Annotated in this window: 42 protein-coding genes, 1 pseudogene and 1 riboswitch; of the genes and pseudogenes, 32 read left to right on the plus strand and 11 right to left on the minus strand. The window is 71.6% G+C overall.

Going from position 1 to position 48,725, the window contains the following annotated elements; all coding sequences use genetic code 11:
- Positions 1-216 precede the first annotated feature (216 nt).
- From FRZ03_RS22810 to FRZ03_RS22820, 3 genes are all read left to right on the plus strand, one after another.
- Positions 217-1,032, plus strand: a complete 816-nt coding sequence (locus FRZ03_RS22810) for an ATP-grasp domain-containing protein (protein ID WP_146467014.1) — start codon at positions 217-219, stop codon at positions 1,030-1,032.
- Positions 1,033-1,145: 113 nt separating this feature from the next.
- Positions 1,146-1,940, plus strand: a complete 795-nt coding sequence (locus tag FRZ03_RS22815; RefSeq protein ID WP_146467015.1) for an AfsR/SARP family transcriptional regulator — start codon at positions 1,146-1,148, stop codon at positions 1,938-1,940.
- A gap of 171 nt (positions 1,941-2,111) precedes the next feature.
- Entirely contained in the window at positions 2,112-5,129 is a 3,018-nt protein-coding gene (locus FRZ03_RS22820; protein ID WP_146467016.1) for an AfsR/SARP family transcriptional regulator, read from the plus strand.
- 182 nt (positions 5,130-5,311) lie between these two features.
- Here the strand turns inward: FRZ03_RS22820 and FRZ03_RS22825 are convergent, their stop codons facing one another.
- The 3 genes from FRZ03_RS22825 to FRZ03_RS22835 all read right to left on the minus strand — a co-directional run bounded on the left by FRZ03_RS22825 (position 5,312) and on the right by FRZ03_RS22835 (position 6,753).
- On the minus strand, positions 5,312-5,497 hold the full coding sequence (locus FRZ03_RS22825; protein WP_146467017.1) for a hypothetical protein: 186 nt from the start codon (positions 5,495-5,497) through the stop codon (positions 5,312-5,314).
- A 160-nt stretch (positions 5,498-5,657) separates the two neighbouring features.
- On the minus strand, positions 5,658-6,317 hold the full coding sequence (locus tag FRZ03_RS22830) for a class I SAM-dependent methyltransferase (protein ID WP_146467018.1): 660 nt from the start codon (positions 6,315-6,317) through the stop codon (positions 5,658-5,660).
- Between the two features lie 232 nt (positions 6,318-6,549).
- Positions 6,550-6,753: a cold-shock protein gene (locus tag FRZ03_RS22835; protein ID WP_006133199.1), complete on the minus strand. Its 204-nt coding sequence runs from the start codon at positions 6,751-6,753 to the stop codon at positions 6,550-6,552.
- Between the two features lie 286 nt (positions 6,754-7,039).
- On the opposite strand from FRZ03_RS22835, the gene FRZ03_RS22840 reads away from it, so the two are divergent.
- From FRZ03_RS22840 to FRZ03_RS22870, 6 genes are all read left to right on the plus strand, one after another.
- Positions 7,040-7,888 carry a menaquinone biosynthetic enzyme MqnA/MqnD family protein gene (locus tag FRZ03_RS22840; protein ID WP_146467019.1) on the plus strand — a complete coding sequence of 283 codons (849 nt, stop codon included), beginning with the start codon at positions 7,040-7,042 and terminating at the stop codon, positions 7,886-7,888.
- A gap of 330 nt (positions 7,889-8,218) precedes the next feature.
- The gene (locus FRZ03_RS22850) at positions 8,219-9,247 is read left to right on the plus strand and encodes a serine/threonine-protein kinase (protein ID WP_146467073.1); all 1,029 of its coding nucleotides are present in this window, start codon (positions 8,219-8,221) and stop codon (positions 9,245-9,247) included.
- Positions 9,244-9,963 carry a prepilin peptidase gene (locus FRZ03_RS22855; RefSeq protein ID WP_146467020.1) on the plus strand — a complete coding sequence of 240 codons (720 nt, stop codon included), beginning with the start codon at positions 9,244-9,246 and terminating at the stop codon, positions 9,961-9,963. The genes FRZ03_RS22850 and FRZ03_RS22855 overlap by 4 nt, the downstream gene beginning before the upstream one ends.
- A 44-nt stretch (positions 9,964-10,007) precedes the next feature.
- Complete coding sequence (gene mqnC, locus FRZ03_RS22860; RefSeq protein ID WP_146467021.1) at positions 10,008-11,207, plus strand: cyclic dehypoxanthinyl futalosine synthase; 1,200 nt, start codon at positions 10,008-10,010, stop codon at positions 11,205-11,207.
- Positions 11,208-11,214: 7 nt separating this feature from the next.
- Positions 11,215-11,820, plus strand: a complete 606-nt coding sequence (locus FRZ03_RS22865) for a hypothetical protein (protein WP_146467022.1) — start codon at positions 11,215-11,217, stop codon at positions 11,818-11,820.
- A gap of 73 nt (positions 11,821-11,893) precedes the next feature.
- Entirely contained in the window at positions 11,894-12,586 is a 693-nt protein-coding gene (locus FRZ03_RS22870; RefSeq protein WP_146467023.1) for a demethylmenaquinone methyltransferase, read from the plus strand.
- A 12-nt stretch (positions 12,587-12,598) separates the two neighbouring features.
- Here FRZ03_RS22870 and FRZ03_RS22875 read toward each other — a convergent pair whose 3' ends face one another.
- Together FRZ03_RS22875 and FRZ03_RS22880 are read right to left on the minus strand one after the other, a co-directional pair.
- Positions 12,599-12,907 carry a PASTA domain-containing protein gene (locus FRZ03_RS22875; RefSeq protein WP_146467024.1) on the minus strand — a complete coding sequence of 103 codons (309 nt, stop codon included), beginning with the start codon at positions 12,905-12,907 and terminating at the stop codon, positions 12,599-12,601.
- Positions 12,908-13,016: 109 nt separating this feature from the next.
- Positions 13,017-13,547 (minus strand): GNAT family N-acetyltransferase, encoded by a 531-nt coding sequence (locus tag FRZ03_RS22880; protein ID WP_146467025.1) that lies wholly within the window; start codon positions 13,545-13,547, stop codon positions 13,017-13,019.
- A gap of 47 nt (positions 13,548-13,594) precedes the next feature.
- Between FRZ03_RS22880 and FRZ03_RS22885 the strand changes: the two genes are divergently transcribed.
- Positions 13,595-14,929, plus strand: coding sequence for a geranylgeranyl reductase family protein (locus tag FRZ03_RS22885; protein WP_146467026.1), 1,335 nt, complete (start codon positions 13,595-13,597; stop codon positions 14,927-14,929).
- A gap of 22 nt (positions 14,930-14,951) precedes the next feature.
- Here the strand turns inward: FRZ03_RS22885 and def are convergent, their stop codons facing one another.
- Both def and FRZ03_RS22895 read right to left on the minus strand, forming a co-directional pair.
- Positions 14,952-15,575 (minus strand): peptide deformylase, encoded by a 624-nt coding sequence (gene def / locus FRZ03_RS22890; protein ID WP_146467027.1) that lies wholly within the window; start codon positions 15,573-15,575, stop codon positions 14,952-14,954.
- A 145-nt stretch (positions 15,576-15,720) separates the two neighbouring features.
- Positions 15,721-16,548 (minus strand): C40 family peptidase, encoded by an 828-nt coding sequence (locus tag FRZ03_RS22895; RefSeq protein ID WP_146467028.1) that lies wholly within the window; start codon positions 16,546-16,548, stop codon positions 15,721-15,723.
- 742 nt (positions 16,549-17,290) lie between these two features.
- On the opposite strand from FRZ03_RS22895, the gene FRZ03_RS22900 reads away from it, so the two are divergent.
- The 14 genes from FRZ03_RS22900 to nuoN are packed head-to-tail and all read left to right on the plus strand — an operon-like array spanning position 17,291 to position 33,289.
- Positions 17,291-17,650 (plus strand): NADH-quinone oxidoreductase subunit A, encoded by a 360-nt coding sequence (locus FRZ03_RS22900; RefSeq protein WP_030494815.1) that lies wholly within the window; start codon positions 17,291-17,293, stop codon positions 17,648-17,650.
- Between the two features lie 15 nt (positions 17,651-17,665).
- Positions 17,666-18,220, plus strand: a complete 555-nt coding sequence (locus FRZ03_RS22905) for a NuoB/complex I 20 kDa subunit family protein (RefSeq protein ID WP_009190037.1) — start codon at positions 17,666-17,668, stop codon at positions 18,218-18,220.
- On the plus strand, positions 18,217-18,972 hold the full coding sequence (locus FRZ03_RS22910; RefSeq protein ID WP_146467029.1) for an NADH-quinone oxidoreductase subunit C: 756 nt from the start codon (positions 18,217-18,219) through the stop codon (positions 18,970-18,972). The genes FRZ03_RS22905 and FRZ03_RS22910 overlap by 4 nt, the downstream gene beginning before the upstream one ends.
- On the plus strand, positions 18,969-20,294 hold the full coding sequence (locus tag FRZ03_RS22915) for an NADH-quinone oxidoreductase subunit D (RefSeq protein ID WP_146467030.1): 1,326 nt from the start codon (positions 18,969-18,971) through the stop codon (positions 20,292-20,294). Before FRZ03_RS22910 ends, FRZ03_RS22915 begins: the two co-directional genes overlap by 4 nt.
- Entirely contained in the window at positions 20,291-21,154 is an 864-nt protein-coding gene (gene nuoE, locus FRZ03_RS22920; protein ID WP_146467031.1) for an NADH-quinone oxidoreductase subunit NuoE, read from the plus strand. The genes FRZ03_RS22915 and nuoE overlap by 4 nt, the downstream gene beginning before the upstream one ends.
- Complete coding sequence (gene nuoF, locus FRZ03_RS22925; RefSeq protein ID WP_186785568.1) at positions 21,151-22,500, plus strand: NADH-quinone oxidoreductase subunit NuoF; 1,350 nt, start codon at positions 21,151-21,153, stop codon at positions 22,498-22,500. Before nuoE ends, nuoF begins: the two co-directional genes overlap by 4 nt.
- Complete coding sequence (locus tag FRZ03_RS22930) at positions 22,497-25,001, plus strand: NADH-quinone oxidoreductase subunit G (RefSeq protein WP_146467033.1); 2,505 nt, start codon at positions 22,497-22,499, stop codon at positions 24,999-25,001. Before nuoF ends, FRZ03_RS22930 begins: the two co-directional genes overlap by 4 nt.
- A complete protein-coding gene (gene nuoH / locus FRZ03_RS22935; protein WP_146467034.1) occupies positions 24,998-26,374 on the plus strand; it encodes an NADH-quinone oxidoreductase subunit NuoH in 1,377 nt (458 codons plus the stop codon). The genes FRZ03_RS22930 and nuoH overlap by 4 nt, the downstream gene beginning before the upstream one ends.
- Positions 26,367-26,969 carry an NADH-quinone oxidoreductase subunit NuoI gene (nuoI, locus tag FRZ03_RS22940; RefSeq protein ID WP_146467035.1) on the plus strand — a complete coding sequence of 201 codons (603 nt, stop codon included), beginning with the start codon at positions 26,367-26,369 and terminating at the stop codon, positions 26,967-26,969. Before nuoH ends, nuoI begins: the two co-directional genes overlap by 8 nt.
- Positions 26,966-27,808, plus strand: coding sequence for an NADH-quinone oxidoreductase subunit J (locus FRZ03_RS22945; protein ID WP_146467036.1), 843 nt, complete (start codon positions 26,966-26,968; stop codon positions 27,806-27,808). The genes nuoI and FRZ03_RS22945 overlap by 4 nt, the downstream gene beginning before the upstream one ends.
- Positions 27,805-28,104: an NADH-quinone oxidoreductase subunit NuoK gene (nuoK, locus tag FRZ03_RS22950; RefSeq protein WP_070025335.1), complete on the plus strand. Its 300-nt coding sequence runs from the start codon at positions 27,805-27,807 to the stop codon at positions 28,102-28,104. Before FRZ03_RS22945 ends, nuoK begins: the two co-directional genes overlap by 4 nt.
- Positions 28,105-28,119: 15 nt before the next feature.
- The gene (nuoL, locus tag FRZ03_RS22955; RefSeq protein WP_146467037.1) at positions 28,120-30,066 is read left to right on the plus strand and encodes an NADH-quinone oxidoreductase subunit L; all 1,947 of its coding nucleotides are present in this window, start codon (positions 28,120-28,122) and stop codon (positions 30,064-30,066) included.
- A 5-nt stretch (positions 30,067-30,071) separates the two neighbouring features.
- A complete protein-coding gene (locus tag FRZ03_RS22960) occupies positions 30,072-31,643 on the plus strand; it encodes an NADH-quinone oxidoreductase subunit M (protein WP_146467038.1) in 1,572 nt (523 codons plus the stop codon).
- Positions 31,640-33,289 carry an NADH-quinone oxidoreductase subunit NuoN gene (gene nuoN, locus FRZ03_RS22965; RefSeq protein WP_146467039.1) on the plus strand — a complete coding sequence of 550 codons (1,650 nt, stop codon included), beginning with the start codon at positions 31,640-31,642 and terminating at the stop codon, positions 33,287-33,289. Before FRZ03_RS22960 ends, nuoN begins: the two co-directional genes overlap by 4 nt.
- 61 nt (positions 33,290-33,350) lie before the next feature.
- Here the strand turns inward: nuoN and FRZ03_RS22970 are convergent, their stop codons facing one another.
- Positions 33,351-33,893 (minus strand): hypothetical protein, encoded by a 543-nt coding sequence (locus FRZ03_RS22970; protein WP_146467040.1) that lies wholly within the window; start codon positions 33,891-33,893, stop codon positions 33,351-33,353.
- A 205-nt stretch (positions 33,894-34,098) separates the two neighbouring features.
- Here FRZ03_RS22970 and FRZ03_RS22975 point away from each other — a divergent pair, with 205 nt between their 5' ends.
- The 4 genes from FRZ03_RS22975 (at position 34,099) to pntB (ending at position 40,639) form a co-directional block, all read left to right on the plus strand.
- Entirely contained in the window at positions 34,099-35,019 is a 921-nt protein-coding gene (locus tag FRZ03_RS22975; RefSeq protein WP_146467041.1) for a ketopantoate reductase family protein, read from the plus strand.
- A gap of 160 nt (positions 35,020-35,179) precedes the next feature.
- Positions 35,180-37,159 carry a DNA helicase RecQ gene (recQ, locus tag FRZ03_RS22980; protein ID WP_146467042.1) on the plus strand — a complete coding sequence of 660 codons (1,980 nt, stop codon included), beginning with the start codon at positions 35,180-35,182 and terminating at the stop codon, positions 37,157-37,159.
- A gap of 458 nt (positions 37,160-37,617) precedes the next feature.
- Positions 37,618-39,159 (plus strand): Re/Si-specific NAD(P)(+) transhydrogenase subunit alpha, encoded by a 1,542-nt coding sequence (locus FRZ03_RS22985; RefSeq protein ID WP_146467043.1) that lies wholly within the window; start codon positions 37,618-37,620, stop codon positions 39,157-39,159.
- 4 nt (positions 39,160-39,163) lie between these two features.
- Positions 39,164-40,639: a Re/Si-specific NAD(P)(+) transhydrogenase subunit beta gene (gene pntB / locus FRZ03_RS22990; RefSeq protein ID WP_146467044.1), complete on the plus strand. Its 1,476-nt coding sequence runs from the start codon at positions 39,164-39,166 to the stop codon at positions 40,637-40,639.
- 171 nt (positions 40,640-40,810) lie between these two features.
- On the opposite strand, the gene FRZ03_RS22995 is transcribed toward pntB, so the two are convergent.
- A complete protein-coding gene (locus tag FRZ03_RS22995; protein WP_146467045.1) occupies positions 40,811-41,749 on the minus strand; it encodes a M56 family metallopeptidase in 939 nt (312 codons plus the stop codon).
- 201 nt (positions 41,750-41,950) lie between these two features.
- Complete coding sequence (gene fahA / locus FRZ03_RS23000; protein ID WP_146467046.1) at positions 41,951-43,171, minus strand: fumarylacetoacetase; 1,221 nt, start codon at positions 43,169-43,171, stop codon at positions 41,951-41,953.
- Positions 43,172-43,464: 293 nt separating this feature from the next.
- On the opposite strand from fahA, the gene FRZ03_RS23005 reads away from it, so the two are divergent.
- On the plus strand, positions 43,465-44,313 hold the full coding sequence (locus tag FRZ03_RS23005) for an HAD family hydrolase (RefSeq protein ID WP_146467047.1): 849 nt from the start codon (positions 43,465-43,467) through the stop codon (positions 44,311-44,313).
- Here the strand turns inward: FRZ03_RS23005 and FRZ03_RS23010 are convergent.
- Positions 44,307-44,792 (minus strand): transglycosylase SLT domain-containing protein, encoded by a 486-nt coding sequence (locus FRZ03_RS23010; protein WP_146467048.1) that lies wholly within the window; start codon positions 44,790-44,792, stop codon positions 44,307-44,309. The two genes, FRZ03_RS23005 and FRZ03_RS23010, sit on opposite strands and share 7 nt — an antisense overlap.
- A 3-nt stretch (positions 44,793-44,795) precedes the next feature.
- Positions 44,796-45,004: riboswitch (cyclic di-AMP (ydaO/yuaA leader) on the minus strand.
- Positions 45,005-45,537: 533 nt separating this feature from the next.
- On the opposite strand from FRZ03_RS23010, the gene FRZ03_RS23015 reads away from it, so the two are divergent.
- The 3 genes and pseudogenes from FRZ03_RS23015 to FRZ03_RS40495 all read left to right on the plus strand — a co-directional run.
- Positions 45,538-46,548, plus strand: a complete 1,011-nt coding sequence (locus tag FRZ03_RS23015; protein WP_070025348.1) for a polyprenyl synthetase family protein — start codon at positions 45,538-45,540, stop codon at positions 46,546-46,548.
- Positions 46,549-46,897: 349 nt separating this feature from the next.
- Complete coding sequence (locus FRZ03_RS23020) at positions 46,898-48,109, plus strand: LolA family protein (RefSeq protein WP_146467049.1); 1,212 nt, start codon at positions 46,898-46,900, stop codon at positions 48,107-48,109.
- A gap of 261 nt (positions 48,110-48,370) precedes the next feature.
- Positions 48,371-48,725, plus strand: a pseudogene (locus FRZ03_RS40495) (tetratricopeptide repeat protein); the annotation flags it as partial.

Consider the following 48,725-nt stretch of genomic DNA (forward strand, 5'->3'; position numbering starts at 1 on the left):
CCTCACCGTCGCCCCCGCCACCTGGGCCGCCTTCCTCTCGGTTGCCCGAGTCGCGGCAAGGTGAGCGATTGGCGGGCCCGCGCGGCAGCGGACCCGGTACCGTACGGGACGTTCCGCTCGCAACCAAATGCCGGGGAACCGTCCGGGACCGGATCGGTAACGCCCGCTCGTAGCCTGCCTTTCCACCCTCGCCGACTTCGTCATCCGAGCAGAGGTATGAAAGAAGACAACGACGTCAGCCGGATCTTCCTGCTGAACCCGGATCCGCGCCTCCTGAGCGAGGCGCACCGGGCCGGCGTACAAGTGCGCTCGGCCCGGGTCGAGGCGCACGACGAGTCCGTGCTGCGGCCCCTCCTGAAGGAGGCCGCGGCGGCCGGACTGTTCGTCAACCCCGCCCGCGCCCTGCGGCTGCTGGCCGACCCCGAGGCCGTCCAGCGGCTGGTACGGGACAACCGGCTGTCGCCGGACGCCGGAGCGGTGTCCGGCGCGCCCCGGCTGACCGTGGAGACGCTCAGCGTGCACGGCATGCACCAGACCGTGGGGATCACCGCGCGCATGCCCTACGGCCTGCTCCACCCGGCCCCCCTGACGGAGGACACCGCGGCGGAGGTACGGGCCGTGGTGACCGCGCTGCTGGACCTGACCGGATACCAGTACGGTCCGGCGCACACCGGGGTCACGCTGACCCGGCAGGGGCCGGTGATCACCGGGTGCCGGGCCGGTCTCGCGGACGATCCGGTGCCCGAACTGCTCAAGGTGGCCGGGGGCTTCGACCTGGCCGCCGGAGCCGTACGGGTGCTGGCCGGAAAGCTCGTGGAGGCCGCGCGCCCGTGCCGGTTCGCCGCCGCGGCCGAACTGAGCCGGCCCTGGCGGCAGGGCGCCGGGGAGGTGGGAGTGGTTCCGGATGTGCGGGTCGTGTCGGCGTCCGGGTCCCGCGGCCCCGGGCACTTCGTGGTGCACGCGGACTCCCCGGAAGGCGCGGCACAGCGGGTGACCTCACTGAGTGCGCTGGTCGCGGGGGAGGCGAGCTGATCCGGGGGCCGGGACCGGATCGGTAACGAAACGGTAGAGGCCGGCTCCATTGTTGATACGTCGCCGGAAGAAGGACGACGACGCCAGCGACGTCAACAGGAGGCGGAGTCAGGATGCTGAAGTTCTCGATTCTCGGGGCACTGCAGGTCCGTACCGTGTCCGGCCCTGCGGAGATCTCCGGCGACCTGCAACGCACCCTCGTGCAGACGCTGTTGGTCAGCGAGGGACAGCCGGTGTCCGGTGAGGGGCTGGTCGAGGAGATGTGGGGTGAGGCCGTTCCCGACAATCAGGCCAACGCCCTCCAGGCGCATGTGAGCCGGCTGCGACGGAAGCTGAAAGCCCTGGAACCGGGGCGTCCGGTATCTCGAGTGACGATTCATCCCTCCGGATACCGGCTCACCGTGGAGGAGGGCGAACTGGACGCGGCCGAGTTCGTACGGACCGTACGCGAAGCGGAATCGTGCTCGCCGTACGACGCGGAAGGCACCGCCCGGATGCTCCGGGGAGCCCTCTCGCTGTGGCGCGGACCGGTCTTCGGAGGGTTCCCCGGAGGCACCCTCTGCCAGCTGGCCGGGGCCCGCTACGAGGAGTACCGGATGCGGGCCATGGAGCTGCGTTTCGACGCGGAACTGCGGCTCGGACGGCATGCGGCCGTCCTCGCCGAGCTGGCCGAGGCCCACGCCAACCACCCACTGCGCGAACGTTTCTGCGAGCAGTTGATGATCGCCCTGTACTGCTCGGGACGGCAGGCCGACGCCCTCGACGTGTACCGCCGGATGCGCCGCCAGCTCGACGAGGAACTCGGCATCCAGCCCTCGCCCGCCCTGCGCCGGGTGGAGAGCGCGATACTCCGTCATGATCCCGCTCTGGTCGGTGATGCGCGTTCCACCCTCCTCCAGATCGCTTGAGGTGGTTAGCCTGTTCGCCAGGACCGAGGAAGACCCCAGGTAGCCGGAAACGCCTCCTCCGTGTTGCTCGTTCGGGTACAACCTAGGGTGGACCCGAACAACTCGGGCCGGGCGGCGCGGCGGGGCGGAGGGGACGGGTTCGTGGAATCGGCGGCATCCGGTCGTCCTGTCGTGCGCTTCAACATCCTCGGCTCGCTGGAAGGCTGGTGCGGCGAGCGCCGGTTGCGGCTCGGCAGTCCGACCCAGGAACGAGTTCTGGTCACCCTGCTCCTCGAACCCGGCCGCATGGTGCCGATGACCCGGCTGGTCGCCGCGGCCTGGGACGACGAGCCACCCCAGACGGCGAGTCATCAGATCCGCAAGTGCGTCGCGGCGCTGCGCACCCGCATCCCGGACGGCGCGGCGCTGATCGTCACCGACGGGGCCGGCTACCGGGCCATGCTCGGCGAACACCAACTGGACCTGCACGAGTTCACCGAGTGGTCCAGACAGGCCCGGCAGGCGGTGGCGGCCGGGCGGCCCGAGGATGCCGTCGGGCATCTGCGGGCCTGTCTCGACCTGTGGCGCGGCCCGGTGATGGCGGGCGCGGGCGGCTCGGTGATCAGCGCGGCCTCGGCGGCGCTGGAGGAGCGCCACATGGCGGTCGCCGAGCAGTATTTCGAACTCCAGCTTGAACTGGGGCAGTCCGGCGAACTGGTCGGCCCGCTGCGCGAGCTGGTCACCGCGCACCCGCTGCGGGAGACCCTGCGCGGCCGGCTGATGCTGGCGCTGTACCGGGCCGGACGGCAGGCCGAGGCGCTGGAGGAGTTCGGCCGGGTGCGCGACCTGCTGGTGGAGGAGCTGGGCATCGACCCCGGCGCCGAACTCACCCGGCTGTACGAGGCGATCCTGCGCGACAGCCCCGAAGTGGCCCCCCGGCTGCCGCAGTCGGTGGCCGACCGGGCCGCGCTGCTGGTCCCCGCGCCGTACGCCACCCAGCCCTCCGGCACCGAGCCCGCGCCCTGCACCCTCCCCTACGACCTGCCCGACTTCACCGGCCGCGACGACGAGCTGGCCCGGCTGGTCACCGTGGGCCGCGCCCCGGCCGGGGGCGGCGCCCGGATCGTCGGCGTCGACGGCATGGGCGGCAGCGGCAAGACCGCGCTCGCCGTGCACGCCGCCCACCTGCTCGCCCCCGACTACCCCGACGGGCAGCTCTTCGTGGACCTGCGCGGCTTCAGCCCCGGCGAGAAGGCCCAGGAGCCGGGGGCCGTGCTGCTCTCCTTACTCCACACGCTGGGCATACCGGACGACCGAATACCGGACGACCTGGAGCGCCGTACCACCTTCTGGCGCACCGTCTCCGCCCAGCGCAAGCTGCTCCTGCTGCTCGACAACGCTGCCGACGCCGCCCAGGTCCGGCCCCTGCTGCCCGCCTCCGAGGACTGCCTCGCCATCCTCACCAGCCGGGTCCGCATGCTCGACCTCGACGGCTCCGAATGGCTCTCCCTCGGGCTGCTCTCCGCGGGCGACAGCACCACCCTGCTCACCCGGATGCTCGGCACCGGCCGCACCGCCGCCGAACCCCGGGCCGTGGACCAGCTCGCCCGGCTGTGCGGCGGCCTGCCGCTCGCCCTGCGCATCACCACCGCACGGCTGCGCAACCGGCCGCGCTGGACCGTGCAGTACCTGGTCGACCGGCTCGCCGACGAGACCCGGCGGCTGCGCGAACTCAGCGCGGGGGAGCGGAGCGTCGAGGCCACGCTGCGCCTGTCGTACCAGGCCATGGACGAGGACCAGCGCGGCGCGTTCCGGCTGCTCGGGCTGCACCCCGGCAGCGCCATCGACGTGCACTCCGCCGCCGCCCTGCTCGGCACCGACGGCCGCGACGCGGAGGACATCCTGGAGGGCCTGCTCGACGCCCACCTGCTGGAACAGCACGAGGCGGGCCTGTACGGCTTCCACGACCTGGTGCGCACGTACGCGCTGAGCGTGCGCGAGGTGGAGGACGACGAGGAGGCCGCCGGCGAGCGGCTGGTCTCCTACTACATCCAGGCCACCGACCGGGCCTGCGACACCCTCTTCCCCGGCCGCAGCCGCTACGGCGACGCCCCCGCCGCGGTGCCCGACCTGCCCCGGCTGGACGACGGCGAACAGGCGCTGCGCTGGTTCGACCGCGAGTACGAGGCGCTGCTCGCGGTGGTCGCCCAGGCCGGTACCCAGGGCCTGCACCGCCCGGCCGCGCTGCTCGCCCGCAACCTGCTCTTCTACCTCGACCTGCGCGGACGCTACGAGGAGTTCCGGGTGGTCGGCCGGATCGGCGTCGCCGCCTGCCGCCAGCTGGACGACCCCGCGCTGCTCGGCATCAGCCTGTGCAACCTGGCCGTCGCCCACTGGTGGCTCGGCGACTTCCAGGACGGCATCACCACCGCCCAGGAGGGCCTGGAGCTGTCCGGCGGCGCCGACCCGCGCTCCGAGGCCATGTGCCTGGACGTGCTCGGCCTGCTGCACGGCTCCCTCGGCAACTTCGAACAGGCCCGCGCCTACCTGGACCAGGGCATCGCCCTGCACCGGGAGCTGGGGCTGTCCCGGATGGAGGCGCAGGCGCTGGTCAACCTGTCCACCGTGCAGATCTGGACCGGCCACTACGCCGAGGGAGCCCGCAACGCGGCCCGCGCCACCGAGCTGAACCGGCGCCTCGGCGAGCGCAGCAACGAGATCCACTCCCTGACCTTCCTGGCCCTCGCCCACCTCGGCACCGGCGAGGACGAGCGGGCCCGCGCCTGCCTCGCCCAGGCCCTGGAGCTGTGCGACGAGTCCCGCAAGCCCGCCAACGTCGCCGTCGTCCTCGCCCACTGGGCCCGGGTCTGCCAGCGCCTCGGCGATGTCCGCTCCGCCGCCGAGCACGCCGAGCGCGCCCTGGACCTGGTCTCCGCCGAGGGCACGGCGCTGCGGCAGGCGACCGTCTCCAACGTGGTCGGGCTCGTCCATCTGCGCAGCGGCGCCCCCGAGCGGGCGATGGAGCTGCACGGCCAGGCCCACGAGCTGGCCTCCCGGCACGGGTACCGCATCGAGATCGCGCACGCCCTGCACGGGATGGCGGAGGCGGCGCAGGCGCTCGACGACGAGAAGACGGCGCAGCGCCATCACGCGCAGGCGACGGCGCTGTACGACGCGATGGGGGTCACGGAGGAGGGGCGGCGGCTGTAGGGCCGGCCCCGGGCGTTCCCGTTCCCCGGCGTTCCCCGGCGTTCCCCGGCGTTTTTGTGGTGCCGGGGACAAGGCGACGGCACCGGTGGGTGTGACCCGGCCGGTGCCGTCGGCGTGCTCGTGTGCGGTGCGTACGGGGTGTTCGACGGGTGCCGTGGGCGTCCGCTGCGGCGGACGGGCGGTCAGGAGTGGACGAGGCCCGGGCCACGGTCGTCGGCCAGGACGGAGCGGGAGTGGCTGCTGTTGCCGTGCACCAGGGCCTGGTGCAGGCCGGTGGCGGGGACGGCGGCGGCGGTACCGAGGGCGAGGATGCCCGCACCGGCGAGAGCGGCCAGAACAGTCTTCGTACGCAGAGTGATGGCACGCATGATGACCCCCAGAATGAGACGGATCGTGTTCCGGTCGCCGGGCCCTCCCCGACGCCACGACCGATGTTCGAGGCCGCCGGTCCCCAAGCCGTCCCCGCTGGGTACCGGGTGCGGGTAGGACGTCGGTACTCCTTATTGTTCTCGCAGTTCAGGGTGGGTGTCAGCCGGGTTTGACGACCCACAGGAAGGCCTGCGGGACCTGGGCGACACCCTTGCCGAGCCGCCCGTCGGGCTCGCGCACGGTCCGGGAGGCGAGCCGGAACCCGGCGTCCGCCAGCAGCCGCGCCATGTCCTCGGGGAGCCGCCGCCGGAAGTCCAGCGTGACCGCGTGGTCCCAGGGCTTCTCCAGGCGCAGGGAGTCCCGGCCGACCTGGAACGCCACCAGCAGCTGCCCGCCGGGGGCGAGGACCCGGTACAGCTCGGCGAACAGGTCCAAGAGCCGCTCGTCCGGGGTGTGGATGGAGGAGTACCAGGAGAGCGCCCCGGCGAGGGAGCCGTCGGGGAACGGGAGGTCCAGCATGGAGCCCTGCTCGAAGCGCAGGCCGGGATGGTCGCGGCGGGCCACGGCGAGCATGGACGCGGAGAGGTCGAGGCCGAAGGCGTCCAGGCCCAGGGCGGCGAGGTGCGCGGTGACCTCGCCGGGCCCGCAGCCGAGGTCGGCCACCCGGCCGCCCGGCCCCACCTCCTCGGCGAACGCGGCGAGCAGGGCCCGCTCCAGCGGCATGCCGGCGAGCGGGTCGCGGAAGTGCTCGGCGTAGTCCTCGGCGACGGTGTCGTAGAAGGTGCGGGTGTCGGTCAGGAAGTCCCGGGTTTCGGTCATGCGCATGGAAGGTAGTGGCCGGAACCGACAGCGGGGCAAACGGTTCCCCGCGCGGCGCATGATCCGCGCCACGGGTTCATGAACGAATAGCGGTGTCCGGACGGATGGAATTCGTCCGGAGTTCATCCGGAATTGGCGGCCGCCGGTGCCCGGAAAAGGCAGGAGCCCCGTCGCCGGCGAGCGGCGTGGGGCTCCTTGGGTACTGCTCTCAGGTTCTGCGATCAGGCAGTGATCAGGCGGGGGTGACGTTCTCCGCCTGCGGGCCCTTCGGGCCCTGCGTCACGTCGAAGGTCACCTGCTGGTTCTCCTCGAGGGAGCGGAAGCCGGTGGCGTTGATCGCGGAGTAGTGAACGAAGACGTCGGGGCCGCCGCCCTCCTGGGCGATGAAGCCAAAGCCCTTTTCGGCGTTGAACCACTTAACGGTTCCGGTAGCCATAAGCCCTCCTTGGGCTCAAAAGGGTTGCCCTGCTCCAGAACCTGCAAGTGCGAAACCGTGCTGCACCACTGCATACGTCTGAAAACGACGAGAGCCCGCGGTCACATGCTCCGCAGGCTCTGTACTGCAAGGGAAACCAAACTGCAACTTGCGGCGAGCCTAGCACGCGGGCAGCCGAAAGCAATAGAGGGCAAGATCACTTCACCCGGATGTTTGAACTCGGTAACCCGTTTGACGGAGGGGCCGGTCTCTGCACCGTACCAGGCGGGGTCTAGAGTCCCGCGATGTGGACAATTCTCGCACCCGGCCGCGCGTCGGCCACATCCAGTTCCTGAACTGCCTGCCCCTCTACTGGGGGCTCGCGAGAACCGGCACCCTCCTCGACTTCGAGCTGACCAAGGACACCCCGGAGAAGCTCAGCGAGCAGCTGGTGCGGGGTGATCTCGACGTCGGACCGGTGACCCTGGTCGAGTTCCTGAAGAACGCGGACGACCTGGTCGCCTTCCCGGACATCGCCGTGGGCTGCGACGGCCCGGTGATGTCCTGCGTGATCGTCTCGCAGGTCCCGCTGGACCGGCTGGACGGCGCGAAGGTGGCCCTCGGCTCGACCTCCCGCACCTCGGTCCGGCTCGCGCAGCTCCTCCTCGCCGAGCGCTACGGCGTCCAGCCCGAGTACTACACCTGCCCGCCGGACCTCGGCCTGATGATGCGGGAGGCGGACGCCGCCGTCCTCATCGGGGACGCGGCCCTGCGCGCCAACCTGCACGACGGCCCGCGCTACGGCCTCGACGTGCACGACCTGGGCGCGCTGTGGAAGGAGTGGACCGGCCTGCCGTTCGTCTTCGCGGTGTGGGCGGCCCGGCGCGACTACCTGGAGCGGGAGCCGCGCATCACCCGCCAGGTCCACCAGGCCTTCCTGGAGTCCAAGGCGCTGTCCCTGGAGGAGGTCGACAAGGTCGCCGAGCAGGCGGCCCACTGGGAGGCCTTCGACGCGGCGACCCTCGCCCGGTACTTCACCACCCTCGACTTCAGCTTCGGCGCCCCCCAGCTGGCGGCCGTCTCCGAGTTCGCCCGCCGGGTGGGCCCGACGACCGGCTTCCCCGCCGATGTGAAGGTGGATCTGCTCCGGCCGTAGTCACTACGCTGCGCATGGTGAACGGGGAGGGGGACCGCCATGCGGCCGGAGCACACGGGCGGACACGACCAGGACACGCCCGGCGAGCCGGGTGATGACGGCCCGGCGCGGGGCGATGGGCCGGATCGCTCCGGGGACGGCGGCCCGCCCGGCGGCCCCGACGCGCGCTCCGGACCGGGCGCGGCCCGCTTCGGCCCTGGTGGCCCCGTGGACCGGCCCGTCCCCGGTGGCCCGGTGGAGGGGGCCGGCGGCCCGGTCGGCCACCCCGGGTTCGGCGGCCCGTCCGCGCCCGGCGGCACGGCCGGCGGGTTCGGGGCCGGCGGGCCGGGGGTGCGGGCGCTCGCCGGGGACGAGCCGGCGGCCGTGGGGCCGTACCGGCTGATCGGGCGGCTCGGGGCCGGTGGCATGGGGCGGCTCTACCTCGGGCGCAGCGCGGGGGGCCGCACCGTCGCGGTCAAGATCGTGCATCCGCACCTCGCGCTGGACGAGGAGTTCCGGGCCCGCTTCCGGCGCGAGGTGGCGGCCGCCCGCCGGGTCGGCGGGGCCTGGACCGCGCCCGTGCTGGACGCGGACCCCGACGCCCCGGTGCCCTGGGTCGCCACCGCCTACGCGGCCGGTCCCTCCCTCGCCGCGGCCGTCACCGAGACCGGGCCGCTGCCCGAGCACACGGTACGGGCGCTGGCCGCGGGCCTCGCCGAGGCGCTGACCGCCGTCCACGCCCTGGGCCTGGTGCACCGGGACGTCAAGCCGTCCAACGTGCTGCTCACCCTGGACGGCCCCCTGCTGATCGACTTCGGCATCGCCCGCGCCACGGACGGCACCGCCTCCCTCACCGCCACCGGCGCCTCCGTCGGCTCGCCGGGCTACATGTCCCCGGAGCAGATCCTCGGCAAGACCGTCACCGGCGCGGCGGACGTCTTCTCCCTGGGCGCGGTCCTCACGTACGCCGCGACGGGGCGGTCCCCGTTCCCGGGCGACTCCTCCGCCGCGCTCCTCTACAAGGTCGTCCACGAGGCCCCCGAACTGGGCCCGCTGAGCGGGGACCTGCGGGGCCTCGGCGGCACCCCGCCCCTGGGCACCTTCCGGCTCACCGTCCACCAGGCCGCGCCCGGGCAGCCGTTGGGGAAGCTGCGCCGGACCGACACCGTCGGCGCCGTCTGCACCGACCTGCTCACCCTCGAGAAGGTCACCGCCGGCCGGCTCCTCGTCACCTCGGTGGGCGCGCAGGGCAACCACGCCGGCTGCGACCCCGCCCGCCACCGGATCGAACTGACCCCGGCCGGCGACGACCTCACCTACACCTCCGACAGCGCGGCGGACGGCCACCCGACGTCCCGTCTGTCCAAGGTCGGCGGGTGACCGGGGCCCTGGTGCTCGGCGCCCTGCTGTGGGGCGCGCTCGCGGGCGCCCTGCTGCCCCGCGCGGCACACCGTCTCGCCGTACCGGCGGGCGAACCCCGGCGCGCCCACTGCGCCGAGGGCCATCCGCTCCGGGGCTGGCTGGGCCGCACGGTCTGCCCGCGCTGCGCGTCCGCCACCGGCCCCCTCCTGCCCGCCGTCACCGCCCTGGTCTGCGCCGCCCTCGCGGCCGCGACCGGCCCCCGGCCCGAGGCGGGGGTCTGGCTGCTGCTGGCCCCGGCGGGGGTGCTGCTCGGGGTGGTCGACGTCCGGGTGCGCCGGCTGCCCGACGTGCTGACGCTGCCCCTCGCCGCCGCCGCGCTCGCCCTGCTCGGACTCGCCTCGCTCCTGCCCGGCCACCACGGCCACTGGCCCACCGCGCTCGGCGCGTCCCTCGCGCTCGCGGCCGGTTACGCCGTGCTGCACCTGGTGAACCCGGCCGGCATGGGCTTCGGGGACGTGAAGCTGGCGCTCGCGGCGGGGGCCGTCCTCGGGTGGTACGGCTGGTCCGTGGTGCTGCTCGGCACGTTCGCGGGGTTCGTGCTCGGCGCCCTGTACGGCGGTGCGCTCGTCGTCGCGCGGCGCGCCGGGCGCAAGTCGCTGGTCCCGTTCGGGCCGTTCCTGCTGGGCGGGGCGCTGGTCGGGGTGCTGATCGGCGGGTATGCGGCGCTGGCGTAGGCTGGTCCGGTCCGTCCTCGCCCCTGCAGAAAGGGAAGCCCCCGGTGACCGAGAAGGCCGACCTCCAGTCCGTCCTCGACCGTGCCGCCGCCGGTGGGCGGATCACCCCGGAAGAGGCCGTCGCGCTCTACCGCGACGCCCCCCTGCACGCGCTGGGCGCCGCCGCCGACGCCGTGCGCCGCCGCGAGTACGCCGGTGTCGAGCACATCGCGACGTACATCATCGAGCGCAACATCAACTACACGAACGTGTGTGTCACGGCGTGCAAGTTCTGTGCCTTCTACGCGGCCCCCAAGGACAAGGAGAAGGGCTGGACCCGCGACCTCGACGACATCCTGCGCCGCTGCGCGGAGACCGTCGAGCTGGGCGGCACCCAGATCATGTTCCAGGGCGGCCACCACCCGGACTACGGCGTCGAGTACTACGAGAAGCACTTCAAGGCCATCAAGGACGCCTTCCCCCAGCTGGTGATCCACTCGCTGGGCGCGTCCGAGGTCGAGCACATGGCCCGGATCAGCGGCGTGTCGGTCGAGGAGGCCATCACCCGCATCCACGAGGCCGGCCTCGACTCCTTCGCGGGCGCCGGTGCCGAGCTGCTGCCCGAGCGGCCCCGCAAGGCCATCGCCCCGCTCAAGGAGAGCGGCGAGCGCTGGCTGGAGATCATGGAGACCGCCCACAAGCTGGGCGTCGAGTCCACCTCCACCATGCTGATGGGCACCGGCGAGACCAACGCCGAGCGCATCGAGCACCTGCGGATGATCCGCGACGTCCAGGACCGCACGGGCGGCTTCCGCGCGTTCATCCCGTACACGTACCAGCCGGAGAACAACCACCTCAAGGGCCGTACCCAGGCGACGATCTTCGAGTACCTGCGGATGATCGCCATCGCCCGGCTGTTCCTCGACAACGTCCGGCACATCCAGGGCTCCTGGCTCACCACGGGCAAGGAGGTCGGCCAGCTGTCCCTGCACTACGGCGCGGACGACCTCGGCTCGATCATGCTGGAGGAGAACGTGGTGTCCTCGGCCGGCGCGAAGCACCGCTCCAACCGGCTGGAGATCATCGACCTCATCCGCAAGGCGGGCCGGGTGCCGGCGCAGCGGGCCACGACGTACGAGCACCTCGTCGTGCACGACGACCCGGCGAACGACCCGGTGGACGACCGCGTCGTCTCCCACATCTCCTCCACGGCCATCGAGGGCGGCACCGCCCACCCCGAGCTGAAGCTGCTCTCCGCCAACTGAGCCCGCCGTGCTGACGATCCACGCCGACTCCAGGGGGTCCGCGCTCGCCGTCGAGGGCGCGGTCATCGTGGGCACGGGGGACGTGGCGGAGCTGGCCGGCGGGTATCCGCGGGCGCGGGTGCGCCGCTGGCCCGGCATCCTCACGCCCGGTTTCGTCAATCTGCACGGCACCGAGCTGCTTGAGGAGGCGTACCACCCCGATCCCCGGGAGGCCGACACCCTCGGCACCGAGCCGCTGACGGGCGCCGCGCTCGCCGCGCTCGCACCGGACGACGTGCGCTGGGGCGGCAGCGCCCGGCGCGGTGTGCAGCGGATGCTGGCGCACGGCACGGTCGCGGCGGCGTGCGACCCGCTGCGCAACCGGGCGGTCCGGGACGCGGTACGGCGCACCGGGCTGGACGTGGTCGAACGGCGGGGACGTCCGGGCGGGGTGCCCTCGCTGGACCCCTTCGCCTCCGGGCTGCCGCCCCGGACGCCCCCGGCCCGTGAGACCGGCAGCGCCGCGTGCTTCGCCGTCTTCGACGTGGCGGACGAGGCGGAACTGGCCGAGCGGGGCGCCTCGACGTGCGTGGCGACGGTCGTCGGCGGCCGGCTGCTGTACCGCCGTCGGTGAGCCGCGCGGTGCCCGGCGCACCGGCTCCCCGACCCGGAGAAGTCCTGCGGGGCCCTGCTGCGACAATGGCCGGGTGACCCGCGCATCCCTGGACAAGCAGCCGCACGAAGTCGCCTCGATGTTCGACAACGTGGCGGAACGGTACGACCTGACCAACGACGTGCTCTCCCTGGGGCAGGACCGCCGCTGGCGCAAGGAGGTAGCCGCCGCCGTCGACGCGCGCCCCGCGCAGAAGGTCCTGGACCTCGCCGCCGGCACCGCCACCTCCTCCCTCCCCTTCGCCCGCACCGGCGCGTACGTCGTGCCCTGCGACTTCTCGCTCGGCATGCTCCAGGTCGGCAAGAAGCGCCACACCTGGATGCCGTTCACGGCAGGCGACGCGACGAGGCTGCCGTTCAAGGACGACACCTTCGACGCCGTCACCATCTCCTTCGGCCTGCGCAACGTGCAGGACACGGACGCGGCGCTGCGGGAGATGTACCGGGTGACCCGGCCCGGCGGACGCGTGGTGATCTGCGAGTTCTCGCACCCGACCTGGACGCCCTTCCGGACCGTCTACACCGAGTACCTGATGCGCGCCCTGCCCCCGGTCGCCCGCGCGGTGTCCTCGAACCCGGACGCGTACGTCTACCTCGCCGAGTCCATCCGCGCCTGGCCCGACCAGCCGGGCCTCGCCGCACGGCTGCGCGAGGCCGGCTGGTCCCGGGTCGCCTGGCGCAACCTCACGGGCGGTGTGGTCGCGCTGCACCGGGGCTTCAAGGACTGAGCCCCGGGCCGGTCACCGGCCGATCACCTCGAACGCGTCCCCCGGTTCCCCCTGTTCCCGCTGGAGTCCGCCCGCCGGCGGCCCGGGCAGGCGTGGTTCACGGACGCCCCCGCCGCCCTCGCCCTCGGCGAAGTCGAACCACACGTACACCAGCGACCGGGCCGGCACCTCCGCGCCGGGCCCCGGGTACTGGCGTACGACGTGGTCGACCACCGTGCGGTGGAAGTCCGGGCGGTCCGGCGCGGCCAGGAACAGGCCCCTGGCCCGCGCGGTCTCGCGTGCGTCCACGGCCATCAGACCGACCAGCCGTGGCACACGCACGTCGGGTGTTTCGGGTGTCGAGTGCACAGATGTCACCCCCAGCGGTACTGGCAGGGTAGCCCCGGCGCGGTACGGCCGGAAGGAGCCGCTGGCATTCTGTGACAGACGATTACGCCGCGTCAGCAGTGGGGGAGTCGAGGGCCAGCCGGAAGCACAGCGCCTCCTCGTCCAGCGTGGGGTGCGGGTAGGTCTCCGCCGGGCGCATGCCCAGGCGCCGGGTCACCGCGATGGAGCGCGCGTTGCCCGGCCGCACCATCGCCACCACCTCCGGCACCCCCGCCGCCCGTACCCGCTGAAGGGTCTCGCGCGCGGCCGCGGTGGCGTACCCCTTGCCCCAGTACGCCCGGCCGAGCCGCCACCCGATCTCCGTGGCGCCCACCGGTCCCCAGGACGGCCGCCAGGGCTGGGCGCCGGTGAAGCCGAGGACCTCGCCGGACTCGTCCAGGACCGTCCACAGGCAGAAGCCGAGTTCCGCGTCGTGCCGCCGCTGGCGCGCGGTGAGTTCCTCGTACACCGACAGCGCGGCGGGCCTGCCGCCGTGGAACTCCATCACCTCGGGGTCGGCGAAGAGGCGGTGCCAGGCCGGCGCGTCCTCGTGGGTGGGAACGCGCAGCCGCAGAGCGGGGAGAGATCGGTTCACAGGGCAGCCCTTCAGCCGGGTGATCTGTTCCGCTGAATAGACTGCCCATGTCCAGTGCCCGTCGGCACGCAGATTTCGAACCTTGGGGAGATCCCGCCGTGACCGAGCCCCTCTCCGACCACACCGCCGATGTGATCGTCGTGGGCGCGGGGCCAGCCGGCTCCGCGACCGCGTACCACCTGGCGAAGGCCGGTCTCGACGTACTGCTCCTGGAGAAGACCGAGTTCCCGCGCGAGAAGGTGTGCGGTGACGGCCTGACCCCCCGTGCCGTCAAGCAGCTCGTCGCCATGGGCATCGACATCTCCGAGGAGGCGGGCTGGCTGCGCAACAAGGGCCTGCGCATCATCGGCGGCGGCTCCCGCCTCCAGCTCGACTGGCCGGATCTCGCCGCCTATCCGAACTACGGACTCGTCCGCAAGCGCGACGACTTCGACGAGATCCTGGCCCGCAACGCCCAGAAGGCGGGCGCGCGGCTGTACGAGCGGTGCAACGTCTCCGGCCCGATCGTGGACGAGCGCACCGGCCGGATCACCGGTGTCACGGCCAAGGTCGGCGAGGAGAAGCGGGAGGCCGCCTTCCACGCGCCGCTGGTCGTCGCCGCCGACGGCAACTCCACCCGGCTGTCCCTCGCGATGGGCCTGCACCGGCGCGAGGACCGCCCGATGGGCGTCGCGGTGCGCACGTACTTCACCTCGCCCCGCCACGACGACGACTACCTGGAGTCCTGGCTGGAGCTGTGGGACCGGCGCGGCCCTCAGGACCGGCTGCTGCCCGGCTACGGCTGGATCTTCGGCATGGGCGACGGCACCTCCAACGTCGGCCTCGGCGTGCTCAACACCTCCGCCGCGTTCAAGGAGCTGGACTGGCGCGAGATCCTCAAGGCCTGGTGCGCCTCCATGCCCGAGGACTGGGGCTACACGCCCGAGAACATGACCGGCCCGATTCGCGGCGCCGCCCTGCCCATGGCCTTCAACCGCAAGCCCCACTACACCCGCGGCCTGCTGCTCGTCGGCGACGCCGGCGGCCTGGTGAACCCCTTCAACGGCGAGGGCATCGCCTACGCCATGGAGTCCGGCCAGATCGCCGCCGACGTCATCGTGCAGGCCCACGCGCGGGCCACGCCCGCCCAGCGCGAGATCGCCCTCCAGCGCTACCCGCAGGTCCTCAAGGACACCTACGGCGGCTACTACAACCTCGGCCGCGCCTTCGTGAAGCTCATCGGCAACCCGAAGGTCATGCAGATCGCCACCCAGCGCGGTCTGACCCACCCGATCCTGATGAAGTTCACCCTGAAGCTGCTGGCGAACCTGACCGATCCCACGGGCGGCGACGCGATGGACCGCATCATCAACGGTCTGACGAAGGTGACCCCGAAGGCCTGACGCCTGTCCCGCCGATCTGTGGTCAGGCGGTCAGCTCGGCCTCCCTGGCCGTCCGGCGGGCATGGACCTCCGCCCGCCGGTCGGCCATCTGCCGCAGCGCGTCCTTCTTCTCCCGTTTCGTCAGCCGGTCGAGGTAGATGTACCCGTTGGTGTGGTCGGTCTCGTGGGCGAGGCAGCGCGCGAAGTAGCCCGTGCCCTCGATCTCCAGCGGGTTGCCGTCCCGGTCCTGGCCGCGCACGACGGCGCGGTCCGGCCTCGGCAGCGCCATCACCGCGCCCGGCACCGACAGACAGCCCTCGCCCTCGTCCAGCAGCCGTCGCCCGGTCAGGGGCGTGTCCAGCACGGGATTGACGATGTGTCCGACATGCCGGTTTCCGTCGTCGTCGGGGCAGTCGTACACGAAAAGGCGCAGATCGACCCCGACCTGGTTCGCGGCGAGGCCCGCTCCCTCGGCGACGTACATGGTGCGGAACATGTCGTCGACGAGCGCGGCGAGGTCGGGTCCGAACTCCGTGACGTCCCGGCACGGCTTGTGCAGCACCTCCTCGCCGACCTCGGTGATGCGGCGCATCGTGCCGCGCCCGGACTCGGGGGCGTAACGGGGGAACTCGGCCACGGGGCCGCCCTGTACGAAGACGCGTGGCATCGCGGCTTCTCCTTCGCTCGTGGACGGACCGCCGGTCGGCGGCCCGGGCCCCGAGCATGCCAGGGAACGCCGCAGGGCCGCTGCCCCCGAGCGGCTGCGGCCCTGCGAAAGAACGCCTGAAGCGTCGTGAGAGGTGCGGGTCGGTTCAGAGCACCCGCACGGCGCCGGTCGGCTGGTCGTACGAGAGCGGGTGCTCCGCGACGCCGTCCGACGGGTTCTGCGCGCCGACGAACATACCGCCGCCCACGTACACCGCGACGTGGTACGCGCTGCCCGCGCCGCCCCAGTACAGGATGTCGCCCGGCTGGAGGTTGCTCAGCGAGACCTGGGTGCCGGCGGTCGACTGGTCCTGGGAGACGCGCGGCAGGCTCACGCCGACCTGCTTGAAGGCCGTCTGCACGAGGCCCGAGCAGTCGTAGGCGGACGGGCCGGTGGCGCCGGAGACATACGCCTTGCCCAGCTGCGACTTGACGAAGCTGACGACGGCCGCGGCGGAGCCGGTGGCCGTGGAGGAGCTGGTGCCGGCGCTGGTGGAGCCGGTGCCGTCGCTGCTCACCGAGGCGGCGAGGGTGGTACGGGCGGTGCTGCGCGAGGCGCGCTCGGCGGCGGCCTTGCGGGCGGCCTCCTCGGCCTTCTTCTTGGCCTCGGCCGCCTTCTGCTTGGCGTCGGCGAGGTCCGCCTTGGCCTGCTTCGCGGCGTTCGCGGCGGCCGCGTCGCGCTCGGCCTGGAGCTGGTAGTTCGCGGCGGCCTGCTGCGTGGCGTCCGCGGACTGGGCGGCCTGGGCGGCCAGGTCGGCCGTCAGGGTGGGCAGTTCGAGGGTCTGCGTCACCGGCTCGGCGGCGCTGGCCGAACCGGCTGCCCCGGCGACTGCCAGGGTTCCGAGGACGCCACCGGCAACTCCGGCCCGCATCGCGAGGGACGACGCGCTGCGGCGGGGCTTCCGGTGGCTGCGTATGTGAGCGGTGTGGGACATGGGAACAACCGGTATCAGGGGCTCCTTCATATCTTCAAGAAACGTGTCGTGCGCCACAGTTGCCCAATCGAGACCTTGAACCCCGGGCGTGTCGCTCTTTATTGACGCCGTAACGGACATTGCGGACGACCGTGATCAAGGGCTTGATCACGGTCTTTGATCATTACGTCCGAATTGCCCCCCGCCTACCACTGGTTGGGGTCATTGGCCAAGCCCGGTTCTCGACGGCTTGTTACGGGTGTGGCGGAGGTCACGGAACGGTCACTCGGGGGTCGGCGTCTCGCGCGTGCGGAGCTCGTGAACGCGTGCACGCGCTTTCACTTCGTCCACATCGGCCCCTCCCGCTCCCCCTGATGTGTGAACGGAGTCCACTATCAGGAGTGGGCGTCCAAGGCGAATTTGCATGCAGGTGAACTCTCTTGATATTGAGACGCCCCCTCCTGCCTGCGACGACGAGCCGGATTGTCACTTCTGGTGATCAACTGAACGCTTCGCGTATGAAGATCACTCATCATCCGACTTCATGATCCTTCGTCAGGTGGTGGAGATCACAAAGCTTGTGGAATACCCCGTGTCGCAGATCACAGAGCGGCGGGCATAAGATGCGAGGCAGTTGGGCTTGTGACCTGCTTCACATGTTCTCGATCTTCGCCGGGACGAGCGTGGTTCGTGGGGCCGGTGAGGCGGACGTGAGCCCAGTGAACCGCCAGCAGTCAGTGCCGACTGAGAGGAGCGAGGAGCGGTGAACGCGTATGCGCCCATCCTCGTACTGGGAGCCCTCGGGGCAGGCTTTGCGATCTTCTCCGTGGTCATGGCCACGCTGATCGGTCCGAAGCGGTACAACCGCGCCAAGCTCGAAGCCTACGAGTGCGGTATCGAGCCGACCCCCACGCCGGCCGGCGGCGGGCGCTTCCCCATCAAGTACTACCTGACGGCGATGCTCTTCATCGTCTTCGACATCGAGATCGTCTTCCTCTACCCCTGGGCCGTCACCTTCGACGCCCTGGGGCTTTTCGGGCTCGTGGAGATGTTGCTCTTCGTGCTCACCGTCTTCGTTGCGTACGCGTACGTATGGCGGCGCGGCGGCCTGGAATGGGACTGAGGGGCCTTATAAGACATGGGACTCGAAGAAAAGCTGCCGAGCGGCTTCCTGCTGACCACCGTCGAACAGGCCGCGGGCTGGGTGCGCAAGGCGTCCGTCTTCCCGGCCACCTTCGGCCTGGCCTGCTGCGCCATCGAGATGATGACCACCGGCGCCGGCCGTTACGACCTGGCGCGCTTCGGCATGGAGGTGTTCCGCGGCTCGCCGCGCCAGGCGGACCTGATGATCGTGGCCGGCCGGGTCAGCCAGAAGATGGCGCCGGTCCTGCGGCAGGTCTACGACCAGATGCCCAACCCCAAGTGGGTGATCTCCATGGGCGTCTGCGCCTCCTCGGGCGGCATGTTCAACAACTACGCGATCGTCCAGGGCGTCGACCACATCGTCCCGGTCGACATCTACCTCCCCGGCTGCCCGCCCCGCCCCGAGATGCTGATGGACGCGATCCTCAAGCTCCACCAGAAGATCCAGTCCACCAAGCTCGGCGTCAACGCGGAGGAAGCGGCCCGCGAGGCGGAGGAGGCGGCGCTCAAGGCCCTGCCCACCATCGAGATGAAGGGGCTGCTGCGGTGAGCGACGCGAACGGCACCCACGGCGGGGCGAACGGGGTGAACCCGGAGAAGGACCTGTCCGCCTCCAACCTCCCCGGTCAGCGCGGCCAGGGCGGCGAGGAGATCCGCGTCCAGCGCGGCATGTTCGGCGCCGACAACGGCGGCGACACCTCCGGGTACGGCGGCCTGGTCCGCTCGGTCCGGCTCCCGGGACCGGCGACGCGGCCCTACGGCGGCTGGTTCGACGAGGTCGCCGACGAGCTGGAGGGCGCCCTGGAGGAACAGGGCCTTGTGCCGGACAACACCATCGAGAAGACGGTCGTCGACCGCGGCGAACTCACCTTCCACATCGAACGCGAGCACCTGGTCCGCGTCGCCCGCACGCTGCGCGACGACCCCGCCCTGCGCTTCGAACTGTGCACCGGCGTCAGCGGCGTCCACTACCCGCACGACAAGGGCCGCGAGCTGCACGCCGTCTACCACCTGCGCTCCATCACCCACAACCGGCTGATCCGCCTGGAGGTCAGCGCCCCGGACGCCGACCCGCGCATCCCGTCCCTGGTCTCCGTGTATCCCACCAACGACTGGCACGAACGCGAGACCTACGACTTCTTCGGAATCGTCTTCGACGGCCACCCGGCCCTGACGCGGATCATGATGCCGGACGACTGGCAGGGCCACCCGCAGCGCAAGGACTACCCGCTCGGCGGCATCCCCGTCGAGTACAAGGGCGCCCAGATCCCGGCTCCGGACCAGCGGAGGTCGTACTCGTGAGCAGCACCCAGTCAGCAGCCTCCCGGGAAACCACCGAGGGCACCGTCTACACGGTCACCGGTGGCGACTGGGACGAGGTCGTCCAGTCCGCGGCCCGCGCCGACGACGAGCGCATCGTCGTCAACATGGGTCCCCAGCACCCCTCCACCCACGGGGTGCTCCGGCTGATCCTCGAGATCGAGGGCGAGACGGTCACCGAGGCCCGCTGCGGCATCGGCTACCTGCACACCGGCATCGAGAAGAACCTCGAGTTCCGCACGTGGACGCAGGGCACCACCTTCGTCACGCGCATGGACTACCTGACGTCCTTCTTCAACGAGACCGGCTACTGCCTCGCCGTCGAGAAGCTCCTCGGCATCGAGGACGACGTCACCGAGCGCGCCCAGATCATCCGGGTGCTCCTGATGGAGCTGAACCGGATGTCCTCCCACCTGGTGGCCATCGCCACCGGCGGCATGGAACTCGGCGCCACCACGATCATGATCTACGGCTTCCGTGATCGTGAAATGATTCTCGACCTCTACGAGCTGATCACCGGCCTGCGGATGAACCACGCGTTCATCCGGCCCGGCGGACTCGCCCAGGACCTGCCGCCCGGCGCGGTCGACCAGATCCGCGAGTTCGTCAAGAAGATGCGCAAGAACCTCCCGGAGTACGACAAGCTCGCCACCGGGAACCCCATCTTCAAGGCCCGCATGCAGGACATCGGCTACCTCGACCTGGCCGGCTGCATGGCCCTCGGCGCCACCGGGCCGATCCTGCGCGCCACCGGCCTGCCGCACGACCTGCGCAAGACCCAGCCCTACTGCGGCTACGAGACCTACGACTTCGAGGTCCCCACCGCCGACAGCTGCGACGCCTACGGCCGCTTCCTGATCCGCATCGAGGAGATGCGCCAGTCGCTCAGGATCGTCGAGCAGTGCCTGGACCGGCTCCAGCCCGGGCCGGTCATGGTCGCCGACAAGAAGATCGCCTGGCCCGCCCAGCTCGCCCTGGGACCGGACGGACTCGGCAACTCCCTCGACCACATCAAGAAGATCATGGGCACCTCCATGGAGGCCCTGATCCACCACTTCAAGCTGGTCACCGAGGGCTTCCGGGTCCCGCCGGGCCAGGCCTACACGGCCGTGGAGTCCCCCAAGGGCGAACTCGGCGTGCACGCCGTGTCCGACGGCGGCACCCGCCCCTACCGGGTCCACTTCCGCGATCCGTCCTTCACCAACCTTCAGGCCATGGCGGCGATGTGCGAGGGCGGCCAGGTCGCCGACGTGATCGTCGCCGTCGCGTCCATCGACCCCGTGATGGGAGGCGTCGACCGGTGACCACCTCTTCTTCGGAGCACGGCGTCAGCCTGGGCATGCCCGAACTGCCCGCGCCCGCCTACCCGGACGACGTACGGGCCCGGCTGGAGACGGACGCGCGCGAGGTGATCGCGCGCTACCCGGACTCCCGCTCCGCCCTGCTGCCGCTGCTCCACCTCGTGCAGTCGGAGGAGGGCCACGTCACGCGCACCGGCATGCGGTTCTGCGCCGAGATGCTCGGCCTGACCACGGCCGAGGTCACCGCGGTGGCCACCTTCTACACCATGTACCGGCGCCGGCCCTCCGGCGACTACCAGGTCGGGGTGTGCACCAACACGCTGTGCGCGGTGATGGGCGGCGACGCGATCTTCGAGGCGCTCCAGGAGCACCTGGGCGTCGGCAACGGCGAGACCACCGACGACGGCAAGATCACCCTGGAGCACATCGAGTGCAACGCGGCCTGCGACTTCGCGCCGGTCGTGATGGTCAACTGGGAGTTCTTCGACAACCAGACGCCCGCCGGCGCCAAGCGGCTGGTGGACGACCTGCGCGCGGGACGGCCCGTCCAGCCCACGCGCGGGGCACGGATGTGCACCTTCAAGGAGACCGCGCGCATCCTGGCCGGCTTCCCCGACGAACGGCCCGGGGCCGTCGAGGAGGGCGGCAGCGCGGGACCCGCGTCGCTGGTGGGCCTCCGCCTGGCCAAGGGGGAGACCGAATCCGCGCGCGTGGTCCATCCGCGCGGCGGCCCGGAGGGCCGGCGGGACGCGGTGCACGAGCCGTCTCCGGCCGAGCACCTCAGCTCCCATGACGCGCCGCAGCAGACCTCGGCCTCCGATCCCGCGCACCCGGCAGGGCCTACCGCCGAGGAGGGGGAGTGATGAGCGTGGCCGCCGAACTCAAGGACTCCAGCCCCGAGAAGCTGCTCGCACCGGTGCTGTCGGCCTTCTGGGACGAGGACCGCTCCTGGTCCCTGGACGTCTACCGGGCGCACGAGGGGTACGAGGGCCTGCGCAAGGCGCTCGCCATGTCGCCGGACGACCTGATCGCCTACGTCAAGGAATCCGGTCTGCGCGGCCGCGGCGGCGCGGGCTTCCCCACCGGGATGAAGTGGCAGTTCATCCCCCAGGGGGACGGAAAGCCGCACTATCTGGTTGTCAACGCCGACGAGTCGGAGCCGGGGACCTGCAAGGACATCCCGCTCCTCTTCGCGAACCCGCACAGCCTCATCGAGGGCATCGTGATCGCGTGCTACGCCATCAGGTCGTCGCACGCCTTCATCTATCTCCGGGGCGAAGTGGTCCCCGTACTGCGGCGGCTGCACGAGGCCGTGCGCGAGGCCTACGCGGCGGGCTACCTCGGCGAGAACATCCTCGGCAGCGGACTGAACCTCGATCTCACCGTGCACGCGGGCGCCGGCGCGTACATCTGCGGTGAGGAGACCGCGCTGCTGGACTCGCTCGAAGGCCGCCGTGGCCAACCGCGACTGCGTCCCCCTTTCCCCGCGGTGGAAGGCCTCTATGCCTGCCCCACTGTGGTGAACAACGTCGAGTCGATCGCGTCGGTTCCCGCCATCCTGAAAAACGGGAAAGAATGGTTCAGGTCGATGGGCAGCGAGAAGTCCCCGGGCTTCACGCTCTACTCGCTCAGCGGCCACGTCGCCAGCCCCGGCCAGTACGAGGCCCCGCTCGGCATCACCCTGCGCCAGCTCCTGGAGATGAGCGGCGGGATGCGCCCCGGCCACCGGCTGAAGTTCTGGACGCCGGGCGGCTCCTCCACGCCGATGTTCACCGCCGAACACCTCGACGTCCCCCTCGACTACGAGGGCGTCGGCGCCGCCGGCTCCATGCTCGGCACCAAGGCGCTGCAGTGCTTCGACGAGACGACCTGCGTGGTGCGGGCGGTCACCCGCTGGACCGAGTTCTACGCCCACGAGTCCTGCGGCAAGTGCACCCCCTGCCGCGAAGGGACGTACTGGCTGGTGCAGTTGCTGCGGGACATCGAGGCGGGCAAGGGCGTCAAGTCCGACCTCGACAAGCTCGCGGACATCGCCGACAACATCAACGGCAAGTCCTTCTGCGCCCTCGGCGACGGCGCGGCCTCGCCGATCTTCTCCTCGCTGAAGTACTTCCGCGAGGAGTACGAGGAACACATCACGGGCCGGGGCTGCCCCTTCGACCCGGCCAAGTCGACGGCCTGGGCGGACCGCCCGGAGGTGAACGCATGACCGTGACCACCAACGCTCCCGCGGGTGGCGGAGAGGCGGCCCTCCCGCCGGACGACCTCGTCACGCTGACGATCGACGGCATCGAGATCAGCGTGCCCAAGGGCACCCTGGTCATCCGGGCCGCCGAACAGCTCGGCATCGAGATCCCCCGCTTCTGCGACCACCCCCTGCTCGACCCGGCGGGCGCCTGCCGGCAGTGCATCGTGGAGGTCGAGGGCCAGCGCAAGCCCATGGCCTCCTGCACCATCACCTGCACCGACGGCATGGTGGTGCGCACCCAGCTGACCTCGCCGGTCGCCGAGAAGGCCCAGCACGGGGTGATGGAGCTGCTGCTCATCAACCACCCGCTGGACTGCCCGGTCTGCGACAAGGGCGGCGAGTGCCCGCTCCAGAACCAGGCGATGTCGCACGGCAACGCCGAGTCCCGCTTCGACGGCCGCAAGCGCACCTACGAGAAGCCGGTGCCGATCTCCAGCCAGGTGCTGCTGGACCGCGAGCGCTGCGTGCTGTGCGCCCGCTGCACCCGCTTCTCCAACCAGATCGCGGGCGACCCGATGATCGAGCTGATCGAGCGAGGCGCCCTCCAGCAGGTCGGCACCGGCGAGGGCGACCCGTTCGAGTCGTACTTCTCCGGGAACACCATCCAGATCTGCCCGGTCGGGGCGCTCACCTCGGCGGCGTACCGCTTCCGCTCCCGCCCGTTCGACCTGGTCTCCTCGCCGTCGGTGTGCGAGCACTGCGCGGGTGGCTGCGCCACCCGTACCGACCACCGGCGCGGCAAGGTCATGCGGCGGCTGGCCGCCAACGACCCCGAGGTCAACGAGGAGTGGGTCTGCGACAAGGGACGCTTCGCGTTCCGCTACGCGCAGCTCAAGGACCGCCTCGACACCCCGCTGGTGCGCGGCGCCGACGGGGTCCTGGAGCCCGCGTCCTGGCCGGAGGCGCTGGAGGCCGCCGCGCGCGGTCTGCGGGCCGCCCGCTCCCGGGCCGGTGTGCTGATCGGCGGCCGGCTGACCGTCGAGGACGCCTACGCGTACAGCAAGTTCGCGCGCGTCGCCCTCGACACCAACGACATCGACTTCCGCGCCCGCGCGCACAGCGCCGAGGAGGCCGGCTTCCTCGCCTCCCGGGTGGCGGGCCGGGGCATCGACCTCGACGGGACGGGCGTCACGTACTCCGCCCTGGAGCAGGCGCCCGCGGTCCTGCTCGTCGGCTTCGAGTCGGAGGAGGAGGCGCCCGGCGTCTTCCTGCGACTGCGCAAGGCCTGGCGCAAGCACAAGCAACAGGTGTTCGCGCTGGCCACGCACGCGACCCGGGGACTTCAGAAGGCGGGCGGCACGCTGCTGCCGGCCGCGCCCGGCACCGAGACCGAGTGGCTGGACGCGCTCGCGAGCGGTGTCGGCCTGGAGGCGCCCGGCACCCGGGCCGCCGAGGCGCTGCGCGGCGAGGGCGCCGTCATCGTCGTCGGGGAGCGGCTGGCCTCGGTCGCCGGCGGGTTCACCGCCGCGGTACGGGCGGCCACCGCGACCGGCGCCCGCCTGGTGTGGATTCCGCGCCGGGCCGGTGAGCGCGGCGCCCTGGAGGCCGGCGCGCTGCCCGCGCTGCTGCCCGGCGGCCGCCCCGCGACCGACCCGCGCGCCCGCGAGGAGGTCGCCGCCGTCTGGGGCCTGGCCGATCTGCCGCTCGGCTACGGCCGCGACACCGCCCGGATCGTCGAGGACGCCGCGGACGGCATGCTGTCGGCCCTGCTGGTCGCCGGGGTGGAGGTCGCCGACCTGCCCGACCCGGCCCGCGCGCGCGAGGCGCTGGACAACGTCGGCTTCCTGGTCTCGCTGGAGCTGCGGCCCAGCGAGGTCACCGAACGCGCCGACGTCGTCCTGCCGGTCGCCGCGGTCGCCGAGAAGGCCGGCACCTTCCTCGACTGGGAGGGCAGGGTGCGCCTGTTCGAGGCCGCGCTCAAGCCCGACCAGATGACCCGCCGTCTGCCCCCGGCCGACGCGCGCGTCCTGCACATGCTGGCCGACGCCATGGACGTCCACCTGGGCCTGCCCGACCTGCGCACCGTCCGTGCGGAGATCGACCGGCTCGGCCCCTGGGAGGGCCCGCGCGCCGCGGAGCCCCGGGAGTCCGCGGGCGTGCTGCCCCGCCCGGCCGCGGGCGAGGCCGTGCTCGCCGGGCACCGGCTGCTGCTCGACCAGGGCGTCCTCCAGGAGGGCGACGAGGCGCTGGCCGGCACCCGGCACGCCGCACGCGCGCGCCTGTCGGCCGCCACGGCCGCCGAGGCGGGCGTCGCGGACGGCGCCGTGCTCGCCGTCACCGGTCCCGCCGGCACCGTCGAACTCCCGCTCCTGATCACCGAGATGCCGGACCGGGTGGTCTGGCTCCCGCTGAACTCCGTCGGCGGCGGAGTCGCCTCCGACACCGGGGCACAGCCCGGCAACCTCGTCCGCATCGGCCCGGCGGCCCCCGCCGACACCGCCCCCAAGGAGGTGGAGGCATGAGCCCGTACCTCGCCGCTGAAGACCTCTCGATGTTCGGCCGCGACCCCTGGTGGCTGGTCGTCGTCAAGGCCGTCTTCTGCTTCGCCTTCCTGATGGTGACCGTGCTGTTCTCCATCGTCTGGGAGCGCAAGGTCGTCGCCTGGATGCAGCTGCGCATCGGGCCCAACCGGCACGGCCCCTGGGGCATGCTCCAGTCGCTCGCCGACGGCGTGAAGCTGATGCTCAAGGAGGACCTGATCGTCCGCCGCGCGGACAAGGCGGTCTACGTCCTCGCGCCGATCGTCGCGGCCATCCCGGCCTTCATGGCGATCGCGGTGATCCCGTTCGGCCCCGCCGACCACGAGGTCTCCATCTTCGGCACCCGCACGACGATGCAGCTGACCGACCTGCCGATCGCCCTGCTCTACATCCTCGCGGTCGCCTCGGTCGGCATCTACGGGATCGTGCTGGCGGGCTGGAGTTCCGGTTCGACGTACCCGCTCCTGGGCGGCCTGCGGTCCTGCGCGCAGATGATCTCGTACGAGATCGCCATGGGCGCCGCGTTCGCCTCGGTGTTCCTCTACTCGGGCTCCATGTCGACGTCCACCATCGTGGCCCAGCAGCACGACCGCTGGTACATCCTGCTGCTGCCGGTCTCCTTCCTGCTCTACATCGTCACCATGGTCGGCGAGACCAACCGCGCCCCCTTCGACATGCCGGAGTCCGAGGGCGACCTGGTGGGCGGCTTCAACACCGAGTACTCGTCCATCAAGTTCGCGATGTTCATGCTCGCCGAGTACGTGAACATGGTGACGGTCTCGGCCGTCTCCACCACCCTCTTCCTCGGCGGCTGGCGCGCCCCCTGGCCGATCAGCACCTTCTGGGAGGGCGCCAACCACGGCTGGTGGCCGCTGCTCTGGTTCGTCGTCAAGGTGCAGCTGCTGCTGTTCTTCTTCATCTGGCTGCGCGGCACCCTGCCGCGGGTCCGCTACGACCAGCTGATGAAGCTCGGCTGGAAGGTGCTGATCCCGGTCTCGGTGACCTGGCTGATGCTGGTCGCCTCGGTGCGGGCGCTGCGCAACCAGCACTACGACTTCGCCGACATCGCCCTCTACGTGGGCGGCGGAGTGCTCGCCCTGCTGCTGATCTCCTTCGTCGTCGACATGTTCCGCGAGCGCGGGCAGGCGGAGACGCGAACCGCCGGTGCTCCGGGCGGGTTCGACCCGATGGCGGGCGGCTTCCCTGTGCCGCCGCTGCCCGGACAGGAGCTGCCGCCGGTGCCCAGGCGCCGCCCGCGCCGGGAGCGGGAGCTGATTGTCAGTGGCGGGCCCGACACTGTCGGTGACGGAACTTCGGACGGAACAACGGATGGAAAGGAGGCGTCCGATGGCTGAGGAGCCCAAGGAGATCAAGCCCGGTTTCCAGAACCCGGTGGCCGGCTTCGGCGTGACCTTCAAGGCCATGTTCAAGAAGCGGCTGACCGAGCAGTACCCGGAGCAGAAGAAGACCACCGCTCCGCGTTTCCACGGACGGCACCAGCTCAACCGCCATCCGGACGGCCTGGAGAAGTGCGTCGGCTGCGAGCTGTGCGCCTGGGCCTGCCCCGCCGACGCCATCTACGTGGAGGGCGCCGACAACACCGACGAGGAGCGCTACTCGCCGGGTGAGCGCTACGGCCGCGTCTACCAGATCAACTACGCCCGCTGCATCCTGTGCGGGCTGTGCATCGAGGCGTGCCCCACCCGCGCGCTGACGATGACCAACGAGTTCGAGCTGGCCGACTCCAGCCGCGCCAACCTCATCTACACCAAGGAGCAGCTGCTGGCCGGCCTCGAAGAGGGCATGGTCGATACGCCGCACTCGATCTTCCCCGGCACCACCGAGGAGGACTACTACCGGGGCCTGGTCACCCAGGCCGCGCCCGGCACGGTCCGCCAGGTCGCCGTCTCCCAGGGGGAGAAGGAAGAGGACCAGGGGGTGGACGCATGAGCGCGCAGCTCGCCGCCTACACGACCTCCACCGGTGAGGCCTTCCAGTTCTGGGTCCTCGGCACCGTCGCGGTGCTCGGCGCCCTGTGCACCGTCTTCATGAAGAAGGCCGTGCACAGCGCGCTCAGCCTCGCCGGGACCATGATCGTGCTGGCGGTGTTCTACCTCGCCAACGGCGCCTACTTCCTGGGCATCGTGCAGATCGTCGTCTACACGGGCGCGATCATGATGCTGTTCCTGTTCGTGGTGATGCTCGTCGGCGTCACGGCCGCGGACTCGCTGAAGGAGACCATCAAGGGCCAGCGCTGGCTGGCCCTGCTGTGCGGGGTCGGCTTCGGCGTGCTGCTGCTCGCCGGGATCGCCAACGCCTCCCTGAAGGACTTCGCCGGCACCGGCCAGGCCAACGCCAACGGCAATGTGGAGGGCCTCGCCGCCCTCATCTTCACCAAGTACGTCTTCGCCTTCGAGATCACCGGCGCGCTGCTGATCACGGCCGCGGTCGGCGCGATGGTGCTCACGCACCGCGAGCGCACCGAGCGTGCCAAGACCCAGCGCGAGCTGTCCGAACAGCGCGTGCGCGAGGGGAAGTACGTGCCGCCGCTGCCCGCCCCGGGCGTCTACGCCCGGCACAACGCCGTGGACATCGCGGGTCTGCTGCCCGACGGCACCCCCTCCGAGCTGACCGTCAGCAAGACGCTGCGCGAGCGCGGTCAGATCCGGGACGTGTCCACGGACGCTATCAACGACCTGAGGGCGCTGGAACAGCGTTCCGAGGAGCGCCTGGAGCGGACGCCGATCGAACCGGAGACGTTCAAGCGGCCCGAGGAGGCGTCGAAGTGAACCCGGTCAACTACCTGTATCTCGCCGGTCTGCTGTTCACCATCGGCGCGACCGGCGTACTGATCCGGCGCAACGCGATCGTGGTCTTCATGTGCGTCGAGCTGATGCTGAACGCCTGCAATCTCGCGTTCGTCACCTTCTCCCGGCTGCACGGCAACCTCGACGGCCAGGTCTTCGCCTTCTTCACGATGGTCGTGGCCGCCGCGGAGGTCGTGGTGGGCCTCGCGATCATCGTGTCGCTGTTCCGTACCCGCCACTCGGCCTCGGTCGACGACGCCAGCCTGATGAAGCTGTAAGGGGTCGGGAGAATCGTGGAGAAACTGATCGCGCTGCTCATCGCGGCGCCCCTGCTCGGAGCGGCCGTCCTCCTGGTCGGCGGCCGGCGCCTGGACCGCGTCGGCCACTGGATCGGCACCCTGCTGTCGACCGCCTCCTTCGTGTTCGGCCTGCTCCTCTTCGCCGACCTGCTCGGCAGGAACGCCGAACACCGCACCCTGACCCAGCACCTGTGGAGCTGGATCCCGGTCGAGGGCTTCCAGGCGGACGTCACCCTCCGCCTCGACCAGCTGTCGATGACCTTCGTGCTGCTGATCACCGGCGTCGGCTCGCTGATCCACCTGTACTCGGTCGGGTACATGGAGCACGACGAACGGCGCCGCCGCTTCTTCGGCTATCTCAACCTGTTCCTCGCGGCGATGCTGCTGCTGGTCCTCGCCGACAATTACCTGCTGCTGTACGTCGGCTGGGAGGGCGTCGGTCTCGCCTCCTACCTGCTGATCGGCTTCTGGCAGCACAAACCCAGCGCCGCCACGGCCGCCAAGAAGGCGTTCCTGGTCAACCGCGTCGGCGACATGGGTCTGTCGATCGCGATCATGCTGATGTTCACCACCTTCGGCAGCTTCGCCTTCGGCCCGGTCTTCGGCCATGTGGGCGACGCCTCCCAGGGCAAGCTCACCGCGATCGGCCTGATGCTGCTGCTCGCCGCCTGCGGCAAGTCCGCCCAGGTGCCGCTCCAGTCCTGGCTGGGCGACGCGATGGAGGGCCCGACCCCGGTCTCGGCCCTGATCCACGCGGCGACCATGGTCACCGCGGGCGTCTACCTGATCGTCCGTTCGGCGGCCGTCTTCAACGCGGCGCCGGACGCGCAGCTCGCCGTCACCGTGGTCGGCGCGGTCACGCTGCTCTTCGGTGCGATCGTCGGTTGCGCCAAGGACGACATCAAGAAGGCGCTGGCCGGCTCGACCATGTCGCAGATCGGCTACATGGTGCTCGCCGCGGGCCTCGGCCCCATCGGCTACGTCTTCGCGATCATGCACCTGGTGACGCACGGCTTCTTCAAGGCCGGGCTGTTCCTCGGCGCGGGCTCCGTGATGCACGGCATGAACGACGAGGTCGACATGCGCAAGTACGGCGGCCTGCGCAAGTACATGCCGGTCACCTTCGTCACCTTCGGCCTCGGCTACCTCGCCATCATCGGCTTCCCGGGCCTGTCCGGCTTCTTCTCCAAGGACAAGATCATCGAGGCGGCCTTCGCCAAGGGCGGCACCGAGGGCTGGATCCTCGGCGGCGCGGCCCTGCTGGGCGCGGCCATCACCGCGTTCTACATGACGCGCGTGATGCTGATGACCTTCTTCGGCGAGGAGCGCTGGAAGAACCGGCCCACCCGCTCGCCCGGGGCGCCCAGCGCCGAGCCCGCCGCCGAACACCGCGGCGAGCACGCCGAACCGCACCCGCACGAGTCCCCGAAGGTCATGACGATCCCGATGATCGTGCTGGCCGTCGGCTCGGTCCTCGGCGGCGGCTTCTTCAGCATCGGCGACCGCTTCCTGCACTGGCTGGAGCCGGTCACCGGACACAGCGAGGGCCACTCCCCGGTCAGCGCCGGCGAGGTCACCGCGGCCACGATGGTCTGCCTGGTGATCGGCGTGGCCATCGCCTGGGCGCAGTACGGCCGCAAACCGGTCCCGGCCGTCGCCCCGCGCGGTTCCCTGCTCACCCGCGCCGCCCGCCGCGACCTGCTCCAGGACGACTTCAACCACGTGGTCCTGGTGCGCGGCGGCGAGCACCTGACGCGCTCCCTGGTCTATCTCGACCACTCCCTGGTCGACGGCGTCGTCAACGGCACGGCGGCCGGCTTCGGCGGTCTGTCCGGGCGGCTGCGCCGGTTCCAGAACGGCTTCGCCCGCTCCTACGCGGTCTCGATGTTCGGCGGTGCGGCCCTCCTGGTCGCCGCGACCCTGCTGATGAGGGCGGTCTGATACCGATGTCCTTTCCCCTGCTGACAGCGACGGCGGCGCTCCCGGCCGTGGGAGCCGTCGCCACGGCCGCCGTACCGGCCGCGCGGCGCACCGCCGCCAAGTGGCTGGCCCTGCTCGTCTCGCTCGGCACGCTCGCGCTCGCGATCACCGTCCTGGTCCGCTTCGACCCGGGCGGCGCCCGCTACCAGCTCACCGAATCCCACTCCTGGATCAGCGACTTCGGGGTCCGCTACGAGCTGGGCGTGGACGGCATCGGGGTCGCGCTGATCGCGCTGACCGCCGTGCTGATCCCGTTCATCGTCCTGGCGGGCTGGCACGACGCCGACCCGCTGGAGACCGGCAGCCGCCGCTGGCGCCCCACCCAGGGCTTCTTCGCGCTGATCCTGGCGGTCGAGGCGATGGTCCTCATCTCCTTCGAGGCCACCGACGTCTTCCTGTTCTACATCTTCTTCGAAGCCATGCTGATCCCGATGTACTTCCTCATCGGCGGCTTCGGGGACCGGGCCCACGCGCAGGGCGAGCAGGCGGCGTCCACCCAGCGGTCGTACGCGGCCGTGAAGTTCCTCCTCTACAACCTGGTCGGCGGTCTGATCATGCTGGCCGCGGTGATCGGCCTCTACGTGGTCGCCGGGAACTTCTCCCTCCAGCAGATCGCCGAGGCCCGCGCGAACGGCTCGCTGCACATGGCGACGAGCACCGAACGCTGGCTGTTCCTCGGCTTCTTCTTCGCGTTCGCGGTGAAGGCGCCGCTGTGGCCGCTGCACACCTGGCTGCCCAACGCCATGCAGGAGTCCACCGCCCCGGTCGCCGTCCTCATCACGGCGGTGGTCGACAAGGTGGGCACCTTCGCGATGCTCCGCTTCTGCCTGGGGCTGTTCCCGGGGGCCAGCCGGTGGGCGACGCCGGTGATCCTCGTCCTGGCCCTGATCAGCATCGTCTACGGCGCGCTGCTCGCCGTCGGCCAGCGGGACATCAAGCGCCTGGTGGCGTACGCGTCGATCTCCCACTTCGGCTTCATCATCATGGGCATCTTCGCGATGACCAGTCAGGGCCAGTCCGGCGCCACCCTGTACATGGTCAACCACGGCATCTCCACGGCCGCGTTGATGCTGGTCGCCGGGTTCCTGATCTCCCGGCGCGGCTCGCGGCTCATCGCCGACTACGGCGGGGTGCAGAAGGTCGCCCCGGTGCTCGCCGGCACCTTCCTGATCGGCGGCCTGGCCACCCTGTCACTGCCCGGCCTGGCACCGTTCGTGAGTGAATTCCTCGTCCTGGTGGGCACGTTCACGCGCTACCCGGTGATCGGCATCATCGCCACCTTCGGCATCGTCCTCGCCGCGCTCTACACCCTGGTGCTCTACCAGCGGACCATGACCGGCCCGGTCAAGCCCGAGGTCTCGGCGATGCCCGACCTGAAGGTGCGCGAACTGCTGGTCGTCGGGCCGCTGATCGTGCTGCTGATCTTCCTGGGCGTCTATCCGAAGCCCGTGACGAACATCGTCAACCCGGCGGTGCGGCACACCATGTCCGACGTCCAGAAGAAGGACCCCAAGCCCGAGGTGGAGGCGGCCAAGTGAGCACCCCAGCCGTCCACAGCCTGTGGACAACCGCGGCGGACCGCATCCCCCAGATCGGCGCGCCGAAGATCGAGTACGGACAATTGTCGCCGACGCTGATCATCATCGGCGCCGCGCTGGTCGGGGTGCTGGTCGAGGCGTTCATCCCGCGCAGATCCCGTTACTACGCCCAGGTGTTCGTGTCGGTCGTCGCCCTGTGCGCCGCCTTCGCCGCGGTCGTCGGGCTCGCCGCCGACGGGTACGGCACCACCAAGGCGCACATCGCCGCCATGGGCGCCATCGCGGTCGACGGCCCCTCGCTGTTCCTCCAGGGCGTCATCCTGCTGGCCGGCCTGGTGGGCCTGTTCACCTTCGCCGAACGGCGCCTGGACCCGGCGGCCCACGGCAACCGGGTCGACTCCTTCGCGGCGCAGGCCGCCTCGGTGCCGGGCAGCGAGGGCGAACAGGCCGCGGTCAAGGCCGGGTTCACCACCACCGAGGTCTTCCCGCTGCTGCTCTTCGCCGTGGCGGGCATGCTGGTGTTCACCTCGGCGAACGACCTGCTGACGCTGTTCGTCGCCCTGGAGGTCTTCTCCCTGCCGCTGTACCTGCTGTGCGCGCTGGCCCGCCGCAAGCGGCTGATGTCGCAGGAGGCCGCGGTCAAGTACTTCCTGCTCGGCGCGTTCGCCTCCGCGTTCACCCTGTTCGGCATCGCGCTGCTCTACGGCTACGCGGGCTCGGTGTCGTACGGGCGCATCGCCCAGGTCGTGGACGGCTCGGTCACCGATGTGAGCCCGGCGCTGGCGGGCACCATGGGCAATGACGCGCTGCTGCTCGTCGGCGGCGCCCTGCTCGTGATGGGCCTGCTGTTCAAGGTCGGCGCGGTGCCGTTCCACATGTGGACGCCCGACGTCTACCAGGGCGCGCCCACCCCGGTGACCGGCTTCATGGCGGCCGCGACCAAGGTGGCCGCGTTCGGCGCGCTGCTGCGGCTGCTCTACGTCGTGCTGCCGGGGCTGCGCTGGGACTGGCGGCCGGTGATGTGGGCGGTGGCGATCGTCACCATGCTGGGCGGCGCGATCGTCGCGATCACCCAGACCGACATCAAGCGGCTGCTGGCGTACTCGTCCATCGCGCACGCCGGATTCATCCTCGCGGGTGTCGTCGCCACCTCGAAGAACGGCGTGTCGTCGGTCCTCTTCTACCTGGCCGGCTACTCGTTCGTGACCATCGGCGCCTTCGCGGTGGTCACCTTGGTGCGGGACGCGGGCGGCGAGGCGACCCATCTGTCCAAGTGGGCGGGGCTCGGCCGGCGTTCCCCGCTGGTCGCGGCGGTCTTCGCGGTGTTCCTGCTGGCCTTCGCCGGCATCCCGCTGACCTCCGGCTTCGCCGGGAAGTTCGCCGTGTTCAAGGCGGCGGCGGCCGGTGGCGCGGTTCCGCTGGTGGTGATCGGTGTGATCTCCTCGGCGATCGCGGCGTTCTTCTACATCCGGGTGATCGTGCTGATGTTCTTCAGCGAGCCCAAGCCCGAGGGCCCGACCGTGGCCGTGCCGTCGCCGCTGACCACGCTGGCGATCGGCATCGGCGTGGCGGTCACGCTGGTGCTGGGCGTGGCGCCGCAGTACTTCCTCGACCTGGCGAGCCAGGCGGGCGTGTTCGTGCGCTGAGCGTTCCGCGGCGAAGGCCCCGGTTCCGTCCCCGGAGCCGGGGCCTTCGCGTTGCCGTACGTCAGCCGGGCGCGCCCGGGTAGGGGCACTTCACGTCGGGGTTCCACTCGTAGAACAGCCCGCTGGGGTTCTTCTTGTAGAGCCAGGCGTGCAGCGAGTAGTGGGTCGGGATGGTCGAGTTGTGGTGCGCGGTGACCGGGCCCTCGAACTTCCGGCCGAACATCGTGGGCCGCGCGGTGTTCTTGTCGGCCTTCACGATCCACTCCACCCCGGTGAGCCTGCGCCCGCCCTTGCCGTCGTCCTCGTAGAGCAGGGCGGCGGGCCTGACCGGGTCGAGGGAGCCGTAGAGCTTGGGATTGATGTAGTGGTAGCCCATGGCGCCCTTGCCGCCGTTCATGTCCATGGTGCAGGGGTTGGACCGGTACCCGGCGGCCAGCGCGAGGGGGAGGTGCCGGTACTTCGCGGTGGCCGACACGGTGGGGGCCAGCTGCTTCCAGACGGAGGCGTCGACGGGGCCCTGGTCGGCGTGGGCGGGGGCCGTCGCGAGGGCGAGGGCCGCGGTGGACGCGAGGGTGAGGGCGGCCTTGACGAGGTGAGCGGGCATGGTGCGGGGCTCCTTGGGGAGGAGACGGGGTCGCACCGAGAAGCTTGTGCCGGGACCGGTCAAGGGGCCATCCGGGGACGGCCGTTCGGGTGATGCGGGGCCCGGGTTTTTCTGCCGCTTCTCACCCGTTCGGCGCACGGCTTTGGAAAGATCGCCGTGAAGGCGGCCACCGGTCATCGGGGCCGACCGACGAGAGGACGATGTCATGACGCTCACGACGAGCAGGCCGACCGTGGCCATCCTGGGCGCGGGAGGCGTCGGCGGTCTGCTGGCCGCCCTGCTGTCCCGCTCCGGCCACCGGGTCGTCTGCCTGGCCCGCGAGGCCACGGCCGACGCCCTGCGCGGCGGGATCGAGGTCCGCAGCCGCCGGTTCGGCGACTTCCGGGCCGTGGTGGAGGCGGACACCGAACTGCGCGAGCCGGTGGACGCCTGCCTGATCACCGTCAAGCACACCACACTGGACGCCGCGCTCACCCGGGTCCCGCCGGCCGCCCTCGGCGACGCCCTGGTCGTCCCGTTCCTGAACGGCGTCGAGCACCCCGCCACCCTGCGCGCCCGTTACGGGGCCGACCGGGTGGCCGCCGCGGCGATCCGGGTGGAGTCCACCCGCCTGCCGTCCGCCGGTACCGGACCCGTCGTGATCGAGCACGGCAGCCCGTTCGCCGAGATCGACCTGGCCGCCGGCACGGCCGACCGCGCCGGTCTCGAAGCCCTCGCGAAGGCCCTCTCGGAGGCGGGAGCGACGGCCCGGGTGGTTCCGGACGAGACCAGGGCGCTGTGGGAGAAGATGTCCTTCCTCGCTCCCTTCGCCCTGCTCACCACCCGGTACGGCCTCCCGCTCGGCGAGGTCCGCACCCGCCACCGGGAGGAGCTGGAGGGCCTGGTCGCGGAGACCGCCGCGGTGAGCCGCGCCTGCGGCTGCCCCGTCGACCCCGCAGCGGCCCTGGCGCGCTACGACGCCTTCCCGCCCGAGACCAAGTCCTCCATGCAGCGCGACGCGGAGGCGGGCCGGCCCCTGGAGCTCGACGCCATCGGCGGCGCCCTGCTGCGGGCCGCCGACCGGCACGGCGTGCCGGCGCCGGTGGCGGCCAGGCTGGTGCGGGAGATCGCGGCGGCCGGGCAGTAGGCGGGAGGGGCCCGGCGGCGACCGGCCGCCGGGCCCCCGGTGCTTGAAATCGCACACCTGTTCGCATTCTGTGGACAACTCCGGGACTGTCGGTGCGGCCCCCTATCGTTGAGGCAGTGGTCGAAAGGCGGCACGCGGGGAAGCGGCGGGGGACAGGACGATGGATGCGACGGGCGGGATCAGCGAGATGCCAACGGTGACCGAAGAGCTGGGCGCGGCCGGCAGCGAGGTGCTGGCCACCTTGAACCGGGTCTTCGGGTACGAGGCCTTCCGGGGCCCGCAGGAAGAGATCATCGAGCATGTGGTGGCGGGCGGTGACGCCCTGGTGCTCATGCCGACCGGCGGCGGCAAGTCGCTGTGCTACCAGATCCCGGCCCTGGTCAGACCCGGTACCGGCGTGGTGGTCTCGCCGCTGATCGCGCTGATGCAGGACCAGGTGGACGCCCTGCGCGCCCTCGGTGTGCGGGCCGGCTTCGTCAATTCCACCCAGGACTTCGACGAGCGGCGGACGGTCGAGGCCGAGTTCCTGGCCGGCGAGCTGGACCTGCTGTACCTGGCACCGGAGCGGCTGCGTCTGGACAGCACCCTGGACCTGCTCTCGCGCGGCAAGATCTCCGTCTTCGCGATCGACGAGGCGCACTGCGTCTCCCAGTGGGGCCACGACTTCCGCCCCGACTACCTCGGCCTCAGCCTGCTCGGCGAGCGCTGGCCGGACGTCCCGCGGATCGCCCTGACGGCCACCGCGACCCGGGCCACCCACGAGGAGATCACCCAGCGGCTGAACCTCCCCGCGGCCCGCCACTTCGTGGCCAGCTTCGACCGGCCCAACATCCAGTACCGGATCGTCCCCAAGGCAGACCCGAGGAAGCAGCTGCTCGCCTTCCTGCGCGAGGAGCACCCGGGTGACGCGGGCATCGTCTACTGCCTGTCGCGCAACTCCGTGGAGCGCACCGCGGAGTTCCTGACCGCCAACGGCATCGAGGCGGTGCCGTACCACGCGGGCCTGGACGCGGGCACCCGGGCCGCCCACCAGTCCCGGTTCCTGCGCGAGGACGGGCTGGTCGTGGTGGCGACGATCGCCTTCGGCATGGGCATCGACAAGCCGGACGTCCGCTTCGTGGCCCACCTGGACCTGCCCAAGTCCATCGAGGGCTACTACCAGGAGACCGGCCGCGCGGGCCGCGACGGCCTGCCGTCCACCGCCTGGATGGCGTACGGCCTCAACGACGTGGTGCAGCAGCGCAAGCTGATCCAGTCCGGCGAGGGCGACGAGGCGTTCCGGCGCCGGGCAGCCGCCCATCTGGACGCGATGCTCGCGCTGTGCGAGACCGCCCGATGCCGGCGCGGCCAGCTGCTCGCCTACTTCGGCCAGGAGCCGGGCGCGACGGGCTGCGGCAACTGCGACACCTGCCTGACCCCGCCGGAGACCTGGGACGGCACCGTCGCCGCGCAGAAGGTGCTGTCGACGGTGGTGCGGTTGCAGCGCGAGCGCGGACAGAAGTTCGGCGCCCTCCAGATCGTGGACATCCTGCTCGGCAAGCGCACCGCCAAGGTGATCCAGTTCGACCACGACCAGCTGTCCGTCTTCGGCATCGGCCAGGACCTCGAGGAGGGCGAGTGGCGCGGCGCCATCCGCCAGCTGCTGGCCCAGGGACTGCTCGCGGTCGAGGGGGAGTACGGCACGCTGGTGCTCACCGAGGCGAGCGGCTCGGTGCTGCGCGGCGAGCGGGAGGTGCCGCTGCGCAAGGAGCCGAAGCGGCCGGCCGCCGCCCGGTCCCGGTCGGCCGGCGGCTCGGGCGGCGCCAAGACCAAGGCGGTCGCGGCCGAGCTGCCCGAGGAGCTGCTCCCCGCCTTCGAGGCCCTGCGCGTCTGGCGCACCGGGCAGGCCCGCGAGCAGGGCGTTCCGCCGTACATCATCTTCAACGACGCCACCCTGCGCGCGATCGTCACCCTGATGCCGCGTTCGATCCGGGAACTGGCCACGGTCAGCGGGGTCGGCGAGAAGAAGCTGGTGACGTACGGCGAGGAGGTCCTCGCCGTGCTGGCCTCCCTGGACGGCCCCGCCGCGCCCGTCCCCGATGAGGCCCCGGAGGGCGACGACTGGCCGGCCCCGGAGGACGAGCCGGACTTCTGGGAGTGACGGCTTCTTCTCCCGGGCTCTCCGTTCCCGTCACGTCACGCCGCCGAGCGCCCGCCCTCTTCGCCGGGGCGGGCGTTCGGCGGCGTTCGGCGTTCTGGCGCTGTGTGCCGCCGGGTTCACAACGATCCGCGTCCCTGCCTCCGGCAGACTTCGACATCAGCGACGACAGTGACTGACGTCAGACGTACCGCCGAGGCCATCGGCCGCGGTGGACCTGCCCGTGGTCAGCATCCCGCCGTCGCAGGCCGACGCCCACTTCGGCTTCCGGTGGCGAGTTTCCACCACACCGTCAACGACCACTCCGTCCGGCAACTCACGAAGTCACCGGCAACGGTGACTGCTTAGTGACACGCGGGTCCCGCGACCTGCATCCTGTGCGGGATCCCGCCGGCGTCTCCGAGCCGATCGCGCACACCGTTCGGCTCAAAGACGCAACCGAGCTGAATTGGAGTACTCCCATGCGCATCGGAGTCCCTCGCGAACCAGCAGGGGAGACACGCGTCGCCGCGACACCGGCGACGGTCCGGCAACTGACAGGACTCGGGTACGAGGTGCTCGTCGAGTCGGGGGCCGGGGCACTCTCGGCCTTCACCGACCCGGCGTACGTGGAGGCAGGGGCGCGGATCGGCACGGGCGAGGAGGCGTGGGGCGCCGACATCGTCCTCCGGGTCAACGGCCCGTCGATGGACGAGGTGGGCAAGCCGAAGGACGGCGCCACACTGATCTCCACCCTCGCGCCGGCCCTCAACCCCGAACTGGTCGACGCCCTCGCGGCGCGGCCGATCACGGTGCTGGCGATGGACGCGGTGCCGCGCATCAGCCGCGCCCAGTCGCTCGACGTGCTCTCGTCCATGGCCAACATCGCCGGCTACCGCGCGGTGGTGGAGGCGGCCCACGAGTTCGGCCGCTTCTTCACCGGTCAGGTGACCGCCGCGGGCAAGGTGCCGCCGGCGAAGGTGCTCGTCGCCGGCGCGGGCGTGGCCGGGCTGGCCGCGATCGGCGCGGCCTCGTCGCTGGGCGCGGTCGTGCGCGCGACCGACCCGCGCCCGGAGGTGGCCGACCAGGTGAAGTCGCTGGGCGGCGAGTACCTCCCGGTGGTGGTCGAGGAGGAGGCGCAGCAGTCGTCCGACGGCTACGCGAAGGCCACCTCGGACCTCTACAACGAGGCCGCGGCGAAGCTCTACTCCGAGCAGGCCGCGGACGTCGACATCATCATCACCACGGCGCTGATCCCGGGGCGTCCGGCGCCGCGGCTGATCACGGCCGCCGACGTGGCGCGCATGAAGCCGGGCTCGGTGATCGTCGACATGGCCGCCGGCGTGGGCGGCAACGTCGAGGGCAGCGTCCCCGGGGAGCGTTCCGTCACCGGCAACGGCGTGATCATCCTCGGGTACACGGACCTCGCCGGCCGGCTGCCCACCCAGGCCTCGCAGTTGTACGGGACCAACCTCGTCAACCTGATGAAGCTGCTCACCCCGGGCAAGGACGGCAAGTCCGTGCTCGACCTCGACGACGTCGTGCAGCGCGGCATCACCGTGGTCAAGGACGGCGAGAAGCTGTGGCCGCCGCCGCCCGTACAGGTCTCGGCGGCGCCCGCCGCCGCACCGGGACCGGCCGCCGAGCCGCCCGCCCAGGCGGAGAAGGCGGCGATGAGCGCCGGCACCAGGCTCGCCCTGACCCTGGCCGGCATCCTCGTCTTCGGCCTGGTGGTCGCCTTCGCCCCGGCCCCGCTGCCGCAGCACTTCACCGTGCTGATGCTCGCCGTCGTCATCGGCTACTACGTGATCGGCAAGGTCCACCACGCGCTGCACACCCCGCTGATGAGCGTCACCAACGCCATCTCCGGCGTCGTCGTCGTGGGCGCGCTGCTGAAGGTGTGGTTCCCCGACCACCTCATGCAGGCGCTCGGCGTCGCCGCCGTCCTGCTCGCCTCCATCAACATCTTCGGTGGCTTCGCGGTGACGCGCCGCATGCTCGCCATGTTCAGCAGGGGGAACTGACGACATGACCGTCTCCGCCATGGCCACCGCGGCGTACATCGTCGCCGCGCTGCTCTTCATCCTCAGCCTCGCCGGACTCTCCCGGCACGAAAGCGCCCGGCAGGGCTGGGTCTACGGCGTCACCGGCATGGGCGTCGCCCTGGCCGCCACCATCGTCCACGTCATCAAGGACGGCCACGACCAGGCCGGCGACAACAGCACCCTGGGCATCGTCCTGATGTTCGTCGCCGTCCTGGCCGGCGTGGTGATCGGCCTGTGGCGTGCCCGGATCGTCCGGATGACCGGCATGCCCGAGCTGATCGCGCTGCTGCACTCCTTCGTCGGTCTGGCCGCCGTGCTGATCGGCTGGGTCGGCCACCGCGAGGGCCTGCTGGCCCGCGCACCGACCGAGTCGCCGCTCTCGCTGTGGCACATCCACAACGCCGAGATCGCCATCGGCATCTTCATCGGCGCGGTCACCTTCACCGGCTCGATCGTGGCCAACCTCAAGCTGTCGGCGCGGATCAAGGGCGCCCCGCTCATGCTGCCGGGCAAGAACCTCATCAACGTGGGCGCGCTCGTCGCCTTCGCGGCGCTCACCGTGGTCTACATCGTCGTCTCCCACGACCGGACCGACGGCACGGGCACGCTCGTCCTCGGGCTGCTCACCCTGGTCGCCCTGGCCCTGGGCTGGCACCTGGTCGCCTCGATCGGAGGCGGTGACATGCCGGTCGTGGTCTCGATGCTCAACAGCTACTCCGGCTGGGCCGCGGCGGCCTCGGGCTTCCTGCTCGACAACGACCTGCTGATCGTCACCGGCGCCCTGGTCGGCTCCTCCGGTGCGTACCTCTCCTACATCATGTGCAAGGCGATGAACCGGTCGTTCATCTCGGTCATCGCCGGCGGCTTCGGCATCGAGGCCACGGCCACGGACGGCGGCGAGCAGGGCGAGCACCGCGAGATCTCCGCCGAGGAGACCGCCGAACTGCTGGCCTCCGCGTCGAGCGTGGTCATCACGCCGGGCTACGGCATGGCCGTCGCCCAGGCGCAGTACCCGGTGGCCGAGCTGACCCGCCTGCTGCGCGAGCGCGGCGTCGAGGTCCGCTTCGGCGTCCACCCCGTCGCCGGGCGGCTCCCCGGGCACATGAACGTGCTGCTGGCCGAGGCGAAGGTGCCCTACGACATCGTGCTGGAGATGGACGAGATCAACGACGACCTGGCCGGGACCGACGTCGTCCTGGTCATCGGCGCCAACGACACCGTCAACCCGGCCGCGACCGAGGACCCCGCCAGCCCGATCGCCGGCATGCCGGTGCTGCGGGTCTGGGAGGCGAAGAACGTCGTCGTCTTCAAGCGCTCCATGGCCACCGGCTACGCGGGCGTGCAGAACCCGTTGTTCTTCCGGGAGAACTCCCAGATGCTCTTCGGCGACGCCAAGACGCGGGTCGACGACATCGTCGGCGCGCTCTCCGCCGCCCGGACGGTGCGCGCCGCGGCCTAGTGCCGCGACCGGAAAGGTTCACCGCAAACCTTTCCGGCCACAGCACCGGGGACTCTTCCACGCGTGACAGCCCATCAGGGCCCGGCGGCCGTACGCCGCCGGGCCCTTGTCACGTCCGGCTCAGTGCCGCGACCGGAAAGGTTCACCGGCAAACCCTCCCGGCCACAGCACTCAGGACAGCGCCGTCAGCCCCGGCGCGAAGGTGATCAGCAGCGGCAGGAGCGGCACCAGCGCGGCCACCGTCGTGGTCAGGGCCCGGTGCCGGCGCAGCAGCCGAGGGGGCGGCTCCAGCAGGCGGTCCACCCGCTCGCCCAGCAGCCGGCGGCTGGAGGCGCAGGAGAGCACGCCCCGGTGCTGGTTCAGCTCGATCAGCGCGAGGGCGGTGGTCAGATGGCCGCAGCGCCGGGAGGCGGCGTCGTCGGCGGCCAGTTCCACCAGGCGGTGCGTCTGGTCGCGGAAATGGGCGAAGAGCGGTACCCGGGGAAAGCCCGCGGCGAGCGCGGCGGACAGGTGCAGCAGCCAGTCGTGGTGGGCGCGCGCGTGGCCGCGCTCATGGGTGAGGACGGCGTCCAGCTGATGGCCGGTGAGGCGGTGCAGCGCCCCCGTGGTCACCACCAGCTGCGGCGGGTGCCCCGGCATCCACCAGGCGTCCGGGTACTCGTCCTCCAGGACCAGCATCGGGCCCCGCGCGGCCGGCAGCCCGGGCGGCAGTTCCGGCGCTCGCTCCCGCAGTTGGGCCCGGGCCTGACCCCGGCTGCGGCGGACCTCGACCAGCTCCCGGCCGAGCATCGCGGTCGTCCAGGCCGCCCCGCAGGCCAGCCCCACGGTGAGCAGGGCGGCCCACACCGGGGCCGCGGAGAGGTCGTAGGCGGCCGTGACGGCGGGCGGCGCGGGGGCGAACACATGGTCGCGCACGGTGCGGAAGACCGCCGCGGCGCCGAGCGTCAGCCCGGCCAGACAGCACAGCAGGACGGTGGCGACCAGACACTGCCACACCCACAGCGCGACCACGGGTTCCCGTTCGGGCCAGTCGGCCCGGGTCAGCGCGCGCGGTGCCGGTACGGCCGCCGTCAGGGCGACGCCGCTCAGCAGGAGCAGGCAGACGATCATGCCGGGGCTCCGGTTCCTGGTCCGAGAGGGGCAAGAAGGCGAGGGGAGGTGCGGGTGCGGGTGGTGCGGCGAGGGGCGGTGCGCGCGGGCGCCCGCCGGGTGTGGTGCCTGTCCTCGCCAGTATGACGAAGGAAGGCGCCGCGAGTCAGGTGCCGGAGCCGACCGTCCGCTCCGGCACCCGCGCGCGCCGCCCCGGTGCCGTCAGAGCGACGGCACGATCCGCCCGGTGACCTCGCCGAGCCCGACGCGGGTCCCGTTCGCGCCCGGGGCCCACGCCGACAGCGTCACCACGTCGCCGTCCTCCAGGAAGGCGCGCTTGCCGTCGGGGAGGTCGAGGGGGTCACGGCCGTTCCAGGTCAGCTCCAGCAGCGAGCCGCGCTGGTGCTCGTCGGGCCCGCTGACGGTCCCCGAGCCGTACAGGTCGCCGGTGCGCAGCGAGGCGCCGTTGACCGTCATGTGGGCGAGCTGCTGAGCGGCGGTCCAGTACATGGTGGAGAACGGCGGCTCGGACACCACCTGGCCGTTGACGGCGACCGAGATGCGCAGGTCGTAGCCGCCGGGCTCGATGCCGGGGGCCGCGTCGTCCAGGTAGGGCAGCAGCGGGTGGGTGCGCTCGGGCGGGGCCGTCCGCGCGTGCTCCAGGGCCTCCAGCGGGGTGATCCACGCCGACACCGAGGTCGAGAAGGACTTGCCGAGGAACGGGCCGAGCGGCACGTACTCCCAGGCCTGGATGTCCCGCGCGGACCAGTCGTTGAGCAGGCACAGCCCGAAGACGTGCTCCCGGAAGTCGCCGAGCGCGACCGGGGAGCCCGGCTCGGTCGGCACGCCCACGACGAAGCCGACCTCGGCCTCGATGTCCAGCCGGATCGACGGCCCGAACACCGGCGCCGGGTCGGCGGGGCCCTTGCGCTGCCCGCGGGGCCGTACGACGTCCGTGCCCGAGACCACCACGGTGCCGGCGCGGCCGTGGTAGCCGATCGGCAGGTGCTTCCAGTTCGGGGTGAGGGAGTCGGGGGCGTCCGGGCGGAAGATCTTGCCGACGTTGCGGGCGTGGTTCTCCGAGGCGTAGAAGTCGACGTAGTCCGCGACCTCGAAGGGCAGGTGCAGGTCCACCTCGGACAGCGGGTGGAAGAGCGGTTCCAGGGTCTCGCGGTGCGCGGGGTCGGTGACCCAGGAGGTGACCGCGGCGCGCACCTCGGACCAGGCGGCGCGGCCGGCCGCGAGCAGCGGGTTGAGGGTGGGCCGGGCGAGCAGCGCGTGGTGCGGCGAGCCCAGGGCGGCGGCCGCGGCGCCCGCGTCGAGGACCTGGTCCCCGAGCCGCACGCCGACCCGGCGCTCCCGGCTGCCGGAGGGGGAGAACACGCCGTAGGGAAGGTTGTGCGGACCGAAGGGGTCGCCCTCGGGGACGTCGAAGGGGGGCATGGGGTACTGCCTCGCTCTCATCCGGGCCATGCATGGCGCTGATCCACGTGGTCGGCCACACGTTACGGCCGGGACGCGCGTCTTGGGCAGAGCCCGCCGAGGATCGCCCCGGCCGCGCCCCGGTCGACGGCACCGGCTCGCGGGCCGCGCGCCCCACCCGGCGGGGCACCCGGCCGCGTCCCGCGGCCGATCCCCATCAGGGGTGCCACGGGGCGCACTTGGGGGCGGACGGCACGCAAGTACGCGCGACGAGGGATGAGTCGGCGGAGTCGGAGGGTCCGTATTCTCTGCTCATGGCACCCTCCCCCGCGTACGCACTGATCGCCACCGACCTGGACGGGACGCTGCTGCGCGGCGACGACACCGTCTCCGAGCGCACGCTCTCGGCGCTCGCGCGGGCGGCCCGGACCGGTGCCCGGCACCTGGTGGTGACCGGCCGCCCGGCGCCCAGAGTGCGGCCGCTGCTGGCGGCCCTCGGCTGCACGGGGCTCGCGGTGTGCGGGCAGGGGGCGCAGGTCTACGACGCCGGGACCGGCCGCCTGCTGTGGTCGGTACGGCTGGACCGGGAGCAGGCCGAGGCCGCGCTCGGCAAGATCGAGGCCGAGGTGGGGCAGGTGTACGCGGCCGTCGACCAGGACGGCGTGGACGGGCTCACACTGATCGAGCCCGGCTACCGGATGCCCCACCCGACGCTGCCCGCGGTCCGGGTGGGCCGGCGCGACGATCTGTGGGCGGCGCCGATCAGCAAGGTGCTGCTGCGCCACGCCACCCTGTCCGACGACGAGTTGGCGGCGGTGGCCCGCTCGGTGGTGGGCACGCTGGCCACGGTCACGATGTCCGGGCCGGGGACCGTGGAGCTCCAGCCGTGCGGGGTGACGAAGGCGACCGGTCTGGCGCTGGCCGCCGAGCGGCTCGGCGTCGCTGCGGAACGGTCCCTGGCCTTCGGCGACATGCCCAACGACATCCCGATGTTCCGGTGGGCGGCGCACGGGGTCGCCATGGCCGACGCCCATCCGGAGCTGAAGGCGGTGGCCGACGAGGTCACCGCGTCGAACGAGGACGACGGCATCGCCGTCGTCCTCGAAAGACTGTTCCCGGCGGGCCGACAGGATGCCGTCGGCCCGGCCGGCGCCGGTCAGTAGGCGCTGTTGACGTTGTCCATCGAGCCGTAGCGGTGGGCCGCGTAGTTGCAGGCGGCGGTGATGTTGGCGACCGGGTCGTAGATGTTCCACGAGGTGCCGGCCACGTGGTACGCGTTGAAGGTCGGGTCGATCACCTGGAGCAGGCCCTTGGACGGGATGCCCTTGGCGGCGTTGGAGTCCCACAGGTTGATGGCGTTCGGGTTGCCCGAGGACTCGCGCATGATGTTGCGGTAGATGCCGTTGTAGGAGCCCGGGATGCCCTTCTGGCTCATGATCGCGAGGGACTCGCGGATCCAGCCGTCGAGGTTGTTCGAGTACCCGGCGGCGGTCACGGAGGCCGAGGTGGTGGCAGGGGCCGCGGAGGCGCCGGCGGCGCTCACGAGCGGCATGGCGATCACGGCGGCGCCGGTGCCGGCGACGGCGAGCATGCGGACGAGACGGTTGGTGCGGGTGCGGCGCGACTGAACGGCAGCAGGCATGGGGACGTTCCTCTCCTACGCCTGCGAGGTGAGCTGTCGGGTTCGGGCGGGGAGGTGCCCGGCCGTGCCCCGTGAGAGGCACGACTTAACCCCGAGCCGTCCCGGTGCGACCGCGTGTCGCGGCATGCGCTGCGTCACGTGTGTCGTCCGGTCCGGCGACTTACCTGGGTCCCCCGCTCCTGCCGTACGAATGAGTTCGCTGATGGGTGGTTCGGGCGGCGGCAGGATTCGGCGTCCGCCCGATGGGTCGGGAACGTATGCGAGAGCACATGTCGGGAACAAGTGCCGGATTCACCCGATGAGGCATTTGACCTTGATCATTGCCCTATGGGGTACTTGATCCTTTGCGATTGCCAACGCTCAACTCGCCTGTGCGGCAAGGCGGAACGGGGTCCCGGACGGCCGGTCGGCGGCGAAGGGTGGGTGTGGCCCAATTCACCAAATGGCAAACTGTGTTAAATCGGGCATGAGGGATTCTGGGTATTCGTCCCTCGGTGGGGTGGAGCGGGTACTCCGCTCACCTCCGGGCTCGCGACGAAGCTCGGATTTTCCTGTTAAGTCGATAATTGTCCGTTCTTCTCATCCGATCGAAGGGGTGCCGGTTGTGCTCCGATACCGCCCGGGCTGGACGGGTGGGCGCTATCGGTGATCGAAACCGGACCGGATACGCTGACTTGAGTGATGGCAGCGACCTATCGACAAACCGTGTAAGCGCCAGCAGACACCAGCAGACAGGAGACCCCTCGTGACCGTCGTCGGGCCGTTCGGGCTGAGCGTGCGGGACCAGGCTCTCGAAGCCGATGTCCAGGCCGGATTGGCGGCTGTCGAGGAAGGCCTGCTAGAGGCCACCAAGAGCGAGGTCCCGTTCATCACCGGGGCCGCGCAGCACCTCGTCCGGGCCGGCGGGAAGCGGTTCCGGCCGCTGCTCGTGATGCTCGCGGCGCAGTTCGGCGACCCCTACGCGCCCGGTGTGGTGCCGTCGGCCGTGGTGGTGGAGCTGACCCACCTCGCCACGCTGTACCACGACGACGTCATGGACGAGGCCGCCGTACGCCGGGGCGTGGACAGCGCCAACACCCGCTGGGGCAACTCCGTCGCGGTCCTCACCGGCGACTTCCTCTTCGCCCGCGCCTCGCAGATCCTCGCCGACCTCGGCCCCGAGGCGGTCCGGGTGCAGGCCCTCGCGTTCGAACGGCTGGTCACCGGCCAGATCCTGGAGACCGCGGGTCCCACCGACGGCCGCGACCCGGTGGAGCACTACCTGGACGTGCTCGGCGGCAAGACGGGCTCCCTGGTGGCGGTCTCCTGCCGGTTCGGCGCGATGATGTCCGGCGCCGACGAGACGGTCGTGGACGTGCTCACCCAGTACGGGGAGCGGCTCGGCGTCGCCTTCCAGCTCGCCGACGACTACCTGGACATCGCCTCCGACTCCCACGAGTCCGGCAAGACCCCCGGCACCGACCTGCGCGAGGGCATCGCGACCCTCCCCGTGCTCCGGCTGCGCGAGCGCGCCGCCCGGCTCGGGCTGCCGGAGGACATCGCCCTGTGCGAGCTGCTGGACTCCGACCTCAGCGACGACGCCCGGCACGCCGAGGCGCTGGCCGCGCTGCGCGCCCACCCGGCCCTGGAACAGGCCCGCCGGGACACCGTGCGCTACGCCGAGGAGGCGCGCGCCGCACTGGCGCCGCTGCGGGAGTGCGACGCCAAGGTCGCGCTGATCGAGCTGTGCGACGCGGTGGTGCACCGGACCGGGTGACCGGCCGGTCCGGAGTCCGCCGGGTGGCCGACCCGTTCGGCGTCCGCCGGGGAACCGACCCGTTCGGCGTCCGCCGGGGAACCGACCCGTTCGGCGTCCGCCGGGTGGCCGTACCCGCCCGGCTGCCCCATGCTGCCCATAGGGATCCGTTCGAGCCCCTAGGGGTGTCCCTTGCGTGTCATACCGCAGTCGTACGCCGAGTTGCCTCCGTGGTCTGACGATTCCTCAGCGCGGATTTGGTCGTATGGACACCACGGACATCACCACTCCTCACCGATTCGGGTGAGACCGGCGGCTCGGGTGGACCAGCGTGAGAGCAGCCGCCGCCGACGACGGAGGTAAGGCACACATGGCACCGTACGAATCCGACGACGCACAGGGCGCCGAGCGGGGCGAGGAAGCGCGCTCGGGCCGCCGCACGGCCGCCCGGTACGCCGTCCCGGTCGCGGTGGTGGGGGTGGCGGCGGCCACGATCGGGCTGGTCCCGGCCCTCGCCGACTCCGGCGACCCCGACCTGCCCCGGATCACCGCCCAGCAGCTCATCCAGAAGATCGCCGCGTCGGACGTGCAGCAGCTGTCCGGCACCGTCAAGGTCGGCACCGACCTGGGCCTGCCCGACCTCGGCGGCCTGGGGAGCGGCATCACCTCCGGCATGACCCGCGGCGCGGGCTCCGGCTCCGCCGCCGACCCGCAGGCCCGGCTCACCGAGCTGGTCACCGGCACGCACACCCTGCGCGTCGCCGCCGACGGCCCGGACCGGCAGAAGCTGTCGCTGGTCGAGCAGGGCGCCGAGTACAGCGTCATCCACAACGGCAAGGACGTCTGGGGCTACGACAGCAAGAGCCACCAGGTCTCCCACGGCACCGCCCCCGTCGGCAAGGACCGGCGGGCCGAGCCCCCGGCCACGCCCAAGGACTTCGCCGACGAGGCCCTGAAGTCGGTGGACGACACCACCTCCGTGACCGTCGACGGCACCGTGCACGTCGCCGGGCGCGACGCCTACAAGCTGCTGATCAAGCCCCGGCAGTCCGGCACCACGGTCGGCGCGATCAGCATCGCGGTGGACGCCAGGACCGGAATGCCGCTGAAGTTCACGCTGACCCCGAAGAGCGGCGGCGCCGCGGTGCTCGACGCGGGCTTCACCGAGGTCTCCTTCGCCCGCCCGGCCGCCTCGACGTTCGCCTTCACCCCGCCCGAGGGCGCGAAGGTCACGGAGCGCGAGGACGCGCCCGGCAAGGGCGCCGACCGGCCCGGCAAGGGGCTGGAAGGCATCCAGGGCAAGGGTCTGGAAGGCGCCGCGGGACCGACCGTCCTCGGCAAGGGCTGGACCTCCATCGCCACCTTCGACACCGGGGCCAAGGGCGGCCTGCCCACCGGCGCCAAGGGCGGCGACGCGGCCGGCTTCCTCGGCTCCCTGGGCGAGAAGGTCTCCGGCCGGTTCGGCAAGGGCACGGTCTTCTCCACCCGCCTGGTCAACGCCCTGATCACCGACAACGGCAAGGTCTACGCCGGTGCGGTCACCAAGGACGCGCTGGTGAAGGCGGCGGACGCGGGGAAGTAGGCCGCAGCGGTCCGCGAGGGAGCCGAGGGCAGCGCCTTCGGCTCCCTTTCGCGTGCGCCCTCGTCCGGCGGCGCATCGAGACCGCCGCCGCGTCGTTGACCAGCACATCCGCGCGGCCCCCGGCGAGCCGCACCGGCGGCGCCGGTCCGTTGAGACGAGGCTGTGACGTCGCGGTGACGCCGGGGCGGGGGTGGAACCAGCAGACTGGTCGGCAGGACGCGTACGGCCGGATCGCGGCACGGGGGAGTGAGGGAAGGACCGATGGCTCGACTGAGCTTCGAGAAGAAGCGGGCGCCGGGGCCCGTGGCGCACCCGGCGGCGGTGCCCGTGCGGGTGTACGGCGCCGGCGGCGCCTCGGTGGGCGGTACGGCGGTCGTGGCGGAGCCGGGCGAGGAGATCCAGCAGGCCGTGCTGAACCACCTCCAGCGCCTCGCCATCAGCCTCGGCACCCCGATACGCGCCACCATCCAGGACGACCGCGCCGGCTGTGTCGTCCCCCTGGAGGTCTCGGCGGACGGCTCCAGCCGGGTCACGGGCAAGGCCGTACGGGTGGCCCCCGCGGAGTCCCCGGAGTTCGCACCCTCCGGCAGGTCGCGGAGGCCGAGGGGCGAGTGCG

The sequence above is a fragment of the Streptomyces misionensis genome (genome assembly GCF_007896895.1).
GTDB classification, from domain to species: Bacteria; Actinomycetota; Actinomycetes; order Streptomycetales; family Streptomycetaceae; genus Streptomyces; species Streptomyces misionensis_A.

What these genes read in the sequence shown, in the direction of transcription:
- nuoI (WP_146467035.1), top strand. Translation starts at nt 26,367, where the DNA reads ATGGCTGAGGAGCCCAAGGAGATCAAGCCCGGTTTCCAGAACCCGGTG.
- nuoH (WP_146467034.1), top strand. Translation starts at nt 24,998, where the DNA reads ATGAGCCCGTACCTCGCCGCTGAAGACCTCTCGATGTTCGGCCGCGAC.
- FRZ03_RS23020 (WP_146467049.1), top strand. Translation starts at nt 46,898, where the DNA reads ATGGCACCGTACGAATCCGACGACGCACAGGGCGCCGAGCGGGGCGAG.
- FRZ03_RS22835 (WP_006133199.1), bottom strand. Translation starts at nt 6,753, where the DNA reads ATGGCTACCGGAACCGTTAAGTGGTTCAACGCCGAAAAGGGCTTTGGC.
- FRZ03_RS22985 (WP_146467043.1), top strand. Translation starts at nt 37,618, where the DNA reads ATGCGCATCGGAGTCCCTCGCGAACCAGCAGGGGAGACACGCGTCGCC.
- FRZ03_RS22975 (WP_146467041.1), top strand. Translation starts at nt 34,099, where the DNA reads ATGACGCTCACGACGAGCAGGCCGACCGTGGCCATCCTGGGCGCGGGA.
- FRZ03_RS22830 (WP_146467018.1), bottom strand. Translation starts at nt 6,317, where the DNA reads ATGACCGAAACCCGGGACTTCCTGACCGACACCCGCACCTTCTACGAC.
- FRZ03_RS22815 (WP_146467015.1), top strand. Translation starts at nt 1,146, where the DNA reads ATGCTGAAGTTCTCGATTCTCGGGGCACTGCAGGTCCGTACCGTGTCC.
- FRZ03_RS22960 (WP_146467038.1), top strand. Translation starts at nt 30,072, where the DNA reads ATGTCCTTTCCCCTGCTGACAGCGACGGCGGCGCTCCCGGCCGTGGGA.
- FRZ03_RS22885 (WP_146467026.1), top strand. Translation starts at nt 13,595, where the DNA reads ATGTCCAGTGCCCGTCGGCACGCAGATTTCGAACCTTGGGGAGATCCC.
- FRZ03_RS22945 (WP_146467036.1), top strand. Translation starts at nt 26,966, where the DNA reads ATGAGCGCGCAGCTCGCCGCCTACACGACCTCCACCGGTGAGGCCTTC.
- FRZ03_RS22995 (WP_146467045.1), bottom strand. Translation starts at nt 41,749, where the DNA reads ATGATCGTCTGCCTGCTCCTGCTGAGCGGCGTCGCCCTGACGGCGGCC.
- fahA (WP_146467046.1), bottom strand. Translation starts at nt 43,171, where the DNA reads ATGCCCCCCTTCGACGTCCCCGAGGGCGACCCCTTCGGTCCGCACAAC.
- pntB (WP_146467044.1), top strand. Translation starts at nt 39,164, where the DNA reads ATGACCGTCTCCGCCATGGCCACCGCGGCGTACATCGTCGCCGCGCTG.
- FRZ03_RS23010 (WP_146467048.1), bottom strand. Translation starts at nt 44,792, where the DNA reads ATGCCTGCTGCCGTTCAGTCGCGCCGCACCCGCACCAACCGTCTCGTC.
- FRZ03_RS23005 (WP_146467047.1), top strand. Translation starts at nt 43,465, where the DNA reads ATGGCACCCTCCCCCGCGTACGCACTGATCGCCACCGACCTGGACGGG.
- FRZ03_RS22810 (WP_146467014.1), top strand. Translation starts at nt 217, where the DNA reads ATGAAAGAAGACAACGACGTCAGCCGGATCTTCCTGCTGAACCCGGAT.
- def (WP_146467027.1), bottom strand. Translation starts at nt 15,575, where the DNA reads ATGCCACGCGTCTTCGTACAGGGCGGCCCCGTGGCCGAGTTCCCCCGT.
- FRZ03_RS22970 (WP_146467040.1), bottom strand. Translation starts at nt 33,893, where the DNA reads ATGCCCGCTCACCTCGTCAAGGCCGCCCTCACCCTCGCGTCCACCGCG.
- FRZ03_RS22930 (WP_146467033.1), top strand. Translation starts at nt 22,497, where the DNA reads ATGACCGTGACCACCAACGCTCCCGCGGGTGGCGGAGAGGCGGCCCTC.
- recQ (WP_146467042.1), top strand. Translation starts at nt 35,180, where the DNA reads ATGGATGCGACGGGCGGGATCAGCGAGATGCCAACGGTGACCGAAGAG.
- FRZ03_RS22905 (WP_009190037.1), top strand. Translation starts at nt 17,666, where the DNA reads ATGGGACTCGAAGAAAAGCTGCCGAGCGGCTTCCTGCTGACCACCGTC.
- FRZ03_RS22825 (WP_146467017.1), bottom strand. Translation starts at nt 5,497, where the DNA reads ATGCGTGCCATCACTCTGCGTACGAAGACTGTTCTGGCCGCTCTCGCC.
- FRZ03_RS22895 (WP_146467028.1), bottom strand. Translation starts at nt 16,548, where the DNA reads ATGTCCCACACCGCTCACATACGCAGCCACCGGAAGCCCCGCCGCAGC.